We start from the raw sequence: 57671 nt of genomic DNA, 5'->3' as shown, positions 1-57671 counted from the left end.
GTTCCGGAAGGCCTCCCGGCCGCGGCCCCGGCGGCCGCGGACATCGACCGGCTGCTCGCCGGCTCGCACCACGACCCGCACTCGGTGCTGGGCGTGCACGCGGTGGGCAAGGGCTTCGTGGCCCGGGCGCTGCTGCCCGGTGCCAAGGCCGTCGCCCTGCGCATCGGCGAGGACCGGCATCCGATGGAGCCGGTCATCGACGCGCTGTTCGCCGTCGCGGTGCCGGAGCACCCCGGCGACTACCGGCTGGAGATCGACTACGACGGGCACTCCGTCACCGCCGACGACCCGTACCGCTGGCTGCCCACGGTCGGCGAGCTGGACCTGCACCTGATCGGCGAGGGCCGGCACGAGCGGCTCTGGGAGGCGCTCGGCGCGCACGTCCGCAGCTACGAGACGCCGGGCGGCATCGTCACGGGGACGTCGTTCGCGGTCTGGGCGCCGAACGCCCGCGGCATCCGCGTGATCGGCGACTTCAACGGCTGGGACGGCCGCGGGCACGCGATGCGCTCGCTCGGCTCGTCGGGCGTCTGGGAGATTTTCGTGCCGGGGGTCGGCGCCGGCTCCTGCTACAAGTTCCGGATCCTCGGCGCGGACGGGAACTGGCACGAGAAGGCCGACCCGATGGCGTTCGGCACGGAGCAGCCGCCCGCGACGGCGTCGGTCGTCACCACCTCCGGGCACCTGTGGGACGACGACGTGTGGGTCGCCCAGCGCGAGGCGACCGAGTGGGCCGCGGCGCCGATGAGCGTCTACGAGGTCCACCTCGGCTCGTGGCGGCCCGGGCTGGACTACCGCGAGCTGGCCGACCAGCTCGGCGACTACCTGGTCGAGACCGGTTTCACGCACGTGGAGCTGCTGCCGGTGTCGGAGCACCCGTTCGGCGGCTCGTGGGGCTACCAGGTGACGTCGTACTACGCGCCGACGTCCCGCTTCGGTTCCCCGGACGACTTCCGCTACTTCGTCGACCGCCTGCACCAGCGGGGGATCGGCGTGCTCGTCGACTGGGTGCCCGCGCACTTCCCGAAGGACAGCTGGGCGCTGGCCAAGTTCGACGGCACCGCGCTGTACGAGCACGCGGACCCGCGCCGCGGCGAGCAGCCCGACTGGGGCACGCTCGTGTTCGACTTCGGCCGCAACGAGGTCCGCAACTTCCTCGTCGCCAACGCGCTGTACTGGATCGAGGAGTTCCACCTCGACGGCCTGCGCGTCGACGCCGTCGCGTCGATGCTGTACCTCGACTACTCCCGCAACGAAGGGGAGTGGCTGCCGAACCAGTACGGCGGCCGCGAGAACCTGGACGCGGTGAAGTTCCTGCAGGAGCTGAACGCGACCGTCTACAAGCGACACCCGGGTGTCGTGATGGTGGCCGAGGAGTCGACCGCGTGGCCGGGCGTCACGCGCCCGACGCACCTGGGCGGCCTCGGGTTCGGCTTCAAGTGGAACATGGGCTGGATGCACGACACGCTCCGGTACCTGTCCCACGAGCCGATCCACCGCGCGTACCACCACAACGAAATGACGTTCTCGCTCGTGTACGCGTGGAGCGAGAACTTCGTCCTGCCGCTTTCGCACGACGAAGTGGTGCACGGCAAGGGATCCCTGTGGGGCCGGATGCCGGGCGACGCCTGGAACAAGGCGGCCGGGCTGCGCTCGCTGCTGGCGTTCATGTGGGCGCACCCGGGCAAGCAGCTGCTGTTCATGGGCGGCGAGTTCGGCCAGCCGAGCGAGTGGTCGGAGCAGCGGTCGCTGGACTGGCACCTGCTGGACGAGCCGCTGCACCGCGGGGTCCAGGACCTGCTGCGGTCGCTGAACTCGGTGTACCGGTCTTCGCCGGCCCTGTTCAGCCAGGACACGTCACCGGACGGCTTCCGCTGGATCGACGCGAACGACTCCAGCGGCAACGTGCTGAGCTTCCTGCGCATCGGGACCGACGGTTCGCGGCTGGCCTGCGTCGCGAACTTCTCGGGCGTGCCGCACCACGACTACCGGGTCGGCCTGCCGGCGGCGGGCCGGTGGCGCGAGGTCGTCAACACGGACGCGGAGGCCTACGGCGGCTCGGGCGTCGGGAACCTCGGCGCGGTGGAGGCGACGGAGGACGCGTGGCACGGCCAGCCGGCCTCCGCGATCCTCCAACTCCCCCCGGCGGGCGTCCTCTGGCTGCTCGAAGAGGAGCCTCCGACCCCAGACCTCCCGTGATCAAAGCCGTAACTTGCGTGATCAAGGCCGGAACTCGCGTGATTGAAGCCGGAACTCGCGAGTTCCGGGTCTGATCACGCGAGTTCCGTGCTCAATCACGCGGGTTACGTCCTCAATCACGGGTGCCGGTGGTCTGATCACGGCCGCCTTCTCGCTTTTCCCGGGCTCGGCGGGCCGCGCGGCGACGGCGTCGGCGGGCCGGGGCGTCCAGGCGCCAGGCGAACGGCAGGAGTCCCGGCTGGTCGCCTGGCACCCACAGCACCACCGGGTCGCCGTCGCCGAAGCGCAGGACCAGCTCGGCGGGCAGGTCGGTCCACCGGCCGGTCGTGCCGCCGAGCGCGACCTTGGCTTCGGAGATCTCGGCGAGCCCGGCGTGCCAGCGTCGCTCGAATCCGCCGGCCGACCGGGCCAGCAGCTCGAGCGATCGGGTCCGGGGCTCGTGCACCAGGAACGTGAGGTCCCTCGCCGTCGTCCGGGCCCGGCGGCCCCGGTCGTGCACGGCGTAGACGTGCTCCGGACGGCGTCCGGCCGCGTGGAGCCGGCGGCGCACCAGCCGAAGCCGCACCAGCGCCGCCACGCCGTGCGCGCGGGCCGTGAGGCGGATCGTCACCGTCACGAGCGCGACCGCGGCCGCGACGCCCAGCAGCCAGGCGCCGTCGCCCAGCACGGAGATGGCCCAGGCCAGGGTCGCCGCGCCGAGGCCGAGGGCAAACGCTACCGCGCACGGCACAGTCGGTCCTCCCAGCGCAGTCGTGGTGGAGTGGTTCTACCGTTCGCCGCTCGGGAGGGGTCCCGAAACACCCGCGCGGGCTTACCATGAGGGCATGGCCGGCGCCGGCGGCGTCCTCGCGAACCTGATCCTGTTCGCCGTGGTTTGCATCGCTCCCACGGTGCTCTTCTGGTGCGCACTGCGCGCCCCCAGGCTGCTTCGCCGGCTTCTCGAGAAGCGCGCGAAGCCGCAACCGGCGGGTCCGCCGATCGAACGCGTCGCCGCGGACCTGCGGCGGGTGCACCGCCTGCTCGCCGGTTACCCGTCCGGCACCCCGGCCGCGCGGCGGTTCGGCACGCGCCAGGCGTACGACGAGCTGCTCACCCAAGCCTGCCGCCAGGTCGGCGTCCCGCACCGGCTCGCCGAGCTGCCCGAGGGCATGGACCGCGAGATCGAACGCCTGCGCGTCGAGGAGTCGCTGCGGGAGCGCGGCCTGGCCGTGCCGTGACTTGTACGGGCCGTGTACGCGCCCGGGGCACGCTGCCGGCATGCGACTTGTGCTCGGCCTCGTGGCGCTGCTGCTGCTCGGCCTGACGACGACGGCCCAGGCCGCCGCGAACTTCCCCCGCCTCGACGCGGCGACCGTCGACGGCTACCGGCTCACCCCCGGCGGCTCCTTCGCCACCTACGGCAGCCGGATCGAGCAACTCGACAAGAAGCTCCCGCCGCGCGAGCTGCCGGACCTCCTCGGTGACGCCAACCGCAAGGCCCGCCCGCTCTGCCACGGCACGTACCTCGCCGCCGCGCTGAAGCCGGCCGGCTTCTGCTGGGAGGACGCCAACGACGACAAGACCAACGACTGGATCCCGCAGGGGCTCACCGGCTCGGGTGATGCGGACCCAGTGACCGGGACCGTAGGCGGCAAGCGCGTCGTCGCGACGTCGTGGCACACGCCCGGCGACACGATGGTCCGTCTATCCTTTGTGGACGCCAGTGGGCTCGGGTACCGGCACGTGCTGCTCGTGGAACCGACGTCCGACAACGACTTCGCGGCGGTGGCGGGACACGGGCACGGCATGACGTGGTCGGGGAACCTGCTCTACGTGGCGACCACGGGCGGCCTGATCCGCGTCTTCGACACGACGCACTTCTGGAAGGTCGACGCCAGCGCGGCGACGGTCGGCCTCGGCGCCGACGGCAAGTACCACGCGGCCTACTACGACTACGCGATGCCGCAGATCGGCGCGTACTGGTACCCGGGCGGCGGAGCGTGCACGACGGCGACCGGCGTGCGGCCCTGCCTGTCGACGCTTTCCTTCGACCACAGCGATTCCACGTTCGTGACGGCCGAGCACGCGGCCGAGGCGGGCGGCCGGATCCTGCGCTGGCCGTTCGACGCGTCGACGGGCCGTCTGGTGCCCGCGGCCGACGGCCTGGTGCACGCGAAGGAGGGCTTTTCTTCACCGGTATGGGGGATGCAGGGCGCGGTGTCCCGCAACGGCTACTTCGTGCTGACGGGCGTCTGCCCGGAGTACGCCGGAGTGGCGGGCGACCACCCGTCGTGCCTGCACGGCGGAGTCGGCGGCGTCTCGACGTCGAGGCTGGCCGGGCAGGCGCCGGTGAACAGCCAGAACCTGTCGTACTGGCCGGCGACGGGAGAGCTGTGGCTGCTGAACGAACAGCTCCGGGAGCGCGTGGTGGTGCACGTCCCGTGGACGGCGCTCACCGGCCGGGCCTGAACGCGGAAGAACCCCGCCACCGAGGTGACGGGGTTCTTCCGTGGGTACGACTCAGTCCAGGTAGTCGCGCAGGACCTGGGACCGCGACGGGTGACGCAGCTTCGACATCGTCTTCGACTCGATCTGCCGGATGCGCTCACGGGTCACCCCGTACACCTGGCCGATTTCGTCGAGCGTGCGCGGCTGGCCGTCCGTGAGGCCGAAGCGCAGCCGGACCACGCCTGCCTCGCGCTCGGACAGCGTCTGCAGCACCGACTGGAGCTGGTCCTGCAGCAGCGTGAACGACACCGCGTCCACCGCGACGACCGCTTCGGAGTCTTCGATGAAGTCACCTAGCTGCGAGTCGCCCTCGTCGCCGATCGTCTGGTCGAGCGAGATCGGCTCACGCGCGTACTGCTGGATCTCCAGGACCTTCTCCGGGGAGATGTCCATTTCCTTGGCGAGCTCCTCGGGCGTCGGCTCGCGGCCGAGGTCCTGCAGGAGTTCGCGCTGTATGCGGCCGAGCTTGTTGATGACCTCGACCATGTGCACCGGGATGCGGATGGTGCGGGCCTGGTCGGCCATCGCGCGGGTGATCGCCTGGCGGATCCACCACGTGGCGTACGTCGAGAACTTGTAGCCCTTGGTGTAGTCGAACTTCTCCACCGCGCGGATCAGGCCGAGGTTGCCCTCCTGGATCAGGTCCAGGAACGCCATGCCGCGGCCGGTGTAGCGCTTGGCCAGCGACACCACGAGCCGGAGGTTCGCTTCCAGCAGGTGGTTCTTGGCGCGCTCGCCGTCACGCACGATCCACTTGAGATCGCGGCGCATCTGGGTGACGAGCTTCTCGCCCTCCTCCTCGGCGGTGCGCACGCGCTCGGCGGCGTAGAGCCCGGCCTCGATCCGCTTGGCCAGCTCCACCTCCTCCTCCGCGTTCAGCAGCGCGACCTTGCCGATCTGCTTGAGGTAGGCGCGGACGGAGTCGGCGGACGCGGTGAGCTCGGCGTCCTTGCGCGCCTGACGCAGCGCCTCGGACTCCTCTTCGTCCCAGACGAAGTCCGGGTTGTCGGAGCTCTTGGCGGCCGCGGCCTTGTCGGCCGCGGCACCACGGCGGCGCTGCGCCGGGGTCCCTTCGTCGTCATCGTCATCGTCGTCGTCATCCGCCGAGCCGGCGTCCGGCTCGTCGTTGACCGTTTCGTCGACGACGTCGACCTCGACCTCTTCCAGGTCCGACAGGTCGGGCGAGTCGAGCTCGCCTTCCTCGAGAGCCTCGGGGCCTTCGGAGTCGCCGTCGGCGCCCTTGGTCGCGGGCTTCTTCGCCGGAGCCTTCTTGGCCGGAGCCTTCTTGGCCGTGGTGGTCTTGCGGGCCGCAGGCTTCGCCGTCCCGGTGGCTGCCTCTTCGGCCGGCTCGCCGGCTGCGGTCGCGGTCTTCGTCCCGCCTCGGGTTGCGGTTCTTGCGGCTGCCACTTACGCCCTTTCGCAGCGGTCGATCATGACGAGCAACGGCACGGGTGCCAGTGCTGCCTCACATTCGGGGAACACGCCTCGGCCTGCGGTTTTCGCCTCCGCAGCCGTGGGCCGTGTTCCATTGTAACGACGGTACGCGCATGCGTCGCGAAGCGATCACCCTCCGGCCCGCTCCGGCGCCCGGATCGGCTCCGGATCCGCGCCGGATCTAGTGCTGGATGCCCTCGCTCGCGGCCGCCGCGGCACCCACGATCCCGGCGTTGTTCTGCAGCGTGGCCACCAGCACCGGGGTGCGGATGTCCAGCAGTGGCACCCATTTCTCGGCCTTCTTGCTGACCCCGCCGCCGACGATGAACAGGTCGGGCCAGATCAGGTTTTCGAGCACGGTCAGATAACGGTGCACGCGCTTGGACCATTCGGGGTAGGAGAGACCCTCGTTGTCCTTCACCGAGGCGGCCGCGCGTTTCTCCGCGTCGTGGCCGTCGATCTCCAGGTGGCCGAACTCGGTGTTCGGGACGAGCTTGCCGTCCTGGAACACCGCGCTGCCGATGCCGGTGCCGAAGGTGAGCAGCGCGGTGACGCCCTTGCGCGCGACCGGGTCACCGAAGCGGATCTCCGCCATGCCCGCCGCGTCGGCGTCGTTGAGCATCGCGACCTGGTCGACGCCGCGGCCGAGGCGCTTGGCGAAGAGGGCGTCGGCGTCGGTGCCGATCCACTGCTTGTCGATGTTGGCCGCGGTGTGCGCGACGCCCTTCTTGACGACCGCCGGGAGCGTCACGCCGACCGGGCCGTCCCAGCCCGCCTGCGTCACGATTTCGGCGACGACGTCGGCCACCGCCGACGGGGTGGACGGCTTCGGCGTCTCGATCCGGATCCGGTCGCCGATGAGCTGCCCCTTGTCCAGGTCGACCAAAGCCCCCTTGATCCCGCTGCCGCCGATGTCGATGCCGAAACCTCGGCGGGTCGCCTCCACCACGGACGTGGTCCCTTCTCGCACGATTCAGAAGCCTGCCTCGGAGACTTTAACCGGATGTGGTGACATGTCGGACGTGGGAGTTGACGAGTCGTTGCTGAAAAGCGTCGCGGTGCAGGTCGCGACGGATGCCGCCGAGCTGGTCCGCGAGGCCTGGGAGGGGATGGCGCGGGGGCGGTCGGTGGCCGTGGACACGAAGTCCGCGGACACCGACGTGGTGACCGCGGTCGACCACGAGTCGGAGCGGCTGGTGCGCGCGCGGCTCGCTTCGTTGCGGCCGGGGGACCCGGTGCTGGGCGAGGAGGGCGGCGGGGCCGCCGGCGACGGCGTGACCTGGGTGGTCGACCCGATCGACGGGACGGTCAACTTCCTCTACGGCCTGCCGTGGTTCGGGGTGTCGGTGGCGGCGCAGATCGGCGGCGAGTCGGTGGCCGGCGCGGTGGTGGAGCCGGCGAGCGGCCGCGTCTGGTCGGCCGCGCGCGGGCAGGGCGCGTTCCTGGACGGCCGCCGGCTGTCGGTGTCGACGCCGGCGCGGCTGGAGCTGACGCTCGTCGGGACCGGATTCGCGTACTCGGCGGAGCGGCGGACGCGGCAGTCGCGCTTCGCGGCGGAGCTGCTGGGCCGGGTCCGCGACATCCGGCGCAACGGGGCGGCGTCGCTCGACCTGTGCGCGGTGGCGGCGGGCTGGCTGGACGCGTACGTGGAGCACGGGCTGCACCGCTGGGACTGGGCGGCGGGGGCGCTGATCGCGGCTGAGGCGGGCGCGGAGGTGCACCTGCCGGGGTCGGCGCCGGAGCTGGGCGCGGACGCGACGTACGCGGCGGCGCCGTCGATCGCCGGCCCGCTGCGGAAGGTCCTGGCGGACTGCGGCGCCGCGGAGGTCTGAGGCGACCTCACGGCTTTCGTCCCGGGTCGGCTCGAGCGCCCCAAGGTGGCCTTGGGTGCGTTGAACGCACCGAAGGCCGCCTTGGGTGCGTTGAACGCACCGAAGGCCACATTGGGGCGCTTGGAACAGGGTGGGTCAGCAGGCGACGTCGCGGGCCGAGGCCAGCAGGGTCTGGTCGATGACCGGGGCCTTCGCGCCGGCCGACTGCTCGTTCGAGCCGCCGCCCTGGTGGGCCTTGGACCAGTCGGCGAGCTGGGTGAGGATCTGGCGGGCCTCCGCGCGGGGCCGGAGGTCCCCGAAGAGGGTGCCGGTGACCAGGTCGACGCTCGCGTCCTTGCGGTTGTCCTGGACCAGCTCGGCGCACGGCACCACGAGGCTGAGCGTCCGGGCCGCGGTGATGCCGTTCTCGCCGAAGCGGATCTGGCCGCGGCACTTGGCCTCGTGGCCCTCGTAGGCGGGGTCGTTGGCCGGCTCGCCGGTGCCGGTGAAGCCCAGCTCCTTCAGCGACGTCGTCGTGATGCCGCCCTGGCCGCGCGTGCCGGAGGCGTTGAGCACCTTCACGGCGACCTTGTCCGGCGGCACCGGCGCGCGGTCGTCGAGGGCGTTGTGGGGGAGGGCGCTGAACGTGACACCCGGCGGCGGGCTCGCGGCCGGGTCGCAGCGGACGGCCTCGTCGACGTCGCCCTTGCCGACGGCCGCGTTGATCCAGACGATGATCGCGCCGAGCGCGAGCACCCCGATGACGATGAGCGCCGGCAGCGGCTTGTGCTTGCGATACGGCCGCGCCTCACGGTCCCCGATGCCGTTCCCCGACGCCACCTGCCCGTCCCTTCCCGAACCGAAACCGACCGGTGCTAACCCGGCACCGTCGTGGCCGATCAGCCTAGGCGCTGCGTACCGCGCCCGGCGTCCCGGGTCACCCGTCGGTCCGCCCCGCCGCGCCTGTGGTCGCGGACCCCGTCCGCGCCGGTTCCCCGTGCGGCGATCGCACCACGGGTGGGTCGGCCGGGGCAAGCGGACACGGGCCGCCGGTGAAGTTCTCCACCCGCGGGCAACCCGAATGGACGACAACGCGTCTTACCTGCGGGTTCCCCCTGTCGGGTGACGATTTCAGGGCAATGTCTGACTCGTTGCAGAACCGTCGCGGGCGTGAGCTACCCTTCCCGGGCTCCGGCCGCAGGAAGAGGCCCATAAAGAAGAGACCTCGGTCACTTCGGCCGTCGGGCACAAAAAGCGGCCCTGGAACGTTGACCAGCGGCACGGCGGACTCACGGGCGCACCCGGGGGTCCGGGAAAACGACTACACAAGCTGATCGCAGGGGTGAGGGACACATGGCTACCGACTACGACGCTCCGCGCCGCAGCGAAGCCGACGAGCTGGCCGAAGACTCGTTGGAGGAGCTCAAGGCCCGGCGGAACGAGAACCAGTCCGGCGTCGTCGACGTCGACGAGGACGCGACCGCCGAGAACTTCGAGCTGCCGGGTGCCGACCTTTCCGGGCTTTCCGGAGAGGACATGACCGTGAAGGTGGTGCCGAAGCAGGCGGACGAATTCACCTGCTCCGTGTGCTTCCTGGTGCACCACCGCAGCCGGCTGGCCGAGGAGAGCGGCGGACGCCTGATCTGCCGCGACTGCGCCTGACAACGCGGGATCTCGGACAGGGTTCAGGGGACGAACAGACGCGGCGGAGAGCCTCGAGGGCACCAAGGGGGAGGCTCGAAGCGCGCTGGGGACAAGGGGGCCGGCCGGCAGGCCGGCCCCCTTCCACGTCCAGGGGCAGGAGCCCGGGGTCAGGCGCCCTTGACCAGCTCGGCGACGCGGGCGGGGTGCCGGGTGCTGAACAGCCAGTACGGCGTCGGGTCGGCGGGGTCGGTCAGCGTGATCCGCACCACCGGGCCCACCCAGCCGCGGTGCAGCACGTAAGCGGCCGGGTCGCCGTCGCGGCCCAGCGCCTTGCGCTTGGCGTCCTTGTCGAAGACCTCGACCTGCCCGACGTAGCGCAGCGGCAGGTGCGCGTCGCCCACCCACAGCTCCGGCTCGTCACCGCCGGTGACGCGGACCGTCGCCCGGCCCAGCGACAGCATCAGCCCGACGACGACCGGCAACGCGATCACGTACGGCAGCCACGCCCGGATGCCCGGGTAGCCCATGTCGACCTCGGCGGCGAGCAGGATCGCGCCCAGCACGGGCAGCGGCCAGCCCCACCACGGCACGTACAGCCGTTCGGAATGCCGGACCGCGGCACTCGCGGCCGTCTTCGCAGATTCACCCACGGGTAGAGAGTAATCTCGCCGCCCGTGTCCAGCGTTCAGGTACTCCTCTCCCGGCTCGACCCGGATGTCCCGCCGCCCGCCTACGCCCGGCCGGGCGACGCGGGGGCCGATCTCGTCACCACCTCGGATATCGTGCTGAAACCCGGGGAACGCGGCGTCGTCGGCACCGGCGTCGCGATCGCTCTCCCGCCCGGGTACGCGGGGTTCGTCCACCCGCGGTCGGGCCTGGCCGCCCGGGTCGGTCTCTCGGTGGTGAACACGCCGGGCACGATCGACGCGGGCTACCGCGGGGAGATCAAGGTCTGCCTGATCAACCACGACCCGGTGCACCCGGTGGAGCTCACGCGCGGCGACCGCATCGCCCAGCTGGTCGTGCAGCGGGTCGAGCACGCGGTGTTCGTCGAGGTCGCCGAGCTCGACGCCACCGAGCGGGGCGACGGCGGCTACGGCTCCACGGGTGGACACGCCACACTGGGAGCACCGGCGCTCGCCGCGAGCGCCGGCACGGGGGAAGGAACGGAGAAGTAGTGGGGATTTTCGGACGCAAGCGGCGGACCGAGGGTGAGTCCGCCGGACGGCACGCCGCGCCCGAGGCCGACGACACGATCGAGGACGACGCGTACGACGAGGACTCGGAGCTGTCGGACGTCTCCGACGGCCCGTTCGACGTCGCGGACTTCGAGGACGACGGCGTCCCGCGGATCGACCTCGGCTCGGTGAAGGTGCCGGTGCCCGACGGATCCCAGGTCCAGGTCGAGATGGATCCGGAGACCGGGGGCGTGCGCGCCGTGCACGTCGTCACCGAGCAGGGCCAGATCACGGTCAGCGCGTACGCCGCGCCGCGCACGGGCGGCCTCTGGCGCGAGGTGAGCACCGAGCTCGCCGAGCAGCTGCGGGCCGACGGCGCCAAGGTCAACATCGGCCGCGGCGTGTGGGGCCTGGAGATCTCGGCCATCGTCGGCGACGTCTCGCTGCGCTTCGTCGGCATCGACCGGCCGCGCTGGATGCTGCGCGGCGTCATCGCCGGGCCGCAGTCGGAGGCCGCCGCGGCGGTCGAGGTGCTGCGGGGGATCGTGCGGCGCACGATCGTCGATCGCGGCGACGCGCCGATGCCGGTCCGCACCCCGCTCACCATCACGCTGCCCGAAGCCGTCGCCGAGCACATCGCGGCCCAGCAGCAACAGGGCTGACGCTCGGTCCGTGAAGGCCACCTTGAGGAACTCAGAGTTCCTCAAGGTGGCCCTCACAGCGTTCGGAGCGCCTTGAGGAAGGCGAGGACGGTCGCCCGGCCCAAGGACTCGCGATCCGCGCCCAGCGCCGTGAGCGTCGTCTCCCCGAGGGCCGCGCGGGGGAGGGCCCGAGCCCACTCCGACGCGACTTTCGTCGGGTGGATCGGGTCGTCGGTGCACGTGCCGATGCCCGCCGGGACGGTCAGGCCCGCGAGTTCGGCCAGGGTGGGGGAGGGCCGGCCCGCGGCGACGCGCAGACCGGCCGCCAGCCCGTCGCCGTGGCGGCGCCACGCCCGGTCCAGTTCCGCCCGCAGCCAGTCCGGGCTGCCCGCCGTCTGCGCCAGCGCCGTGTCGACCCCGGAATCGGCCACCAGGTCCGCGGACAGCGTCGCGGCCAGCGATGCGGGTGCCAGGTCCGGACGGCCGTTCCAGGCCGGGAGGGCGGCAAGCAGGCCCCCGCAACGGCCCGGATTGGCCACCGCCCACTCCGCGGCGAGGTGGGCGCCGAACGAAATGCCGCCTACGAGCAGTTCGCCGTATTCGTCCGCCAGCGCGTCCAGGGTCGCCAGGTAGCCGTCCGCCAGGGCCGCACCGGGCGGCGGCGGTGGCGCGATGAGCGGGACACCGAGGGCGCGCAGGGGGCCGGCGAAGACCGCTCGGACGAACACGTCGTCCGAGCCGGTGCCGGGCAGCAGCACCGCGACGGGAACTCTGATTGCGGACGTCACGTTGCGATCTTTGCGCAAAGGCGTTTCCCTGGCGGGGACCGCAGTACGCTGGAATCGCACGGGCCGCAAGCAGTTAGTCGGGGGCCCCGGAGCACAGGAGCACCTATGTCCGCCAAAGACGGCGGCTACTTCAGCCGGCTGGTACGCAAGCTGACCAGCGACGTCGACGAGCTCGACGCCGACGAGATGTCGATGAGGTCCGGCGCCGAGGGCGCCCAGCGGGCCTGCGACTGCCGTTCCGGCGAAGAGGTCACCGTGATGGGGAGACTCCGCAGTGTGGAGCTCTGCCCGACGAACGAGGCCGCCACGCTGGAGGCGGAGCTGTTCGACGGGACACAGGGCGTGACGCTAATCTGGCTCGGTCGCCGCCGGATCCCGGGCATCGAGCCTGGCCGGACGATCAAGGTGCGCGGCCGGATGGCCGAGCGTGACGGCCAGAAGGTGCTGTACAACCCCTATTACGAGCTCCAGAGCCCAGTGAGTTGATCACCCATCGTGACTGAACCCGCCCCGAGCGAGAAGAAGACCGACGCGGAAGAAGAACCGCAGCCGACCCTGCTCGAGCAGATGGGCGGCGTGTCCGGCCTGATCTACTCGTCGGTGCCGGTGATCGTCTTCGTCCTGGCGAACGCTTTCTTCGGCCTGACCGCCGCCATCTGGACGTCGGTGGGCAGCGCGGTGGCCATCACCGTGCTGCGGGTGGTCCGCAAGGAGCCCCTGCAGCCGGCGATCTCCGGTTTCTTCGGCGTCGCGATCGCGGCGTTCATCGCCTACCGCACCGGGTCCGCGAAGGGGTTCTTCCTCTTCGGGATCTACGCGAGCCTGGTCTATTGCGGCATCTTCGTGCTGTCGGTGGTCGTGCGCTGGCCGATCGCGGGCGTCGTCTGGAACGTGCTGAACGGCACCGGGCAGGCGTGGCGCAAGGACAAGCCGTCCCGCTACGGCTACGACATCGCGACCCTGGCCTTGGCGCTGGTGTTCGCCGCCCGGTTCATCGTCCAGCGGTGGCTCTACCAGGAGGACTACACCGGCTGGCTGGCCTTCGCGAAGATCGCGATGGGCTACCCGCTGTACGCGCTGGGCCTGCTGGTGGTGGTCTGGGCGGTGCGGCGGTCGGACAAACGGCTGAAGGCGCAGGCCGAGGACGAGCCCAAGCCGGAGAGCGACGCCGAGGTCGAAGCCCGGCTGCGCGAGAAGTACGCCCAGGCTCCCGAAGCCTGACCCTGCCGCTCGGTTGTCTTGAATGAGTCATTCAGGACATCCGGCGCCCTGAATGACTCATTCAAGACCTTTTGGTCAGCGGCGGGCCGTGGCCGCCAGACCACGAGAAAGGCCCCCAGCGCACTCGCCGGGGGCCTTCTTCGTGAGAGAACTCAGTAACCCAGCGCCGTCCGGATCTCCGGCTCGACGTCCGCAGTCGCGACGAACAGCAGTTCGTCTCCCGGCTCCAGCGGGTCCTCCGGCTGCGGCACGATCACGCGGTCGCCCCGCAGGATCGTCACCAGCGCTGCGTCCCGCGGCAGCGTCAGCTCGCTCACCGGCTTGCCGGCCAGCGGGGTCTCCGCCGGCAGCGTCAGCTCGACGAGGTTCGCGTTGCTCTGCCGGAACGTCATCAGCCGGACCAGGTCGCCGACGCTGACCGCCTCCTCGACCATCGCCGCGAGCATCCGCGGGGTCGACACGGCGACGTCGACGCCCCACGCGTCGGTGAACAGCCACTCGTTGGCCGGGTCGTTCACCCGCGCCACCACGCGCCGGACCGCGAACTCCGTCTTGGCCAGCAGTGACACGACGAGGTTCGCCTTGTCGTCGCCGGTGGCCGCGATCACTACGTCGCACTGCTCGATCCCGGACTCCTCCAGGATCGACACCTCGCAGGCGTCGCCCAGCACCCAGTCGGCCTGCTCGACGCTCTGCGGCTCGAACTGGTCGGCCTCCCGCTCGATGAGCATCACCTGGTGCCTGCCGTCGATCAGCTCGTTGGCGATCGAGCGCCCCACCGCGCCCGCCCCGGCAATCGCGACCCGCATCAGTCCTCGTCCTCCGGTTCGCGCTGCGCCACGCTCGTGACGTCGCTGACGGTGCCCGACCGGGCGGCCACCCAGACATCGTCGTCGGCCTGCACCACGGTCTTCGTGTCCGGCAGCACGGCGGTGCCGAAGCGCATGATGAACGCCACCCGCGCGCCGGACGCCTCCTGCAGGGACCGGACGGAGTGCCCGACCCAGCCCTCGTGCAGCGGCAGCTGCAGCAGCGCGACGTTGCCCGACGGGTCCCGCCACGCCGACGCGACGCCGTCCGGCAGGAGCGTGCGCAGGAACCGGTCGGTGGTCCACGGCACGGTCGCCACCGTCGGGATGCCCAGCCGCTCGTACACGGCCGCGCGCTTGTGGTCGTAGATCCGCGCGACGACGTGCTCGATGTCGAAGTTCTCGCGCGCGACCCGCGCGGAAATGATGTTCGAGTTGTCGCCGCTGGACACCGCGGCGAACGCGCCGGCCCGCTCGATACCCGCTTCGATCAGCACCTTGCGGTCGAACCCGACGCCGACGACCTGCTGGCCGTGGAAGTCGCTGCCGAGCCGGCGGAACGCCTGCTGGCTCTTGTCGATGACGGCCACCTCGTGGCCGAGCCGCTCCAGCGCAGCGGCCAGGGACGCGCCTACCCGGCCGCATCCCATGATCACCACGTGCACGCCCTGCCTCCTCGTTCGGCGGTTACCCGTCCGTTGCTACCCCGACATGCCAGCGCCGAACCTACCCTGCGCCCCGCCCGTTAGGCTTCCGTGGTGTCGAAGTTCCCGACCGTGCTGAAACGCCTGGTCCTCGGACGTCCGTTCCGCAGTGACAGGCTCGCTCACACGCTCCTGCCCAAGCGCATCGCGCTGCCTATCTTCGCGTCCGACGCGCTCTCGAGCGTGGCGTACGCGCCGGAAGAGATCTTCCTGACGCTGAGCGTCGCGGGCCTCTCCGCGTACGCGCTGGCGCCGTGGATCGGCATCATGGTCGCCCTGGTGATGCTCGTCGTCGTCGCGTCCTACCGGCAGAACGTGCACGCGTACCCCAGCGGCGGCGGTGACTACGAGGTCGCCAACACGAACCTGGGCGGGAAGTTCGGGTTGACCGTGGCGAGCGCGCTGCTCGTCGACTACGTGCTGACGGTCGCGGTGTCCACTTCGTCCGGTGTGGCCAACATCGGCTCGGCGGTGCCGTGGGTGGCGCAGCACAAGGTGCTGGCCTCGATCGTCATCGTGGTCGTGCTGACGTCGCTGAACCTGCGCGGTATCCGGGAGTCGGGGAAGGCCTTCGCGATCCCGACATACGGGTTCATCGCGGGCATCATGATCATGGTCGTGTGGGGCCTGGTGCAGGCGGCCACGGGCACCGAGATGAAGGCCGAGAGCGCCGGGTTCACGCTGAACGCCGAGGGGACCTTCGCGGGCGTGGCCTACGCGTTCCTGGTGCTGCGGGCGTTCTCCTCCGGCGCCGCGGCGCTGACCGGGGTCGAGGCGATCAGCAACGGCGTCCCGGCGTTCCAGAAACCCAAGTCGAAGAACGCGGCGACGACGCTGCTGATGATGGGCCTGCTCGCGGTGACCATGCTGGTCGGCATCATCACGCTGGCCACGATCACCGACGTCAAGTTCGCCGAGGACCCGGCGGAGCAGCTCGCCGGCGCGCCCGCCGGCTACCAGCAGAAGACGATCGTCGCGCAGATCGCGCACGCGGTGTTCGCCGACTTCCCGCCGGCGTTCTACTTCATCTCCTTCTCCACCGGCATCATCCTGCTGCTGGCCGCGAACACCGCGTTCAACGGCTTCCCGGTGCTGGGCTCGATCCTGGCGCAGGACCGCTACCTGCCGCGGCAGCTGCACACGCGCGGCGACCGGCTGGCGTTCTCCAACGGGATCCTGTTCCTGTCGGCGTTCGCGCTGGTGCTGATCATCGCGTTCGACGCCGAGGTCACCCGGCTCATCCAGCTCTACATCGTGGGTGTGTTCGTGTCGTTCACGGTGAGCCAGGCGGGCATGATCCGGCACTGGAACCGGTTGCTGGCCAAGGAAACCGACCCCGGCAAGCGGCGGCGGATGCGGCGCTCGCAGACGGTCAACGCGGTCGGCCTCACCATGACCGGCATCGTGCTGGTGATCGTGCTCATCACCAAGTTCCTGCTCGGCGCGTGGATCGCGATCGCGGCGATGGTCGCGATCTTCGTGCTGATGACGGCGATCCGGAAGCACTACGACCGCGTCGCCGACGAGCTGAAGGATCTCGGCGACACCCCGACCGTGCTGCCGTCGCGCAACCACGCGATCGTGCTGGTGTCCAAACTGCACCGTCCGACGCTGCGCGCGCTGGCCTACGCCAAGGCGATGCGCCCGGACGTCCTCGAAGCGGTGACGGTCAATGTGGACGACGCGGACACCCGCCGCTTGACCGCCGAATGGGACGCCCACAACTTCAAGGTGCCGCTGAAGGTCGTCGAGTCGCCCTACCGCGAGATCACGAAACCGGTCCTGGACTACGTGAAGCGTGTGCGCGGGGACAACCCGCGCAACGTGGTCACGGTGTTCATCCCGGAGTACGTGGTCGGGCACTGGTGGGAACAGGTGCTGCACAACCAGAGCGCGCTGCGGCTCAAGGGCCGCCTGCTGTTCCAGTCCGGCGTGATCGTGGCGAGCGTGCCGTGGCAGCTGGAGTCCTCGGCCAAGGCGGCCGCGCGCGTCCGCAACGAGCGCCCCGCGGCCGGGGACGTCCGCCGCGGTTTCTCCCCCAACGGCAAGCCGGTCGCGGCGCCGAAACCCAAGGAGCCGGCCGAATGACGAGTTGGCTGGGCCGGGTCCTCGAAGTCGAGGTCGGCGCGGTGGCGCACGGCGGCCACTGCGTCGCGCGTGCCGACGGCCGCGTGGTGTTCGTCCGGCACGCGCTGCCGGGCGAGCAGGTCCGCGTGGAGGTCACCGAGGACAACGGCGGTTCGTTCTGCCGCGGCGACGCGATCGAGGTGCTTTCAGCGTCGGAATTCCGGGTCGAGCCGCCGTGCCCGCTCGCGGTGCCGGGCGGTTGTGGCGGCTGCGACTGGCAGCACGCAGCCCCTGCGTACCAACGCGACTTGAAGGCTGCCGTCGTGGCGGAGCAGCTCCAGCGGCTCGCCGGCATCGAGCGGGACGTCGTCGTGGAGGCCCTCGAAGGCGGTCCGCTCGACTGGCGCAGCCGCGTCCGGCTGGTCGCCGACGGCGAAGGGCGCGCGGGTCTGCGCGCCCACCACAGCCACCGGGTGGTGGCCCTCGAAGACTGCCCGATCGCGGTCCCGGGCGAGCTCGACGACGTCCTGGCGCGGCGCTGGCGGCCGGGCAGCGAGATCGAGGTCACCGGCGACGGCGACGGCGGTGTGCACGTGCGGGAGCTGTCGACGGTCCGCGGCAAGGTCCGCGCGCGCCAGCTGTCCGGCGGGGTGGCGGTCCAGCACGCGGCGGGCCGCGACTGGCAGCTCGACGCGCACGGCTTCTGGCAGGTCCACCCGGCGGCGGCGTCGACGCTGGCGGCGGTCGTGGCGGAGTGGGCGGAGGCGCCCGTGGGCGGGTCCGCCTGGGACCTCTACGCCGGGGTCGGGCTGTTCGCGTCGGTACTGGCTTCCCAGGTCGGCACCTCGGGGCGGGTGCTGGCGATCGAGTCCGGCCGGCGCGCGGTCGCCGACGGGGAGAAGAACCTGGCCGACCTGCCGCAGGTGTCCTGGCAGGCCGGGCGCGTCGAGCACGTGCTGGCGTCGGCCGAGACACCGGTGGACGTCGTGGTGCTGGACCCGCCGCGCAAGGGCGCGGGCAAGCCGGTGGTGGAGTCGATCGTGGCGGGTGCGCCGGACCGGATCGTCTACGTGGCGTGCGACCCCGCGGCACTGGCCCGCGACCTGGCGACGTTCGCTTCGCACGGCTACGGCTTGACGGACCTGCGGGCGTTCGACGCTTTCCCGATGACGCACCACGTGGAGTGCGTGGCGCTGCTGTCCTGAGGTTTTGTCGGTGGTGACCGTCACACTGCGGGCATGACTCCTCTCGACGACTTCGATCGCGCGGCCTCGACGGTGACCGGCCTGGTCTCGGCGCTCGGCGGTGACCAGTGGACGCTGCCGACGGCGTGCGCGGACTGGGACGTCCGCGCGGTCGTCAACCACTTGGCGCACGGCAACACGAAAGTCGCGTTCTGGGCGGGTTCGGGTCCACCGGCCCCGGACGGCGACTACTTGAGTTCTTCGCCGGCCTCCGCCTTCGTGGCGTCGGTCGCGGCGGCGCGTGCGGTGCTGGCCGAGCCGGGGCTGTTCTCGCGGACGGTGACGACCCCGCTGGGGGAGGTGCCGGGTGTGTTCCTCGTCCACATGCGCGTGAACGAGTACCTGGCCCACGGCTGGGATCTCGCGGACGCGACCGGTGCCTCGACCGACCTGCTGCCGGACTTGGCGGAGGGGGCGCTGGAGCAGTGGCGGTCGCGGTTCGGTTCGGCGCCCCGGCCGCCGGGCGGCCCGTTCGGGCCGGAGGTCGAGGCGCCTCCGGGGGCGACGGCGGCCGACCGGCTGGCGGCGTTCCTCGGCCGGAAGGCGGTGAACGGCTAGCGCTTCGCGAAGAAGTCCTTCGACGGCCGGGGCGTCCACACCAGGACGACGACGGCGAGCTGCGCGACGGCGGCCACCGGGATGACCGCGTGGAACATCGGCGACGACGACCACGAGAAGAAGCCGAAGACCACGGACAGCAGCTGGGAGACGGTGGTGAGCCGTCGCGTCCAGGGCCTGCCCGTCGCCAGCCTGACGACCAGGAGGACGCAGAGCAGGAGCAGCAGGCCGTGGAAGACAGCGCCGGAGAGCACGGCGGCGTCGGCCGACCGCGCGATTTCGGCGGCGCCGAAGTCCGGGTGCTGGGCGGCGATCTGATCGCGCAGCGCGTCTTCGCGCGCGCCCATGACGGCCGGGATGACGAGGTGGCCGAGGCCGACGAGGACGAGTAGCGCCCGGGCGGCCTGGACGGTCTTCGGCGCGCTCTTCGGCCGGGTGGTCGTGTCCACGGTCAGTCCTCCTGCCTGCGGGCGCGCTGCCAGCGGGGGCCGGTCGCCGGCGGAGCGGTGGGGTCGCCGCGCCGGGCCCAGGCCTCGTTGAGGCGGGTGATCAGGACCCGCGCGGTGGCGACGTCCTCGTCCGGCCAGTCGGCGATGACCTGCGCGAACACCGCGGCCCCGGCTTCGACGGTGGCGTCGATCTCGGCCTGCCCGCCCGGGGCGACCCGCACGAGGAACGTGCGCGAGTCGGCCGGATCCGCCTCGACGGCGACGCGGCCTTCCCGCTCGAGCGCGGTGAGGTGCCGGCTGGTGGCGGACGCCGTGAGGCCGAGCTCTCCGGCGATGTCCCGCGGCCGCAGCGGACCGCGGGCGGAGATGAGCCCGAGCACGCGTACGCGGGTCAGGTCGATCCGCCGCGAGATCCGCCGGTGCCCCTGGTCGATCAGCTCCATGACGGCCCGCGCCAGCTCGGCAGACTCATTTCGTTGCGGCATGAAACGAGTTCAGCGCGCCTTCGCCCGTCGAGGTGGATCTGTTCCGAGCAAGGCGCTCACGCCGTCCGGCGCACCGCGAACGCCGCCGCCAGGCCGGCCGCCGTCATCGCCACTCCCGACACCAGCAGCACCCACGACCCCGCCCCAGGCACCACCCGCGCCGCCGGCTGGATCCTCGCCACTCCCGGGAGCGTCACCACCAGGTGGCGCAGGACCACGCCCGTCACGACCAGACCCGGGAGAGACGCCATCGCCAGCGGCTCGTCCTGGCGGCGGGCGAAGGTCAGGTACGCCAGCGTGGCCGCGATCAGCACCGCCGCCGCGCAGACGAGGCGCAACCCCAGGTCCAGCTCCGGATCCGGCGTCCCCGGCGGCAGCATCCCGGGGTAGTCCGCCGTGCGCAGGGTCAGCCCGGCGATCACGCCGAGGCCCGCGATCCCCACCGCCACGGCGCGCGGGCCCCGCAGCCGTTTCCCCGGTCGCTGCTGGTCCACTGCGGCCTCCCTGCGTCGCGGTGGAGGCAGCATAAGACGCGGGAAACGGCTTTCCGAGCACGTTTCCGGCGCTGGGCCGTTCGGTGGATCCCGATCGAGGGACTCCGCTCAGCCGGCGAACCAGTGCTGCGGCGCCGGCCGGAGGTTCTGGTAGACGTGCTTGACCTCGGTGTACTCGCCGAGCCCCGTCGGGCCCAGTTCGCGGCCGAACCCGGACTGCTTGTAGCCGCCCCACTCGGCCTGCGGCAGGTACGGGTGGAAGTCGTTGATCCAGATCGTGCCGTGGCGCAGCCGCCCGGCCACGCGCTGGGCGCGCCCCGCGTCCTGGGTGAACACCGCGCCGGCCAGACCGTAGTGGGTGTCGTTGGCGATGCGGACGGCGTCGTCCTCGTCGGTGAACGTCTCGACCGTCAGCACCGGCCCGAACGACTCGTCGACGACCGCCGACGACCCCTGTTTCACCTGGTCCAGGATGGTCGGGAGGTAGTAGAAGCCGTCGGCGAGCGCGGGGTCGTCCGGCCGGTGGCCGCCTGTGCGCAGCACCGCGCCCTCGGCCAGCGCCGCCGCGACGTAGGCCTCGATCTTCGACCGGTGCGCCGCCGAGATCAGCGGCCCGGTCTCGGCGCGCTCGTCGAACGGCCCGCCCAGGCGGATCCGCTCGGCCCGGCGCACCAGCTCGGCGACGAACTCGTCGTGCCACTCCCGCTGCACGATCAGCCGCGCGCCCGCCGAGCACACCTGGCCGGAGTGCAGGAACACCGCCGTCAGCGCGTAGTCGACCGCCGTCTCGAAGTCGGCGTCGGCGAAGACCACGTTCGGGTTCTTCCCGCCCAGCTCCAGGGCCACTTTCTTGACCGTCGCGGCCGCCGCGGCGGCGATCACCTTGCCGGTCGCCAGCCCGCCGGTGAACGACACGAGGTCGACGTCCGGATGAGCGGACAGCGGCGCGCCCACCTCCGCGCCGGCGCCCAGCACCAGGTTTCCGACCCCCGCGGGCAGGCCCGCCTCGGTGAGCAGCTTCAGGAACAGGATCGAGGTGTGCGGCGTCAGCTCGCTGGGCTTGAGCACGAAGGTGTTGCCCGCGGCCAGCGCCGGCGCGATCTTCCACACGGTCTGCAGCAGCGGGTAGTTCCACGGCGTGATCAGCCCGCAGACGCCGACCGGCTCGTGCACGATCCGGCTGAACGCGTCCGGGTTGCCGGTGTCGACGACGCGGCCCGCGTCCTGCGCCGCGAGCTTGCCGAAGTAGCGCAGGCAGGCGGCGATGTCGGCCATGTCGTAGCGGCTCTCGACCAGGCGCTTGCCGGTGTCGAGCGACTCGGCGCGGGCGAACGCCTCCGCGTCGCGGTCCAGCAGGTCCGCGGTGCGCAGCAGCAGGTCGCCGCGCAGGTGCGCGGGGGTGCCGGGCCACGGGCCGGTGTCGAACGCCCGCCGTGCCGCCGCGATGGCGGCCTCGGTGTCCTTGGCGGTGCCCTCGGCGACCGTCGCGACCAGGGAACCGTCGGCCGGGCAGCGGATCTCCCGCCGGCCGCCGCCGATCGCGTCCACCCAGTCGCCGCCGATGAAGAAGTCCGCCATGCGCCCCATTCTCGTGGCCACACCGCGTGACCGCCACAGCACCGCGGGGAGACGAGGTTCACCCCGGGAGATGACGCGTGATCGCGCTCCGCCTGTGACGCCGGACGCGGCGGGCGGAAGACCGGTGGCCGGTCTCCGTAGACTGGCCGGACGCGGGGCGTGCCGATCAAGTGAGGTGTTGACGAGTGACGTTGCTGGAGTCCGTTAAAGGACCGGCGGACCTGAAGCGCATGAGTGTCGAGGACCTCGGCGAACTGTCCGCCGAGATCCGGGACTTCCTCGTCGACAAGGTCCGCCGTGCCGGCGGGCACCTGGGGCCGAACCTCGGCGTCGTCGAGCTGACCATCGCGTTGCACCGCGTGTTCGACTCGCCGCGCGACGCGATCGTCTGGGACGTCGGGCACCAGGCCTACGTGCACAAGATCGTCACCGGCCGCGCGGACGGCTTCGACCGCCTGCGCCAGACCGGCGGCGTCACCGGTTACCCGTCGCGCGCGGAGAGTGACCACGACTGGGTCGAAAGCAGCCACGCCTCGTCCGCGCTGTCCTATGTGGACGGTCTGGCGAAGGCGTTCGCCCTGGACGGTGGCGAGCGGCACGCGGTCGCCGTCGTCGGCGACGGCGCGCTCACCGGCGGCATGTGCTGGGAGGCGCTCAACAACATCGCCGCGCACCGCGAGCGCCCGGTCGTCATCGTCATCAACGACAACGGCCGCTCCTACTCGCCGACCATCGGCGGCCTCGCCGACCACCTCGCGGCGCTGCGCCTGCAGCCCGGCTACGAGCGGCTGCTCGACGGCGGCCGCGAGATCCTCAGGCACACCCCGGTCGTCGGCAGGCCGATCTACGCCGCGCTGCACGCCGCGAAGGCCGGGCTGAAGGACGCGCTGAGCCCGCAGGCGATGTTCTCCGACCTCGGCCTGAAGTACCTCGGCCCGGTCGACGGCCACGACTTCGCCGCGCTGGAGAAGGCGTTCCAGAGCGCGCGCAGCTTCGGCGGCGCGGTGATCGTGCACGTGGTGACCGAGAAGGGCCACGGCTACGCGCCCGCGGTCAACCACGAGCACGACCAGATGCACCAGACCGACCCGATCGACCCGGAGACCGGCCTGCCGCCGGTGAAGGGCCCGAGCTGGACCGGCGTGTTCGGCGACGAGCTGGCGAAGATCGGCGCCGAGCGCGAGGACGTCGTCGCGATCACCGCGGCGATGCTGCGTTCGACCGGCCTCGACAAGTTCGCCGAGGCGTTCCCCGACCGCTGGTACGACGTCGGGATCGCCGAGCAGCACGCGGTGACGTCGGCCGCCGGGCTCGCGATGGGCGGGCTGCACCCGGTCGTCGCGATCTACTCGACGTTCCTCAACCGCGCGTTCGACCAGGTGCTGATGGACGTCGCGCTGCACCGCCAGCCGGTGACGCTGGTGCTGGACCGCGCCGGCATCACCGGGCCGGACGGCCCGAGTCACCACGGCATGTGGGACCTGTCGCTGCTGGGCATGGTGCCGGGCATGCGCGTGGCCGCCCCGCGCGACCCGGCGACGCTGCGCGAGGAGCTGCGCGAGGCCGTGGCGGTGTCCGACGGCCCGACGGCGCTGCGCTTCTCGAAGGGCAAGGTCGGCACGGACGTCCCCGCGGTCGAGCGGATGGGCACGGTCGACGTGCTCCGCCGCCCGAAGGAAGGCGCGGACGTCCTGCTGGTGACGGTGGGCCCGTTCGCGACCCTGGGCCTCGCGGCCGCCGACCGGCTGGCGGACCAGGGCATCGGCGTGACGGTGGTCGACCCGCGCTGGGTCCTGCCGGTCCCGGCCGAGCTGGTGGCGCTGGCGTCCCAGCACAAGCTGGTGGTGACGGTCGAGGACAGCGGCCGCCACGGCGGCTTCGGCTCGGCGCTGGCGGCGATGTTCCGCGACGCCGAGTGCGATGTGCCGCTGAGGGATCTGGCGGTGCCGCAGACGTTCCACGACCTCGGCAGCCGCGACGAGGTGCTGGGGCGCATCGGGCTGACGGCCCAGGACGTGGCCCGCCGGGTGACGGAGTGGGCCTCGGGCCGTCTCGGCTCGACTTCGGAACCCGAGCACAAGGACGCGAACCGCCACTGAGCAAATGCGAGCGGCCCCGGGAGCGATCCCGGGGCCCGCCGGATTTCGGGGAATCGCTGCCGTGCCCACTAACTGTGACCGAGGGGTTACCCGTACCCGCTAGCGATGATGGGACGATGCGGCGTACCGTTTTCAACTCGAGTAGACAATTCGAGTAGATCTGCGGAGGTGGGGTCCGATGGTGACCCGCCGGGACGTTGCTCGCAAGGCTGGTACATCCGAAGCGGTCGTGAGCTACGTCCTCAACGACGGACCGCGCAACGTCGCGCCTTCCACCCGAGCTCGAGTGGAAGCAGCGATTTCCGAGCTCGGGTACCGGGCCAACACGCTCGCGCGCTCGCTGCGGCTGCACCGGACGATGACCATCGGCCTGGTCACCCCGGACTCGTCCCACGAGTTCTACGGATATCTGGCCAGGGCCATCGAGAACGTGGCGTTCGACGCGGGCTACACGACGTTGCTCGGGAACGCGATGGAGAACCTGGACCGCGAGACCAGTTACGTCAGGACCCTCATCGACCGTCAGGTCGACGGGCTGATCGTGGCTCCGGTCCCGGGTTCGACGGTGGTGTCGGCAGAACTTGCGCGGGAAACGATTCCCTTCGTGATCCTCGATCGTGGCTCGGACGACGAGCACGCCGTCCAGGTGACGGTGGACAACGAAGGCGGCGCTTACGCAGCGACCGAGCACCTCCTCGGCCACGGCAGGAAGCGAGTCGCCTGTATCGCCGGGCCGGAGATCGCCCACACCATCCACGCCCGGGTGTCCGGTTGGCGGCGGTGCCTGGCGGACCACGGAGTCGACCCGGGTGCGATGTGGTTGACCTATGGTGACTTCCGGCTTGAAAACGGCTATCACGCCGCCACGCGGATCTTGGCGTCCGACGAGCCGCCGGACGCGATCTTCGCCACCAGTGACGAGCAGGCTCTGGGAGCCATTCGTGCTGCTGTGGATCGCGGAATCCGCGTTCCCGAGGCGCTCGCGGTGATGGGCTTCGACGGAATCCACCGGGGGCCGTACAGCGTCCCGTCGCTGAGTACTGTCCAGCAGCCGTTGGAAAAGCTGGCCGAGGAGGCGTTCGGCCGGCTCAAGTCCCGGATCGACGGCGGGTCGGCTGCCGAGGTCGCGCCCCGCGTTTTCGCGACGGAGCTGGTTCTGCGGGAGTCGTGCGGCTGCCCCGGCGATCCGTGACCGCATGCCGGTCGGGATCACACCAGTTCTCGTAGGAAAGTGGTGGGCGCGACGATCTGATGGTCGTATCGCCCGACCGGTACTTGCGTTGCTCGTCAGGAGGCTCTCATGCCTTTTCTGCTGGTCCCGTGTCGTTCGCCGGGACAGGCGGCTCGCTGGCTCGCGGTTGTACTGGCGTTCGTCCCGCTGATCCTCGTAGTGGCTTGCGAAGTCCCGGCGATCGTCGTTTCCCCCTTCGTACCGTCGATGCGACGCCAGACGAAATCCAGGGTGGACCGCTACATCCAGTGGACGCGCACGATCCTCGACGCCGTGAGGACGACGGCCGGACAGCAGGACCCGCCCGTGCTGCCGACACAGCGAACCGGTGCCGAGTACACCGATGTCCGCCTGCGCCGATAGTGATCAGGCTTCGGCATGTGGCGTCTCCACCATGACGACGGCCGCCGGGGCGGGCGCCGAAGCGAAGACCTCCGAGGGTTCCGGAATAGCTTGACTAGCAACGGATAAGCCACCACCGCCGTCACCAGAGTCACGAGCAGACTGATGTCCACCTCGCCCGCGACGTCCCGCAGCGGCCCCGCGATCATTGGCGTGTTCGAGCACAGCAACCCCAGTGTTGTCGCTGGGATCCAGGCCGCCATCGCGCGCCAGTTCACCCCGCGCGCGAACCAGTACCGCCCACCGCGCCGCCCTCGTTGAACACCTGCAGGTCGTCGACGTCGTAGACCCCGCGCCGCTGGACGAAGCCGATCATTATGATCACCATCCACGGGGATGTGCACAGCACGATCAGCGTCGCGAACGCGTTGATGCTCGACACCATGTCCAGCGCGAAGTTGCCGACGAAGATGAACGCGACGCTCAGCGTCCCCATCAGCAGCGTCGCCTGCACCCGGGACAGCCGCGGGAAGATCGAGCTGAAGTTCAGGCCCGTGCCGTACAACGACGTCGTGCCCGTCGACAGGCCGCCGATCAAGGCAACCACGATCAGCGGGATCGCGTACCACAGCGGGGAAACCGCCGTCAGGCCCGTGATGTAGTCGGCCGGGTCGGCGACCAGCGTCGCTGTCGCGATGCTGAAGCCGAACGGCAGCAGCGTCGCCACCTGGGCCAGGAACGGCGCCGCCAGCAGAGTGCGCTTGCTGTGGTGCGCCGGGATGTAGCGGGCCCAGTCGCCGAGGAACGCGCCGAACGAGATCGGGTTGGCCAGCGCCGTCAGGGCCGCCAGGGTGAACGTCGGCCAGAACGTGCCCAGCGCGTATGTCCCGGTGCCCGCGTATCCCGGGTCGAACGTGCCGCCGTAGGCGAGGATCCCGAGCAGCATGATCGCCGTGCCGAGCACCACCGCGACGCGGTTCACCAGCAGCATGAACCGGTAGCCGTAGATGCAGACGACAAGCGTCGCGACCGCGATCACGCCATACGCGACCGCGCGCAGCACCGCGCCGCCGTCGAAGCCGAAGAGCCGTTGCGCGGCGCCGGCCACGGCGTCGCCGCTGACCCAGACCGAGATCGCGAAGAACGTGATGGCCGTGAGCAGCGAGAGGAACGACCCGACGCACCGGCTGACGACGCCGAAGTGCGCGCCGGACGACACCGCGTTGTTCGTGCGCGTGCGCGGCCCGAACAACGCCATCGGCGCCGGCACCAGCCCGCCTACGACTACGCCGAGCGCTGTCGCCAAGGCCGCGTCGCGGAAGCTCAGCCCGTACGCGATCGGCAACGTGCCCAGGATGATCGTGGCGAACGTGTTCGCGCTGCCGAATGCCATCCGGCACAGGTCGCGCGGGCGCGAAGTCTATTCCTCCGGCGGGATCGGCGCGATCCCGTGCCGCTCGACCTCGGTGATCTTGTCGCTCATCGGCGAACCGCCTAGCCGAACCTCGTCATCACGTGCTTGACGCGGGTGTATTCGGCGAAGGCGTACGCGGAGAGGTCCTTGCCGTGGCCGGAGTGGCCGAACCCGCCGTGCGGCATCTCGGCGACCAGCGGCCCGTGCGTGTTGACCCACACGCACCCGAAGTCCAGCTCGGCCGACACCCGCGCGGCGATCGCGAGGTCCCGCGTCCAGACCGAGGACGCCAGCCCGTACGGGACCCCGTTGGCCAGCGCGACACCCCCGGCTTCGTCCGAAAAGGACTGTACGGTGATGACCGGCCCGAAGATCTCCTCCTGGACGATCTCGTCGTTTTGGCGCAGCCCGGAGACCACCGTGGGCGCGAAGAAGAAACCCCGTGAGCCGAACCGCGTCCCGCCGGTCTCGATGCGGGCGTGCGAGGGCAGCCGCGAGATCAGGCCCTGGACACGCGAGAGCTGCGTCGCGCTGTTCAACGGCCCGAAGTCGACGCCCGGTGTCTGCGCGGCCGCGGCCTTCGCCAGCGAAGCGACGAAGTCGTCGTGGATTGACGCGTGCACCAGCACCCGGCTGCCCGCCGTGCAGTCCTGCCCGGCGTTGTAGAACGCGGCGCCCACGATGTCTTCCGCCGTCGCCGCGACGTCGACATCCGGGAACACCAGCAGCGGCGCGTTGCCGCCCAGCTCCAGGTGGGTGCGCTTGAGGTCGGCGGCCGCCACGGTGGCGACGTCGATGCCCGCCCGCGTCGACCCGGTGATCGAGACCAGGTCCGTAAGAGGGTGGCGAACCAGCGCGCGGCCGGTGTCGCGATCGCCGGTCAGCACGGTGAACGCCCCGTCCGGCAGGAACTCCGCCGCGACGCGAGCCAGCAGCACGGCCGTCGACGGCGTCGTCTCGGCCGGCTTGAGCACCACCGTGTTGCCCGCGGCCAGCGCCGGCGCGATCTTCCAGACCGCCATCATCAGCGGGTAGTTCCACGGCGCGATCTGCGCGCAGACCCCGACCGGCTCGCGGCGGATCACCGACGTGTGGCCCGGCGCGTACTCCCCGGCGGCCGTGCCCTCCAGGTGCCGCGCGGCGCCGGCGAAGAACCGCAGCGCGCTCACGCACTCCGGGATCTCCTCCGCCAGCACGACCGACCGGATCTTGCCCGTCTCGCGCACCTCGAGATCGGCGAACTCGGAAGCGCGGGCCTCGAGCGCGTCGGCGATCTTCAGCAGCGCCAGCTGACGCTGTGCCGGAGTGCTGCGACGCCACACCGCAAACGCTTGCGCGGCCGACTCGAGCGCCTTGTCCACATCGGACTGCTCAGCGACGACGCTGGTGCCGGACACCTCGCCGGTCGCCGGGTCGGTCAGGTCGAGCGTGCGGGTCATGCCTGCTCCAGGTGGGTCGGCGCGAACAGCTTCAGCAGGGCGGGGAGGACGACCACGGACGGCCCGGGGGTGCGCAGCGCCTCGGCGAGGTCCGCGCCCACGGTGTCTAAAGAGGACAACGTCGCGGGCACGCCGAACGATCGCGCCAAAGCCACGAAGTCGGGCCTGGCCAGCTCGGTGGCCGTCGTGTGGCCGAACGCGCCGGTGAGGTACTCGCGCAGGACGCCGTACCCGCCGTCGTCGACGACCAGCCACGTGACGTCGAGCCCGTGCTGCACCGCGGTGGCCAGCTCGGCGACGCCGTACATCGCGCCGCCGTCGCCCGACACGGCGAGCGTCGGGGCCCCGGCGGCCGCGCCGCCGAGCGCGCCCGGCAGGCCGTAGCCCAGCCCGCCCGCGCCCTGCGCGGTGTGGATCGGCGCACCCTCGGGGTTCCACGCCGACCAGGCCCAGTACGCGGCGATCGTCATGTCCCAGAACGTCTGCGTGCCGTCGGGGAGCGCCCCGCGGATGTCGTCGATCAGCTTGCGCTCGACGGCCAGGTCCTGACCGTCCAATCGCGACTCGACGCGCGAGAGCAACCCTGAAACCGCGGACTCGGCCCGGCCGTCGGACGACCGCATCGGCACCCACTCCAGCAGCGCCTGCAGCGTGAGCCGGACGTCGGCGTGGATGCCGAGACCCGGGTAGTTCGACTCCAGCTTGCCCAGGTCGGCCTCGACCTGGATCACCCGGCCGCGCGGGGCGAACTCGCGGTAGTTGCTGGACAGCTCGCCGAGGCCGGAACCCAGCACGAGCAGGACGTCGGCGGCGGCGAGGAACTCCGTGGTGTGCCAGTCCTCCATCCAGGACCGCCCGGACAGCTCGTGGTCCCAGCCGAAGACGCCCTTGCCGCCGAACGTCGAGATCACCGGGGCGCGCAACGCCTCGGCCAGAGCCGTCAGTTCCGCGTGCGCGCCGGATCGAAGCGCACCGCCGCCGGCCAGGATCACCGGGTTCGAAGCCGCCGCCAGCAGATCGGCCGCCGACGTGACCAGCTCGGGCAGCGGTTCCAGCACCGGGGGAGTGGCCGACACCGACGTGATCGGCGGGAGCCCGGCCGGGCCGAGCAGCACGTCCTGGGGGATCTCGACCCACACCGGGCCGTACGGCGCGGTCGCGGCCGACGTCCAGGCTTCGCGCAACGCCGTCGGGAGCTGGCTCGCCCGCCGGACGACGTGCACCGACTTCACGACGTCGCGGAAACTCGCCTGCTGGTCGGGCAGCTCGTGCAGGTAGCCGTGCCGCCCGCCGCCGAGCCCGGCGACCGGGACCTGGCTGGAGATCCCGAGCACCGGCACCGACGCGGCCCGGGATTCCTGCAGGGAAGCCAACGTCAGCAGCGCACCCGGGCCGGTCGAGACGATGAGCGGCGTCACCGGCACCGGGCCGTCGGGGTCCGCCGCCAGCCGCGCGCGGGCGTGTCCGTCGGCGGCGAAGGCGAGGTTGTTCTCGACGCGCCCGCTGATCACGCGCACGTCGTCCGCTCGCCGCAGTGCTTCGAACAGGCCCAGCGCGTGCTGGCCCGGCAAGCCGAACACCGTGTCGGCGCCCAAGGCGCGGAGGGTCTCGACGACGACGTCGCCACCGATGCGGTCGGTATCGGTCATGCGCTCTTTCCCAAGGACAGCAGGCTCACCAGGTCGTAGGCGACGTGGGAGGCCGCGATGGCCGTGATCTCGGCATGATCGTAAGCCGGGGCGAGCTCGACGACGTCCGCGCCGACCAGGTTCAGGTCGCGCAGCCCGCGCAGGATTTCCAGCAGTTCGCGGCTCGTCATCCCGCCCGCTTCGGGCGTGCCGGTGCCGGGTGCGTGGGCCGGGTCGAGCACGTCGATGTCGACCGAGACGTACAGCGGCCGGTCGCCGATGCGCTGCCGCAGCGCGTCGACGGTCTCGGCGACCCCGCGACGCAGGACGTCGCCGGAGGTGACGATCCCGAAGCCGAGCCGGCGGTCCTCCTCGAGGTCCCGCTTGCCGTACAGCGGCCCGCGCGTGCCGACGTGCGACAGCGCGCTCGTGTCGAGGATGCCCTCCTCCGACGCCCGCCGGAACGGGGTGCCGTGGGTGTACGGCTCGCCGAAGTAGGTGTCCCAGGTGTCGAGGTGCGCGTCGAAGTGCAAAAGGGCGACGGGTCCGTGCTTCTTCGCCGCGGCCCGCAGCAGCGGGAGCGCGATGGTGTGGTCGCCGCCGACGGTCACCAGCCGTGTCCCGTTCGCTTGCAGCGCTTCGGCTTCCTGCTGCAGCGTCTCGATCGCCTCGCCGATGTCGAACGGGTTCACCGCGATGTCCCCCGCGTCGACGACCTGCTTCTCGGCGAACGGCGAGACGTCCAGCTCCGGGTGGTACGGCCGCAGCAGCCGGCTCGCCTCGCGCACCGCCGCCGGGCCGAACCGCGCGCCGGGCCGGTAGGACACGCCGGAGTCGAAGGGCACCCCGACGACGGCGATGTCGGCGTGGGCGACCTGGTCGATCCGCGGCAGCCGCGCGAAGGTCGCGAAGCCGGCGAACCGGGGGACCCGGGACGAGTCGAGCGGGCCGACCGGGGGCATGTCGTTCACTGCAGTGCGCTCCTGTGCTCGGGGTGGGTTCAGGCTTCGACGGTCGCGGGGGTGGCCGCTTCCGGTTCTTCGGTCCCGGCGCCGTTCAGGCGGCGGGTCCAGACGGCGAGGATCGAGTCGGCCGTGCGGGGCGTCGCGAAGCTGACCACCAGGTAGACGACCAGGCTCGCACCGAGGCCCCAGTAGATCGGGGTGTTGGCCTCGACGCCGTCGATGATCATGAACGTCACCACGAAGACCGTGCCGGCGACCATCGACGCGTACGCGCCCTGCCGGGTGCCGCGCTTCCAGAACAGCGCGCCGATGATCGCGACCAGCAGGCCGCCGACGAGGATGTCGTAGGCGATGGTGAGCGCGTTGACGACGTCGTCGACGATCATCGCGATGCCGATCGCGAGCAGCCCGAGCACGAGCGTGGCGATCCGGTTGCGGCTGACCTCGCCGCCCTTCTTGAGGCCCAGCTTGGACAGCAGGTCCGACGTCGTGGTGGTGGAGCACGCGATCAGCGCGCCGCTCGCGGTCGACATCATCGCCGAGAGCGCGGCGGCCAGCACCAGGCCGCGGACACCGGTCGGCAGCAGGCGTTCGACGATCGTCGCGAAGGCGTCCTGCGCGCTCGCGAGGTCCGGGTACAGCGTGTGCGCCGCGGTGCCGATCAGGGCGCCGGCGAGGCCGTAGACCAGGCAGTAGACGCCGGAGGTGATGCCGCCGGACGTCGCGATCGCCGGAGTGCGGGCGGTGAACACGCGCTGCCAGATGTCCTGGCCGATCAGCAGGCCGAAGGTGTAGATGACGAAGTAGGTGATGATCGTGTCGGTGCCGATCGAGGTGAAGCTGAAGAAGCTCGCGTCGAGCTTTTCGCTCATGCCGGAGAAGCCGCCGGCGGAGCTGATCGCGACCGGCAGCAGGATCGCCAGGATGCCGATGGTCTTGATGACGAACTGGGCGATGTCGGTGAGCGTGATCGACCACATGCCGCCGAGCACCGAGTAGAGCACGACGATCGAGCCGCCGATCGCGATGCCGGCCCAGTTCGGCAGGTCGAAGAGCACCTTGAAGATGGACGCGAAGGCCAGCGTCGAGGTGACCGTGAGCATCAGGGTGTAGCCCCACATGACGATGCCGGACACCGCGCTGGTGTGGCCGCCGTAGCGCAGGTCGAGCATTTCGCCGACGGTGTAGACCTTGAGCTTCACCAGCCGCCGCGCGAACAGCGCGTGCAGCACGAGGATGCCGACGCCGATGCTGACGACCAGCCACATGCCGGAGATGCCGTAGGTGTAGCCGAGCTTCACGCCGCCGACGGTCGACGCGCCGCCCAGGACGACGGCCGACATCGTGCCGGAGTACATGAACCAGCCCAGCCGCCGCCCGGCGACGAGGTAGTCGGACTTGGTCTTGGCGAGCCGGAGGCCGTACCAGCCGACCCCGAGCATGCCCGCGATGTACAGGGCGATGACCACGTAGTCCCCGGTCACGGCGTCCTCCTTGCTTCGGTGTCGTTCGGGTCACCGTAGGTTCGGCCACCACCCCCGCGGCATGGGATGATTCGTCCACACGTCGACACGGATGGGGATGAGATGACCCAAAACGTCGATCCGTTGTCCACGGAAGTGAATGTCCCGTTACGGGCGGTGGTCGGCAACCGGGAGCTGGCGCTGCACGTCGTCCGCGAGACCCTGCGGCCGGGCGCGCTGGACGCGCCGGTGCGCTGGGCCCACGTCAGCGAGCTGCAGGACCCCGCGCCCTACCTGGTCGGCGGCGAGCTGATCCTCACCGCCGGCGTGAACCTGCCGACGGAGGTCGACCGATACGTGCGGGGCCTGCGCGACGCCGGCGTGACGGCGCTCGGCTTCGGCCTCACCCCGACGGTCTACGAGACGTTGCCCGAGCCGCTTCGCCGGGCCTGCGCGCGGTACGGGCTGCCGCTGCTGGTGGTGCCGACCCGGACGCCGTTCCTGGCGGTCAACCAGGCGGTTTCGGTCGCGCTGACCGAGGCGGCACAGCGGGAACAGCGGCGGATCACCGCCGCCCGCGAGACGCTGACGCGCGCCGCGGGCGGCGGGCTGGGCGAGCTGACGTCGTCGCTGGCGGAGCTGCTGAAGTCGTGGGTCGCGCTGGTCGGCGCCGGGGACGTCCTCGCCTCGGCGCACGACGCGCCCGCGCCACTGCCGCCCGCGGTGCGGGAGCTGATGGCGAGGGTGCGGGCGGGCAGCGGGATCCGCAGCGCGACCACCGAGCTGGACGGCGGGTTCGTCGTGGTCCAGCCGGTTTACCCGCAGGCCACCGCGTCGCACCTGGTCGTGCTCGGCCGCGCCGGGCGCTTCGACGGCGCCGACCGCGCGATCCTCGCCGTCGGCGCGGCCCTGCTCGGCCTGGTCGGGCGGGCCGGTTCGGACGCCGCCGAGCTGGGCGCGGCGGCCACCGGTCTGCTGCTCGGCCGGACGTCGGCCCGGGAGGTGGCCCGTGCGCTGGTGGGCTCCGAGGTCGTCCGGCTGATCGCCGGGGCGGCCTACCGGCGGGGCCCTGGCGAGGTGGCGCAGCGCCCGGACTGGCTGCGCGCGCGGCTGGACACACCGCTGGTTTCGGTGCTGCCCGGCCCTTCTTTCGTGGCCATCACGGGTACTGCGCCGTCGCTTGCGGTGCTGGAAGACCTGCGCTCCTTCGGCTGGCTGGCCGCGGCCGGGTCGCCGGCACCGGCCGACCGTCTCGCGGAGGCGGAGGTCGACCTGCTCCTGGCGCGGGCCCGCACGCTCGGCCGCCCGATCGTCGCCGGGAGCGGGCCCCTGGACTTCGACGCGCTGCTCGCGCCGGGCGCGGCCGCGGATTTCGCGGCGAGGACGCTCGAACCCCTGGCGGAACTGGACGCGGCCGGGGACCGCGAGCTGGTGCCGACGCTGCGGACGTGGCTCGCTCATCACGGCGGCTGGGAGCCGACGGCCGCCGAGCTGGGCGTGCACCGCAACAGCGTCCGGCACCGGATCGCGCAGGTCGAGCGGGTGCTGGCGGTGGACTTGGCGGACCCCGAGACCCGGATGCGGCTGTGGTTCGCCCTCCGGTGGGCCACACCGGACGCACATCGTCCTTAAAGGGCACTCTCAGGAAAATATGGAATTGTGGTCTCGTGCGAGTTTTGGTAGTCGAGGACGAAGAACCCCTGGCCGACGCGATCGCCCGCGGGCTGCGCCGCGAGGGAATGGCGGTGGACGTCGCGCTCACGGGTGACGACGGGCACGAGAAGGCGGCCGTCACGCGGTACGACGTCGTGCTGCTGGACCGGGACCTGCCCGGGATGTCCGGCGACGAGCTGTGCCGCGAGATCGTCGCGTCCGGGGAGCTGACCCGGGTGCTGATGCTGACCGCGAGCAGCTCGGTGTCCGACCGCGTCGACGGGCTGTCGCTCGGCGCCGACGACTACCTCGCCAAGCCGTTCGCCTTCCCCGAGCTGGTCGCCCGGGTGCGCGCGCTGGGCCGGCGGGCCACGCCGGCCGCGCCGCCGCTGCTGACCGCCGGCGACGTCGAGCTGGACCCGGCCAAGCGCACGGTCCGGCGCGCGAGCGGGCCGGTCGAGCTGACGCGCAAGGAGTTCGGCGTCCTCGAGGTGCTGCTCTCGGCGGCCGGTTCGGTCGTCAGCAGCGAGGAGCTGCTCGAGCGGGTCTGGGACGAGAACGCCGACCCGTTCACGACGACCGTCCGGGTGACCGTCATGACGCTGCGCAAGAAGCTCGGCGAGCCGGGGATCATCGAGACCGTCGTCGGCTCCGGGTACCGGGTGCCGGAGCCCGGCGCGCCGCGCGCGTGAACCTGCCGGGCACCCGCAGCCTCCGCGCCCGGATCACCCTGCTGGCGACCGTGCTGGTCGCCGCCGTCAGCCTGCTGCTGCTCTGGCTGGCCTGGACGCTCGTCCGGGATTCGCTCGACGCCGTCCCGCAGATGCCGCCCGGCAGCGTGGTGGTCGTCGACGGCGTCCAGGTCGACGCCTCGTCGCTCGCCGAGCACCTGCGCGTGCACGCCCGCAACCGGATGCTGCTGTTCGGGTCGGTCGCGTTCCTGCTGGTGGTCGCGGCCGCGGCGATCCTCGCCTGGACGTTCACCTCGCGCGTGCTGCTGCCGCTGCGCGAGATCACCGGCACCGCGCGGCGGCTGTCGGTCGAGTCGATGGGGGAGCGGATCGGCGGGGTGCGCTCGCGCGACGAGCTGGCCGAGCTGGCCGGGACGTTCGACGACATGCTCGACCGGCTCCAGTCCGCGTTCGACGCGCAGCGCCACTTCGTCGCGAACGCGAGCCACGAGCTGCGGACGCCGTTGTCGGTGATCCGCACGGAGCTCGACGTCACCCTCGCCGACGACGACGCCGACGAAGCCGAGCTGCGCCGGATGGGCGGGGTCGTCCGCGACGCGACCGAACGTGCCGGGCAGCTGGTCAACTCGTTGCTGCTGCTGGCCCGCACGGACGGTGCCGGGCTCGGGGTCCGGGAGCCGGTCGACCTCGCGGCGGTCGTCGACCGGGCGTGGCGCGCGGCGCGCAACGAAGCCGAGCAGCGCGGGATCCGGGCGACGTTCGCGGTGGTGCCGGCGCCGGCGTTCGGCGACCCGGCGCTGCTGGAGCGGATCGCGGGCAACCTGCTGGAGAACGCGGTCCGCCACAACGTCGAGGGCGGCTGGCTGGAGGTCGTGACGCAGCCGGGGCCGCAGTGGTCGATGCTGCAGGTGCGCTCGTCCGGTGGGCTGGTGGACCCGGCGGCGGTGCCGGAGCTGTTCGAGCCGTTCCGCCGGGCGGGGGTGGCCCGGACGGCGCGTCACGGCGCGGGTCTGGGGCTGTCGATCGTCCGTGCGGCGGTCGCGGCGCACGGCGGAAGCGTGGCGGCGGAACCGATCGTGGGCGGCGGCTTGGGAGTGACGGTCCACCTCCCCGTGCGCTGACGGGCATCACGCGTGATTGGGCGGGCATCACGTGTGACTGGGCGGGCATCACGTGTGATTGGGCGGGCATCGCGGTGATGCCCCTTCAATCACGGGTGATGCCCTTCTGATCACGCGAGATTCCCCTCTGATCACGGGTGATGCCCCGCCGCGGGGCCGAGGGCGAGGCCGGCGCGCAGCACTCCGGCCGCGTGGACCATGGCCGCTCGGGCGTCCGGGTCGATGCCGACTCGGTTCGCGAAGCCGTGCAACTGTCCCTCGTGCCGTCGGTGCACCAGCGGTACTCCCGCCGAAGCGAGGCGGAGGGCGTAGGCCTCGCCTTCGTCGCGGAGCAGGTCGAAGCCGCACGTCGCCACGTACGTCGGCGGGAGGCCGTCGAGGGCATCGTCGTAGAGCACCGACGCCCGCGGATCCGTGTACAACGCCGGGTCGCGCACGTACTGGTCGCGGTACCAGGCCCACTCGTCCCGGTCGAGGCGGAAGCCACTGCCGAACTGCCGGTGCGACGCCGACTCGCCGAGCGCGTCCGTCGCCGGGGTCAGGAGCAGGCTGAACGCCGGCCGGGGCAGCTCGCCGCGGGCCGCCGCGTGGGCCACCACCGCCGCCAGGTTGCCGCCGCTGCTGTCACCACCGACCGCGAGCCGCGAAGGGGCGACGCCGAAGTCCGCCGCGTGTGCGTGGACGAAAGCGAAAGCCGCGACCGCGTCCGAAGCCGCCGCCGGGAACGGGTGCTCCGGCGCCAGCCGGTAGCCGATCGACACCACCCGCACCCCGGCCTCCTCGGCCAGCAGCCGGCACGCGCCCTCGTGCGTGTCCAGGCTGCCGAGCACGAACCCGCCGCCGTGGAAGTACACGATCGCCGGTCCGGGCGCCGGGACTCCGGCCGGTTCGTACAGCCGCAGGGGCAACGGCCCGCCCGGTCCGGGCCACGACGAGTCGCGAGTCCGGACGCCCCGGCAGATCCCGGCGCCGGCCAGCGCACCCGCCAGGTTCAGCTCCAGCCGGGCCCGCGCGAGGCTGCCGTTCTGGTGCGGCGCGTCGAACGGCGCCAGGCGCGACACCCGCATCAGCACGCGGGCGGAGAGCACCGGCTGCCGCCCGTCGACGACCACGGGATGGCCGGCGAGCGCACGCAGGACCGGCGAAGGCAGCCGCAGGAGGAGCCGCAGCCCGGTCATCACCGCTCGGACGAGCAGCGGTCTGGAGAGTCCGTTCAGCACACGTCCACTAAACCGGGTTCACGGGCGATCACAAGTGGGCGTGACGATGAGCCGTGCCGGTGAACGCCCGGCGTCGCGGAGGCCATCGCGGGCCGACGTGTGCTGTGATCGTCGGCGTGACGGAAAAGCCACTGGTCAGGGTGCTGGTACCGGTGATCGCGGTGGCGTTGGCCGCGGGGACCGGGCTGGCGTTCTTCATCGCGGCGCTGCTGCGACCGCCGGACCTGCCGGTGGACACGAACCCGGCGCCGCTGGCCGGCCACGAGCTGTGCGCGGCGGTCGTCCTGGTCTTCCCGTCCGGCGCCGAGATGCAGGAGGCCATGCCGTCCCTGCGCGATGACGCGAAGGCGCGGCGGGTGTTCGTCGACCCGCCGTCGGTCTCCCTGCTCGCCGTCCCGGGCACCGACCTGCAGGCCTGGGCGCAGGAGCTGCACGCGCGCTTCCGGACCGCCGAGCGGGTGACGGTCATCGACTCCGACACGACGGCGGCGCAGCTGAAACTCACCGCGCCGCCGCCGAAGTGCCCTCGCGAGGGCGAGTACTAGCGCGCCGGGACCGAGGCGACGCCCGGGGCCAGGAACGGCTTGCCGTTCACGCGCTCGGACACGCCGGAGCGGTCCAGGTACGGCGTGATGCCGCCGTTCCAGAACGGCCAGCCCGCGCCGAGGAGCAGGCACAGGTCGATGTCCTGCGCCTCGGCGACCACGCCCTCGTCGAGCATGATCCGGATCTCCTCGGCGATCGCGGACAGGGCCCGCTCGCGCACCTGCTCCGAAGTGGACGGCTGGTCGCCCTGCGTCCAGAGCTCGACGACCTCCGGGTCGGGCGACTGGTTGCCCTGGGAATCCCAGACCCAGACGCCCTTCTTGCCCGCCTTGACGAACTTCGCGAGGTTGTCGGACACGGTGAACCGGTCGGGGAACGCCTCGTGCAGCGTCTCGCCCACGTGCAACGCGATGGCCGGGCCGACGAGCTGCATCAGCGTCAGCGGCGACATCGGCAGGCCGAGCGGCTCGAGCGCGCCGTCGGCGACCTCGAACGGCGTGCCCTCGTCGACCGCCACCAGCACCTCGCCGAGGAAGCGCAGCAGGAGCCGGTTGACGACGAACGCCGAAGCGTCCTTCACCAGCACGCTGGACTTCTTCAGCTGCTTGCTGACCGAGAACGCCGTCGCGAGCGACGCGTCGTCGGTCTGCTCGCCGCGGACGATCTCCAGCAGCGGCAGCACGGCCACCGGGTTGAAGAAGTGGAAGCCGACCACGCGCTCGGGGTGCTGCAGCTTCGACGCCATCGCGGTGATCGACAGCGACGAGGTGTTCGTCGCGAGGATCGCCTCGGGGGAGACGTGCTGCTCCAGCTCGGCGAACACCTGCTGCTTGACGCCCAGCTCCTCGAACACGGCCTCGATGACGAAGTCGGCGTCGGCGAACGCGGCCTTGTCGAGCGAGCCGGAGACCAGCGCCTTGAGCCGGTTGGCGCCGTCCGGGGAGACGCGCTTCTTGGCCAGGAGCTTGTCGATCTCGTCGTGGACGTAGCCGACGCCCTTGTCGACGCGTGCCTGGTCGACGTCGGTCAGCACGACCGGCACCTTGAGGCGGCGCACGAACAGCAGCGCGAGCTGGCTGGCCATCAGGCCGGCGCCGACGATGCCGACCTTGTTCACCTTGCGGGCCAGGGACTTGTCCGGCGCGCCGGCCGGGCGCTTGGCCCGCTTGTTCACCAGGTTGAACGAGTACAGCCCGGCGCGCAGGACGTCGGACATGAGCAGCTCGGCGAGTCCGTCGGTCTCGGCCGCGTAGCCCCGGTCGAGATCGTTCTCGCGCGCCAGCTCCAGCAGCTCGACGGCCTTGGTGGCACCCGGCGACGCGCCGTGCGTGCGCCCGTCCACAATGGACTTGGCGCGCGCGATCGCGGCGTCCCAGCCGGAGCCGCGGTCGATCTCGCGGCGCTCCGGCGTGATCTCGCCGTTGACCACGCGAGCCAGCCACAGCAGCGACTGCTCGAGGTAGTCCGCCGAGCCGAAGACGGCGTCGACGATGCCCAGCTCCGCCGTCTTCTTGACGTTGAGCATCTTGTTCTGCGCCAGCGCGTTCTCGATGATCACCGTGACGGCGGCGTCCGGGCCGATCAGGTTCGGCAGCAGCTGCGTGCCGCCCCAGCCCGGGAACAGGCCGAGGAAGACCTCGGGGAACGCGATCGCGGCGGTGTTCTCCGAGAGCGTCCGGTAGTGGCAGGACAGGGCCAGTTCGAGCCCGCCGCCCATGACCGCGCCGTTGATGAACCCGAAGGTCGGGATCTTCGTCTCGGTGAGACGGCGGAAGACGTCGTGGCCGGTCTGGGCGATTTCGCGCGCCAGCTTCGGGTCGCTCACGGACTCGACGCCCGAGAGGTCCGCGCCGACGGCGAAGATGAACGGCTTGCCGGTGACGGCGATCGCGGCCGGCTCGGCCTCGAACGCCTTGTCCAGCGCGGCGTTCAGGGAGACGAGACCCTGGGGGCCGAAGGTGTTCGGCCGGGTGTGGTCGTGGCCGTTGTCGAGCGTGATCAGCGCGACGGGCTTGGCGAGCCCGGGCACCTTGACCAGCCGGGTCACGGCGTGGGTGACGACCTCGTCCGGGAACGCGGCCTTCGCCTCTTCTGCGGTGAAAGTCATTTACTTCGCCCCCTCGAACGCCGGGTTCTCCCAGACCACGGTGCCGCCCATGCCGATGCCGATGCACATCGTCGTCATGCCGTACCGGACGTCGGGCCGTTCGGCGAACTGGCGGGCCAGCTGCGTCATGAGGCGGACGCCCGACGAAGCCAGCGGGTGGCCGCACGCGATGGCGCCGCCCCACTGGTTCACGCGCGGGTCTTCGTCGTCGATGCCGAAGTGGTCGAGGAAGGCCAGCACCTGCACGGCGAAGGCCTCGTTGATCTCGAACAGGCCGATGTCGTCGATGGACAGGCCGGTGCGCTTGAAGAGCTTCTCGGTGGCCGGCACCGGGCCGATGCCCATGACCTCCGGCTCGACGCCGGCGAAGGAGTAGCCGACCAGCCGCATGGCGACGGGCAGGCCCAGCTCGCGGGCGGTTTCCTCGTCGGCGAGGATCGAGGCCGTGGCGCCGTCGTTGAGGCCGGCCGCGTTGCCCGCGGTGATCCGGCCGTGCGGGCGGAACGGCGTCTTCAGGTTCGCGAGGGTTTCCAGCGTGGTGCCGGGCCGCGGCGGCTCGTCCTCGGTGGCCAGACCCCAACCCAGCTCCTTCGAGCGGGTGGCGACGGGGACCAGCTCGGGGCCGATCTTGCCGGTCTTGACGGCCTCGGCGTAGCGCTCCTGGCTGCGCGCGGCGTAGGCGTCGGTGCGCTGCTTGGTGATCGCGGGGAACCGGTCGTGCAGGTTCTCGGCGGTCTGGCCCATGACGAGCGCGGTCGGGTCGACGAGCTTGTCGGCGATGATCCGCGGGTTCGGGTCGACGCCCTCGCCCATCGGGTGCCGGCCCATGTGCTCGACGCCACCGGCGATGGCGATGTCATAGGCGCCGAAGCCGATGCCGGACGCGGCGGTCGTGACGGCGGTCATCGCGCCGGCGCACATCCGGTCGATGGCGAAGCCGGGGACCGACTTCGGCAGGCCGGCGAGCAGCGCGGCGGTGCGGCCGATGGTCAGGCCCTGGTCGCCGATCTGGGTGGTGGCGGCGATGGCCACCTCGTCGACGCGCTCGGGCGGCAGCTCCGGGTGCCGCCGCAGCAGCTCACGGATGGCGTTGACGACGAGGTCGTCGGCGCGGGTCCCGGCGTAGATGCCTTTGTCGCCGGCTTTGCCGAAGGGGGTCCGTACCCCCTCGACGAAGGCGACGGTGCGCACGCCCCGCGCGGTCGGCGCGAGCGGCGTTGCTGGTGCGGCCACGAATGCTCCATGAAGTAGACAGGGGTTCCTGCCCGCACGATAGCCCTTGTTACCCGTCGGTAACCAGTGGTGTGGCCCGGTCGAGTGGGCTACGGCACACTCTTGGGCGTCAGCGTCTGCCCCTTCAGCAGCCAAGCGACACCGAACGCCCACACCGCGACGCTCTCCAGCCACAGCGCCGGGTGCCACTCCGGCACCAGCCGCAGCCAGCTCGTCACCGCGATGAGCACCAGCGCGGCCAGGATCACCACCCCGCACACGCGGTAGACGACACCCGTCCCCGCCGGCTGCTCGCCGTCGTGCGGGAACAGGCGCAGGCAGAAGTACGCCAGCATCACGAAGAACATCGCCGCGAACACCAGGTGCAGTACGCCGGACGTGCGGTCCCACGAGGACACGTCGCGGTCGGGCGTCGTCGGGAACAGCGCCAGCCCGATCGCGCCGAGGCCCGCCACCGTGCTCGCCACGTTGTCTGCGAAGTCGTGGCCGTAGTAGGCGAGCAGGAACACGCCCGTGGCGCACATCGCGCCGACGAAGACGTTCCCGAGGTCCGAGTAGTAGTAGCCGCTGAGCGACCCGATGAGGTCGCCGCCCTGGACGACCTGCTTGCCCACGATCAGCACCACCGGCAAGGCCAGGCCGATGAGCCCGATCGCGCGCCGCAGGTAGAGGTAGGAATGGACGAGCGTGCTCTGCGGGGATTCCGTCGCCGTGGTCATGGCCGCCTCCGGGGTCTCACCAAGGTCATCGGCGGATTCCTGCCCCGGAACGAGCGTTGTTATCCGACGGCCGCCCAGATCCTCAGCTGATCGTTACGGAGTTCGGCGAACGAGCCGGTCGCGGGGTCGTGCGCGGTGGGGCGGAAACCCTCGGCGAAGCCGATCCGGGCGCCCGCGACCGGGTCCCAGACCTCGAAGCCGGCTTCGGCGGTGACGTACAGCGATCCGCGGTAGCCCCACATCGGTCCCACCGGCCCGGCGAACATCCCCGTCCGGCGGCCGGTCGCCGCGTCGTGGAGTTCGACGCCGTCGAGCATCCGGGTGTGGCTCTCGCCCAGGCCCTGCACGGCGACGGTCGTGTCGCCGAGCCACGCGATCGGCCGGTCCCACACCCATTCCCGCGAGGTCAGGTCCCGCCCGTGCTCGGCCGCGTGGACGTCGCCGCCGAGCCAGGCGGCCAGGTCGACGACCATCGCGACACCGATCGGGTGCCAGACCCAGCCGTCCACGACCAACGCTCGCTCGGACGGGCTCACGTGGAGCGCGCCCTGGAAGTAGTCGAGGTAGTGCTCGGGAGGCTCCTCGCCGCGGTCCGGCGCCGCGGTTTCGCGGTCGGTCAGCAGCTCCCCGCCGGGCAGCGTGAACGCGTCGAGCCGGTTCCAGTCGGTGCCCGCGATCACGCGAGCCGTTTCGCCGCTGCCGAGGAAGGCGAGCGGGAACCGGGTGAACTCGTTGTCGGCCCACTCCCGGTCGAGGTCGAGCACGGTCGACCACTCCTGCAGGTCGACGACCGTGGCGAACTGGCCGTAGTCCGAGACGACCGCCGCGAAGCGACCGTCCCGGGAGGTGTGCAGACCGCGGCGTGGCCGGTCGGGCAAGTCCCGGATGTCCTGGTAGGTCTCTGCCGGCAGCTCGACCGGTCTGACGAGCCACTGGTCGTCACCGTCGATCCGGACGAATCCCTCTTCGGTGAGCGCGAGCCAGCCGTCGGGCATCGGCGCCAGGCAGCCGTCGTTCACCGGCCGCACCGGACAGGGGCGGGACGTCCAGAAGCCCATGAGTTCCTTGTCCCGCACCAGGATTTCGGGCTCGCCGTGCCAGCCCGAGGGATAACTCCGCTGGTCGGCCCGATCAGCGCAGCTCTCGCAGACTTCGATGAGCGCGGCCGGTGTGCAGGACGCGCAGATCAGGTCGTAGCGCGTGCCCACGCCGATCAGGTGACGGGTGGACGGAGGAGGTTCTTCGACAGCCAGGTGCGGGCAGAGGCGCAAGGTGCCGATGCGGCCCGGATGGCCGCAAGGCAGGGTGTTCACGGCCCCAGTGTGCGGGGCGCGCCACCGGTCCGCACGCGATTTATCCCAGGTAGGCCAGCCACCCGCCCTTCGCCGAGATGTCCTCCGCGCCTTCCGTCGCCGCCGGCTCGCACAGGAAGCCGGACACGCGCGAGCCGTCGGCCAGCTCGACCTTGCCGATCGCCAGCGGCGCGGGAATCCGCGAGACGAACTCGCCGAAACCCCGCACCGGCAGGTCCCACACCTCGGCCGCGATCGCGACGCCGCCGGACTCGACGCGCACCAGCCCGGGCTTCGGCGGCACCGTGTCCAGCGCGTACAACCGGTAGGACGCCGACGTGGACACCGAAGAGACGAACCGGCCGCCCCGGGACGTCAGCTCGTGGTTCAGCGGTTGCCCGCGCAGGTGCGCGCCGACCACCACGATCGGCACCCGCTCGCCGCGCAACCCGGCGAGCGCGGCCAGCTTCAGGTCGTCGTGCGGGGCGCCGACCAGCATCACGCCGAACGGGCGCCCGGCCACCGTGCCGGCCGGGACCGCCAGCGCCGAGAGGCCGAACAGGTTGGTGGAGTTGGTGAACCGGCCCAGCCGTGCGTTGACCGCGATCGGATCCTCGGCCACCGCGGCGATCGTGGGGTGCTCGGTCGTCGTCGGCGTCAGGAGCGCGTCGACGCCGGCCAGCACCGCGAGTGCTTCGGCGCGCAGCCCGGCCAGGGTCCGCTGGTCGGCGAACAGCCGGTGCGCCCGGATGTCACGGGCGCCGGTGATGATGCCGTGCACCACCGGGTCCACGGCGTCCGGGTGCCCGTCCAGGAACTCGCCGACGGCGGTGTACCGCTCGGCGACGAACGCGCCGCCGTACAGCAGCTGCGCCGCTTCCAGGAAAGCCGACATGTCCACAGTGGTCACTTCGGCGCCGGCCGCGGCGTATTCCTCGACGGTGGCCTCGAACGCCGCCGCCCAGCCCGCTTCCAGCGGGCCCAGCTGATCGGGCACGCCCAGCCGGAACCGTCCCGGGTGGACTTGCGCGGGTTCGGCCAGGCAGGTCAACGCGAACGACGCTTCCTCGACCGTCCGCGCGAACAGCGACACGCAGTCGATGCTCGCGCACGCGGGGACGACGCCCTCGGTCGGCAGCAGCCCCGGCGTCGGCTTGAGCCCGACGATCCCGTTGTACGCCGCCGGCACCCGTCCGGAGCCCGCGGTGTCGGTGCCCAGGGCGAGATCCACGATGCCGAGCGCGACGGCCACCGCCGACCCCGAACTCGATCCGCCCGAGACGTACGCCGGGTCGACGGCGTTGCGGACCGCGCCGTAGGGGCTGCGCGTCCCGACCAGGCCGGTCGCGAACTGGTCGAGGTTGGTCGTGCCGAGCACCAGCGCCCCGGCGGCCCGCAGGCGCGCGACGACCGGCGCGTCGGCTTCGGGTTGGTAGGCGTAAGCCGGGCAGCCCGCGGTCGTCGGCAGCCCGGCGACGTCGATGTTGCCCTTGACCGCCACGAGCTTGCCGTAGAGCGGCAGCCCGCGTTCTTCCAGCGCGGCGGCCTCGGCCAGCACCTCGGCTTCCGGCCGCAGGTCGATCCAGATCTCCGGCCGGTCGACCCGCTCGATCCGCCGGTACGCGGCGCGGACGCGCTCTTCGGCAGTGTTCGATGCCGCCTCCGCGGAAAAGAGTGCGTCGGCGGTGTTCGATGCCGCCTCCGCGGAAAAGAGTGCGTCGGCGGTGTTCGATGCCGCCTCCGCGGAAAAGCGTGCGTCGGCGGTGCTCATCCGAGCACCACCAACGGCGTTCCGGGGGCGACCTGGTCACCGGGGGACACGAGCACTTCGACCACCTCGCCGTCGGCCGGCGCGGGGATCCGCGCCTCCGTCTTCATCGCTTCCAGCGTCACCAGCGACTGCGCGTCCTCGACGCGTTCGCCCGCCGCGACGTCTACTCGCCACACTGTCGCCGCGAACGGCGCCTCGACGACGTGGCCGCCCGGCGGTGCCTCGACCCGCTTCGGCGGCCGCGTCACCGGTTCCGGCTTCGGGTCGAACTCGCCCGCCGCGGCCCACGCCCGCCGTTCCGCCTCGAACGCCGCCGCCTGCGTCGCCCGGAACCCGGCGATGGCGTCCGCGTTGCCGGCCAGGAACTCCTGGTACTCGGCCAGCTTGAAGGTGCCGTCGCTGGTGTCCAGGTCCAGCTGTCCGGACGCGCTCTGCGCGCGCAGCTCCAGGAGTTCGTCCGCGGACACGGGGTACCAGGAGATCCGGTCGAAGAACCGCAGGTTCCACGGCCGGTCGCCGCCGTGCCAGCTGTTCCACACCTGCACGGTCCGGCCGACGAACTGGTAGCCGCCCGGCCCCTCCATGCCGTAGATGCACAGGTACGCGCCGCCGATGCCGACGGAGTTCTCCGCGGTCCACGTCCGCGCCGGGTTGTACTTCGTCGTCACCAGCCGGTGGCGCGGGTCCAGCGGCGTCGCGACCGGCGCGCCCAGGTAGACGTCGCCGAGGCCGAGCACCAGGTACTCCGCGTCGAACACCGTCCGGTAGACGTCGTCCACACTGGACAGTCCGTTCACCCGCCGGATGAACTCGATGTTCCACGGGCACCACGGCGCGTCGTCGCGCACGCCGGTCATGTACCGCTCGATCGCCTCGCGCGTCGCCGGGTCGTCCCACGACAGCGGCAGCCGGACGCTGCGGCTCGGCACCTCGAGGTCGGCGGTCGGCGGCAGGTCCCGCTCCAGCTCGCGCACCAGGCCGAGCGCCTTCTCGACGGGCAGCGCGTCCGGGTCGACGTGCACCTGCAGCGACCGGATGCCCGGCGTCAGGTCGACGATCCCCGGCACGCCCTCGGCGGCGAGCCGTTCCCCGAGCGCGTGCACCCGCATCCGCAGCGCCAGGTCGAGCTTCATCTCGCCGTACTCGACGAGCAGGTTGTCGTCCCCGCTGCGGCGGTAGGTGACGGACGGCTCTTCGCCCTCGGACGGTTGCCGTCCCAGGACACCGCCGTCGTGGCGGCCCTGCCTCGTCGACGTCACCGCGGTGGCCGGGCGCCGCCGCAGCACCGCCGCGTGGTCGGTGTCGATCGGCACGAACCGCACGGTGTCGCCCGGGCGCAGCTGCCCGAGCTTCCACCGCTCGCCGGTGGCGACCGTGGCCGGGCAGACGAACCCGCCCAGGCTGGGCCCGTCCGGGCCGAGCAGGATCGGCAGGTCGCCGGTGTAGTCGACGGCGCCGATCGCGTACGGCGTGTCGTGGATGTTCGACGGGTGCAGGCCGGCCTCGCCGCCGTCGGCCCGGGCCCACTCCGGCCGCGGCCCGACGAGCCGGACACCCGTGCGGGCGGAGTTGAAGTGCACCTGCCAGTCGGTGGCGTAGAACGTGTCGACGTCTTCGGGCGTGAAGAACTCCGGTGCCGCGTGGGGTCCTTCGAGCGCTCCGACCGTCCAGTGCGACGGGAAGTCCGGACGGTCGGTCACCGGGCCGACGACGGGGTCCGCGGGCATCGGGCCGGGGGTCAGGACGTCGCCCGCGGCCAGCGCGCGGCCGCCGTGCCCGCCGAACCGGCCCAGGGTGAACGTCGCCGCGCTGCCGAGGAACGCCGGGACGTCGACGCCACCGCGGACCAGCACGTAGCCGCGCAGCCCGGCGGTGCACGCCCGGACGTCGAGCGTGGCCCCGGCGGGTACCTCGACGGGGGTCCACAGAGGAATCTCGGCACCGTCGACGAGCACCTTCGCCGGCGCGCCGGTGACGCACACCTGGGTGGCGTGCGAGAACCGGAGCGTCACGCCGTCCACAGTGCACTCCAGGCCGGGCGCGCCTTCGGGGTTGCCGAGCGCGAGGTTGCCCAGCCGCAGCGAGAGGTCGTCCATGGGGCCGCTCGGTGGTACCCCGACGTGCCAGAAGCCGGTGCGGCCCGGCCAGTCCTGCACGGTCGTCATCGTCCCGCCGCGCACGACCTCGATCCGGGGTTCGGCGTCTTCGATACCGTCCAAAGTGGACGTATCGTGGGTAACCGCGCCGAACGCCGCGTCGGCGGCCGCCGCCCGCAGCTGCCCGAGGTTGGTCCGGACGCCGTCGACGCGGGTCACGTCGAGCGCGTCCCGCAGGTGCGTGAGCGCCTCGGTGCGGTCGGCGCCGGTGCAGATCACCTTGGCCAGCAGCGGGTCGTAGTGAGTGGTGACGGTGGTGCCCGGCTCGACCCAGGTGTCGACCCGCGCGTCCGGAGGCAGCGTGACCCGCGTGACGAGCCCCGCGCTGGGCCGGTGCCCGGCGCTGGGGTCTTCGGCGTACACCCGTGCTTCGACGGCGTGCCCGCGCGCGACCGGTACCGCGCGGAACATCCCGCGGTCGCCCTGCGCGAGCCGCAGCATCCAGGCGACCAGGTCGACGCCGTACACCGCCTCGGTGACCGGGTGCTCGACCTGCAGCCGCGTGTTGACCTCGAGGAACGCGGCCTCTTCGCGCTCGGGGTCATAGACGTATTCGACCGTGCCCGCCGAGCGGTACCGCACCGACGAGCACAGCGCGACGGCCGAGTCGACGAGCTGTTTCCGGACGGTGTCGGGCAGGTCCGGTGCCGGGCACTCCTCGACGACCTTCTGGTTGCGCCGCTGCAGCGAGCAGTCGCGGGTGCCGAGCGCCAGGACCTCGCCGAAGCCGTCGCCGAACACCTGGACCTCGACGTGCCGGGCGCGTCGCACCAGCCGCTCCAGGAACACCCCGGAGTTCGCGAAGCTCTTGGCCGCGATGTTCCGCACGGTGTCCCACGCCTCGCGCAGCTCCCCGGGCGTCGCGCACGCGCGCATCCCGATCCCGCCGCCGCCCCCGGTCGCCTTGAGCATCACCGGGTAGCCGATTTCCGCGGCGCGGGCCGCCGCTTCGTCCACATCGGACAGCAGGCCGGTGCCGGCGAGCAGCGGAACGCCCGCGGCGACCGCCGCGTCGCGCGCGGTGTGCTTGCTGCCGAACACCTCCAGGTGCCCGGGCGACGGCCCGGCGAACGCGAGCCCGGCGTCCTCGCAGGACCGGGCGAACGCCGCGTCCTCGGACAGGAACCCGTAGCCGGGGTGGACGGCGTCGCAGCTGGTGCGGAGCGCGGCCTCGACGATCGCGCCGGCCCGCAGGTAGCTTTCGGCGGCGGGTGCCGGCCCGAGCCGCACGGCCCGGTCGGCGAGCCGCACGTGCGGGGCGAGGCGGTCGGCGTCGGAGTACACGGCGACGGTCTCGAGGCCCAGCTCCTTGGCGGTGCGCAGGATCCGGACGGCGATCTCGCCGCGGTTGGCGACGAGCAGCCTCACGCGCCACCTCCCGGGGAGGTGACGACCATACGCACCGGCGTCGGGTCGAACCCGTTGCAGGGGTTGTTGATCTGCGGGCAGTTCGACACGAGCACGAGGACGTCGGTCTCGGCGCGCAGCCGGACTTCGAGGCCCGGTGCGGAGATCCCGTCGACGATGCCGAGGGCGCCGTCTTCTTCGACCGGCACGTTCATGTACCAGTTGACGTTGCTGACCAGGTCACGCTTGCCCAGCCCCCACTTCGCGCCCTCGCTGACGAAGTTCTCGACGCAGGCGTGCTGGAAGCGGGTGTGCTGGCCGTAGCGGAGGCTGTTGGACTCCTTGCTGCACGCGCCGCCGAGCGTGTCGTGGCGCCCGCACGTGTCGGCGACGACGGTCAGCAGCGGTGCACCCTCCTGGGTGCGCAGGACGCTGCCGGTGGTGAGAAAGATGTTGCGCTGCGCGGCGATCGTCGCCGCCGCGCTGTAGCGCTTCGCCGTGTCGTTCGCGTCGTAGCAGAGGAAGTCGACGGCCTGGTTGCCGCCGAGGTCGATGATCGCCAGCTCCTGCCCGCGCCGGAGTACCGTCGAGAACGGGGCGCGCGCGGCGACGTCGAACGTCAGCGTCAGCTGGGACCGGTACGCCGTGCTCATGCGATCCCCCGGGCAGTGAGGTGGTCGGCGGTGTTCTCGAAGGCCCGCTGCGCCTCCGGCGAGTACGTCCACTCCGGACTGTCCGGAGTGGATGGACGATCGCGCCAGGCGAGGACTTCGAGGTTCGTCACGGTGTAGCCCGGCCGCGGGTCGACCGGGTGCGCCACGTTGGCGATCAGCACGATCGCCGGGAGCTCGATCCGGAGCTCGACGGACCGCCCCGCGCCCGCGGACCCGGTGAAGTCCAGGCCGCCGTCCGGCTGGACGCGCACCCCCTGGAAGAACGACAGGCTCGGCGGCAGGTCCCGCGGCCCGAGGCCGTTCTTGGCCGCCGCCAAGGTGAACAGCGGCAGCCCGGCGGGGGAGGGGCCCTGCGGGGCGCCGTCGCCGTAGCGCTCGGTGTTGCCGTCCACAGTGGACGTCCCGCACAGGGCGTCGTGCCGCCCGCTCGAGTCCGCGACGATCGTGGCGAGCACGCGGGCCTGGTCCGAGAGCAGTGCCACTTTCGCGCCCAGGTAGGCGTTCCACTGCACCTTCACCGTGTCCGCGACGTTCAGCCGCTCCCACGGCCCGTCGGCGTTGAACAACAGCAGGTGCGCGCAGGCGTCACCGTCGATGTCGGTCAACCGCAACCGGGTGCCCCGCGCGAGCACCTTGTGCGTGTACCCGCCGCCGGCGACCGTCTCGGCCCAGGTCAGCGCCTCGGGCGCGACCTCGGGTGGCGGTGCCGGCCACGTGCTCGCCGGGATCGACGGCATCGTTTCGACCACGGTGCCGGCCTGGGCGCGGGCGTGGTCGCGGGCGCCGTAGGGGGTGGCGGTGGTGCTCATGGACGTCCTCTCTCAGAGCGCGGGTTCGAGGGCGGGAGCGGGGCGCAGCCGCAGCCAGCAGAGCCGGCCGATCACCAGTGCGCCGCCGACGAACTCTATCGGGAACAAGAGCATCCAGGGGGCGCCCGAACCGGTCACGTCGTAGATCTCCGGGCGGGGCCAGGCGATGTTCACGATCATGGCGATGCCGTAGAGGACGGCCGCGCCGTTCACCGGGACGCCCCAGCGGCCGAGGGAGAACAACCCGGGCTCGGCGGGGAAGCGCCCGCGCAGCCGGTTCACCAGCAAGGGTCCGGTGACCAGCAGATAGGCCAGGTAGACGACCACCACCGACGTCCCGGTGATCGTGCTGAACAGCGTCGGGTTTCCGACGTTGAGCAGCAGCAGCCCGATCGCGAGCCCGCCGGACACCAGGGCGGGCGCGACCGGTGTCCCCGTGCGCGGATTCACCGACGAAAGTCGGGTGGAGGCGGGAAGCGCGCGGTCGCGGGCCATCGCGTAGATCAGCCGGACGGTGCCGGTCTGGATCGTCAGCGTGCAGACCACCACCGCGATCGCGACGTCGGCGAGGAAGATCCGGCCGAGGGTGTCGCCGAAGACGGCGGTGATCACGTACGGCAGGCCGTGCCCGGCGAGCTGCCCGTCGGTGAGGCTCGGTGCGGCCATCAGCGCCGTGATCACCACGGCCAGGCCGCCGATCCCGGACACGAGCACCGCTCGCAGCACCGCGCGGGGAGCCGTCCGTCGCGCGTTCTTCGTCTCCTCCGCGACCGACGCGGCGGTGTCGAAGCCGTAGAGGACGTACGCCGCCATGAGCGCCGACGCGAGCACACCGCCGATCCCGGCGCTCGTGCCGGGAGCGTCGTGCAGCACCACCTGCGGCCCGCGGACCGCGAACAGGGCGAGGCCGGTGATGAGGACGACGACGCCGAGCAGCTCGGCCGCGACGCCGACGTCGTTGATCCGCGCGATCAGCCGCACCCCGCCGGCGTTGACCGCGGTGGTGAAGACGAGCAGCAGCGTGCCGAGCACGACGGCGTTGGCCGCACCCGACGGCGACGTCACCGAGGGGTCGCCGCCGAGGAGCTGGAAGCCGTCCCACACCGACGGCAGCACGATCTGCAGCGCGATCGCCGCGGCCGCCAGCGCGACGACGCAGCCGAGCAGCATCATCCAGCCGGCGAGCCAGCCGAGGAAGCCGCGGGTGAGCTGTTTCGCCCACTGGTACACGGATCCGGCGAGCGGGAAGCGCGCGGCGAGCTCGGCGAAGGTCAGGGCCACGAGCAGCTGGCCGGCGAGCACCACCGGCCACGTCCAGAAGAAGAGCGGGCCGCCGAAGGTGTAGCCGAAGCCGAAGAGCTGGAAGACGGTCGTGAGGATCGAGACGAACGAGAAACCGGCGGCGAAGGCGGAAAACCCGCCCAGCGACCGGCGAAGCTCCTGGCGGTAACCGAAGGCGGCGAGTTCGTCGGACATGCGGGCTCCTGACTTGGTTTCGATCGCACGACAGAAATTAGGGCCACGGCACGGTTTCTTGATCTCCGGCGCGTTAGAAGCTCGTTAACGGACGCGCGGACCGGGCGTCAACGGCGACATGTGGGTGTAACAGCACCTCGGTGCGGGTGTCCGCGGGGCGGACCTGGCAAGATCACCGGCGTGGTCAAAGGGGCGGGGGTCGGCAGGCCCAGGGCGAGCGGCGCGGCGGCGAACCGGCCGGACGCGCGCCAAGCGGTGCTCGACGCGGCGGGCGAGCTGTTCACCGGAGCCGGCTACGCGGCGACGACGACACGGGCGATAGCCGAGCGCGCGGGGCTGCGCCAGGCGTCGCTCTACTACCACTTCCCGGCCAAGGAAGACATCCTCGCGGCCCTGCTGGCGGAGACGGTTCGCCCGTCACTGGACCTGGCCGCCCGGCTCGTCGCGGACTCGTCCCCGGCGGCGGTCCGGCTGTGGGCGCTGGCGTACGCGGACATCCGCCTCCTCGGCGGCGCCCGCCACAACCTGGGCGCGCTCTACCTGCTGCCGGAGGTCGGCTCCGCGAACCTGGCCCGCTTCCGCGCCGAGCGCGCGGACCTGAAGGCGGCGTACGGCCAGTTGGTGGCGGCTTCCGGTGTCGCACCCGCGGCAGTGGGAATCCGGACCGATCTGGTGTTCGGGTTGGTGGAGAGCATCGCGGTGATCCGCCGCGACGACCCGGCACTGGACGTCGAGGCCCACGTCCGCGAGGGCGCCGACGGAGTGGTCCGCTTGGTGGGGTTGGCGGAGCCGACGGAGGAGTTGCGCGCCGAGGCGCACACCTTGCTGGCGACACTCACCGGCTGAGGCGTCGGGCTCTCCGGCGGGCCCCCGCACAGGCCGAACCGGAAGTCAGGAAGCCGTGGTCTGGAGGGCCTTGCTCAACGCCGTGGCCGTCAACCCGACCTGCCACGGCCGGGCCCCGCCCGCGCGCAGCACCGAAGCCACCGACTCCTCGTCCGTCTCCGCCGGGGGACGCCAGCACGTGCGGCGCACCAGGTCCGGCAGCAGCAGGTTCTCCACCGGCAGCCGCCGGTCCTCCGCGATCGCCGTCAAAGCCGCGCGCGCGGCCGACAACCGGGCCGCCGCGTCCGGGTCTTTGTCCGCCCAGCGGTTAACCGGGGGCGGACCGTCCGTCGGCTGGGACGGTGATGGCAGTTCGCTCGCCGGGAGCGCTTTGGCCGCCTGCAGGTGCCGGAGCCAGCTCGCCGTGTACTTGCGCTGGACGCGGCCGCTGAACACCGGCAGCGCCTGGAGCTCCTCGACCGTCTTCGGGTCGGCCGTCACCGCGTTGATGATCGCGCTGTCCGGCAGGATCCGGCTCGGCGCGCGGTCGCGTTTGCGGGCCAGCTCGTCGCGCGCCTGCCACAGCTCGCGGACCGCCGCCAAACCGCGCGGGTTGCGGATCTTGTGCACGCCGGACGTCCGGCGCCACGGCTCGGCCCGCGGTCCCGGCGGCGGGGCCGTGCGCACGAATTCGAACTCCTGCTGCGCCCACTCCAGCTTGCCCTGGGCGCCCAGCTCCGCCTCCAGCTTTTCGCGCAGCTGGATGAGCAGCTCGACGTCGAGGGCCGCGTAGTTGAGCCAGTCGACCGGCAACGGCCGCTTCGACCAGTCGGCCGCGCTGTGCCCCTTCTCGAGTGTGTAGCCGAGCAGCAGCTCGACGAGCGTCCCCAGCGCGACGCGCTCGTAGCCCGCCAGCCGGCCGGCGAGTTCGGTGTCGAACAGCGCAGCCGGGTGCAGGTCGAGCTCGGCGAGGCAGGGGAGGTCCTGGGAGGCGGCGTGCAGCACCCACTCCAGGGAGTTGAGGACGTTTCTGAGCGGCGTGAGGTCGTCCAGCTCGGTCGGGTCGATCAGGACCGTGCCGGACCCTTCGCGCCGCAGTTGGACGAGGTAGGCCTTGGGCCAGTACCGGTAGCCGGACGCGCGTTCGGTGTCGACGGCGACGGCGCCGGTGCCCGCGGCCAGCCGCGCGCAGGCCTCGGCCAGCGCGGACTGATCGGTGACCACCGGAGGTGTGCCCTCGGTGGGCTCGCGTAGCAGCACAGGGCCGCCCGTGGACTCGATCTCCATCCCGGTGTCCTCGGCCTCTGCACTTCCCATAGCTGACGACCCTACGGGACGGGCGTACCGCGCCTGGTCCGCCCGCCCCGCAGGGAGGTTCGTCTGCGTCAGCGGATGACGCCGGCCCGCATGGCCAGCGCAACCATCTGAGCCCGGTCGCCCGTGCCGAGCTTGCGCCCGATCCGGGACAGGTGGGACTTGACGGTGAGAGCGGAGAGCGAAAGCTCCTCGCCGATCTCCTTGTTGGACTGTCCGTCGGCGACCAGCTGGAGCACCTCCACCTCACGAGCGGACAGCTCGCGCGGGGTGTTGTCGGTGCCCGCGACGCGGGTCCCGGTGGCCAGCACCGGAGCCACGCTCGGGTCGGCGTAGACGCCGCCCTCGAGCACACGCCGCACGCCATCGGTCACGACGACCGGTGACGCGGACTTCAGCAGGTACGCCTGGGCCCCGGCCTGGAAGGCCGAGCGGACCGCGTACGGGTCGTCCGAGGATGCGAGTACGACCACGCGCGGCCAGCCGTGGCTACGAAGTTCCGTAACCAGCTCGATACCGCTGCCGTCCGGCAGTCCGAGATCGAGGATCGCCAGGTCACAAGGCCCTGTGGCCTGTGCTCGCGCCCTCGCCTCGGCCACCGTGGCGGCTTCGTGGACTGTCCCCGCACCCATCTGTGCGAGTCTTGCTGCGATTGCCTCCCTCAACAGCGGGTGGTCATCGACCACCAACACGGAAAAAAGCTCTTCCCGCGGGTGCGGAACCATGCTCGCCGGCAAAGCACCGGCTGGCGTGGATCGGACGGCCTGAGAAATGCCGACGGTAGCCACGTCACTACCTCCCTGGAGTCGGTCGTGCCCCCCGACCGGCACCGGGACCTTCGGCCGTTCAGCCGCGCCAGCTTTAGACCGAAAGTGGTGTCGTCGAAGGCACTGTAGCCGCCCTGGGCCCTTCGCGGGGGGATCGAATGGGTATCTATCTCAAACGAACAGTCACTCAGTGGGTTCGTAGTAACACGATCGGGCTAGTACACGGCCGGTTGCTAACGGATAGCCCAGCGAACACGATGCAAAGAAGTTACCGGCGCCCAAATGGCCGTGCAGATGAGGTGTGCAGCTGCCGGTGCGCGTAGTGGTGAGGGTCCGGATGGGGGCCTGGGCGGGGCGAAATGTGGCTCCGGGCGGGGCATGATCAACGTCGCGAAGACGCTTCCGCGGGCCCTTCGGAAGGCCGGAACGGTGACTGTCCGTGGCCTTCGACGGCGATCTCCAGGCCGCCCGCCACAAGTTGATCTTGTTGCAGTGCGTGACCGTGCGGTGTCCACGAACGGGGGCACCGGCGAAAGACGTGAAACGGCCTCAGGAACGCCGGGGCGGTCCGCCGAGGTTCCGTCGTCGGCCGGACCGTTCCGCCTGCCGGTGGCGTACCGAGGGGGCCGACCGGGGGTTCCCGTTGGTTTGGACGGCGTTCAGCAGACGTGAAATTTGCTCACATCCGTACAAGTGGTGGCGCGAGGCCGCCCGGCAGGGACCCACCGTTGCGGATTCGTTGCCGATGATCGCCCGGACGGCCGCACAGCCGGGGCCGCGCGCCGCCGAGCACGTCGGAGAAGCCGCCACGAGGCCGTCAGGAGCTCTGGCGCTGCCCGAAGAGCGTCACGCCGACCGGCGGCAGGCCTACGACACTGGCCATGACCTGGCAGAACGCCTGCCCGTGCGGCAGCAGCCCCGCGTCCGTCGGCGTCCACGACGCCCGCAGCTCCAGGTCGTCGGTCCGCGCCGGGCCGGAGATGTCGCCGAAGCGGGCCGACGACGTCTCCGTCACCGTGCCGCCCAGGGCCGTCCAGCTCGCGCCCGACACTTCGAGGGCGTCCGTCAGCCACGACCAGCCGACCGCCGGCAGGAACGGATCCGTCGCCAGCTCCCGGTCCAGCTCCGCGCGCACGTACATGACCATCCGCAGCACGCCGTCCCAGCCCTCTTGGCCCTCCGGGTCGTGCAGCAGGACCAGCCGGCCCGAGGCCAGCACGTCCGCGGGCCCGGCCACCTCGCAGCTGACCGCGTACGACCACGGCGCGAGCCGCTGCGGCGCCCGCATCGGCTCCAGCAGCACCTCCGGGCGGGGCCGGACGGACTGCAGCGCCACAACTGCTTCGCGGAAGAGTTCGGGCACTGGCGTCATCGCGGTCACGCTTCGACTTTAGGGCGGGCACGCCCAGTTGCGGGCGCAGGCGCGCCGATGGAAGCACCGTCCCCAGCTCGTGGCACGATTGACGGCGATGTCTCAGACCACGCCCCTGCCGCAGCAAGCCGCCCCGTCCGGCCGCCGCGAGCTGCCCGAAGCCCCGTTCCTGGCCGCCGCGCGCGGCGAACGCCCGGCCCGCACGCCCGTCTGGTTCATGCGCCAGGCCGGCCGCTCGCTGCCCGAATATCGCGCGCTGCGCGAGGGCGTTCCGATGCTCGACGCCTGTTTCGACCCCGAGATGCTCGCCGAGATCACGCTGCAGCCGGTCCGCCGGCACGACGTCGACGCGGCCATCCTGTTCAGCGACATCGTCGTGCCGCTCAAGGCCGCCGGGGTCGACATCGACATCGTCCCCGGCACCGGCCCGGTGGTCGAAGCGCCGATCCGCGACCTCGCCGCCGTGAAAGCGCTGCCGGAGCTGACGCCCGACCAGGTGGGGAAGGTCGCCGACGGCGTCCGGCTGCTGGTCGAACGGCTCGGCGGGACGCCGTTGATCGGCTTCGCCGGCGCGCCGTTCACGCTGGCCAGCTACCTCATCGAGGGCGGCCCGAGCCGCAACCACGAACACACCAAAGCGCTGATGCACTCGGAACCGGCGCTGTGGCACGAGCTGGCCGACCGCCTGGCCGACATCGCGCTGACGTTCCTGCGCGCGCAGCTCGACGCCGGTGTCGACGCGATCCAGCTGTTCGACTCCTGGGCGGGCGCGCTGTCCGAGCGGGACTACCGCGAATTCGTGCTGCCGCACTCGGCGAAGGTCCTCGACGGCGTCGCCGCGTACGGCGTGCCGCGGATCCACTTCGGCGTCGGCACCGGCGAGCTGCTCCCGGCGATGCGGGACGCGGGCGCGGACGTCGTCGGCGTCGACTGGCGCATCCCCCTGGACGAAGCGGTGCGGCGCCTCGGCGGCAAGGCCGTCGTGCAGGGCAACCTCGATCCTGCGCTGCTCCACACGTCGTGGCCGGTCCTCGAAGCCGAGGTCCGCCGGATCGTCGAAGAAGGGCGCGCGGCCGACGGCCACATCTTCAACCTCGGCCACGGCGTGCTGCCGGGCGTCGACCCCGACGTGCTGACCCGCGTGGCCGGGCTGGTGCACGAGCTGTGAAGCGCGTCGCCGTCGTCGGCGGGGGCGTTTCCGGGCTGACCGCGGCGTACCGGCTGCGGCGGCTGCTCGGCGAAACCGTCGAGATCGTCGTGTTCGAGAAGACGAAGACGCCGGGCGGGAAGCTGCGCACGGCCGAGCTGGCCGGCGTCCCGTACGACGTCGGCGCGGAGGCCTTCCTCGTCCGCCGTCCCGAGATGCTCGGCCTCGCCCGCGAACTCGGGCTCGACGTCGTCAACCCGACGAAGGCGCGCGCGAAGATCCACGCCGGCGGCACCGTGACCGGCCTGCCGCCGGGCACCGTCATGGGCGTCCCGGCGTCGGCGGAGTCGGTGGCCGGAGTGCTGTCGGAGGCAGGGCGGCGGGCCGTCGAGGCCGAGCCGTCGCTGCCCGAGCTGCGGCTGCCGGGCGGTGACCTGCCGCTCGGCCCGCTGCTGCGCGAGCGGTTCGGCGACGAGCTGGTCGACCGGCTCGTCGACCCGCTGCTCGGCGGCGTCTACGCGGGCGGCGCGGACGGCCTCGGCCTGCGCGCGACCATGCCCGGCCTGGCCGCGGCGGTGGCCGCGGGCGCCGGTTCGCTGACCGCGGCGGCCAAGACGCAGCTGCCGGCGAACCCGTCGGCGGCGCCGGTGTTCGGCACCGTCCCCGGCGGCCTGGGCACGCTGGTCGACCGGCTCACCGAGCTGTCCGGCGCCGAGCTGCGGACCGGGCTGCCGGTCTGCGACATCGAACGGCACGGCACCGGCTGGCGCCTGCGGATCGGCGCGAACCCCACCGCGCACGCGCCCGCGGACAACACGGTCGAGGCCGACGCGGTCGTGCTCGCGGTGCCCGCGCCCTCGGCCCGGCGGCTGCTGACCGACCTGGTGCCGGCGGCTTCGGCGGCGTTCGGTGAGGTCGAGCTGGCGTCGATGGCCGTGGTGGCGATGGCGTTGCCGCCCGGCACGCGGCTGCCCGACGCTTCGGGGATCCTCATCGGCCAGGGCGAACGGGACGCTTCGGGCGTGCCGTACGCGGCGAAGGCGTTCACCTTCTCTTCG

Annotated in this window: 52 protein-coding genes and 1 pseudogene (2 of these 53 only partly in view); 23 read left to right on the top strand and 30 right to left on the bottom strand. The window is 71.8% G+C overall.

The features are described 5' to 3' along the window. Positions 1 to 2199 carry the 3' portion of a 1,4-alpha-glucan branching protein GlgB gene (glgB, locus tag AB0M59_RS19550; RefSeq protein WP_364616783.1) on the top strand. Its footprint begins 9 nt before the window's first position, so only the last 2199 of its 2208 coding nucleotides appear in the window; the start codon falls outside the window, past its left edge; it ends in the stop codon at positions 2197 to 2199. 112 nt (positions 2200 to 2311) lie between these two features. Here the strand turns inward: glgB and AB0M59_RS19545 are convergent, their stop codons facing one another. Beyond that, positions 2312 to 2929, bottom strand: coding sequence for a hypothetical protein (locus AB0M59_RS19545; RefSeq protein ID WP_364616781.1), 618 nt, complete (start codon positions 2927 to 2929; stop codon positions 2312 to 2314). A 94-nt stretch (positions 2930 to 3023) separates the two neighbouring features. Between AB0M59_RS19545 and AB0M59_RS19540 the strand changes: the two genes are divergently transcribed. Then, positions 3024 to 3416 (top strand): hypothetical protein, encoded by a 393-nt coding sequence (locus AB0M59_RS19540; protein ID WP_364616779.1) that lies wholly within the window; start codon positions 3024 to 3026, stop codon positions 3414 to 3416. A 40-nt stretch (positions 3417 to 3456) separates the two neighbouring features. Further along, entirely contained in the window at positions 3457 to 4647 is a 1191-nt protein-coding gene (locus AB0M59_RS19535; RefSeq protein ID WP_364616777.1) for a hypothetical protein, read from the top strand. 51 nt (positions 4648 to 4698) lie between these two features. Here the strand turns inward: AB0M59_RS19535 and AB0M59_RS19530 are convergent, their stop codons facing one another. Together AB0M59_RS19530 and ppgK are read right to left on the bottom strand one after the other, a co-directional pair. Then, positions 4699 to 6093, bottom strand: coding sequence for an RNA polymerase sigma factor (locus AB0M59_RS19530; RefSeq protein WP_364616775.1), 1395 nt, complete (start codon positions 6091 to 6093; stop codon positions 4699 to 4701). A 208-nt stretch (positions 6094 to 6301) separates the two neighbouring features. Then, entirely contained in the window at positions 6302 to 7066 is a 765-nt protein-coding gene (gene ppgK, locus AB0M59_RS19525) for a polyphosphate--glucose phosphotransferase (protein WP_364519266.1), read from the bottom strand. Between the two features lie 67 nt (positions 7067 to 7133). Between ppgK and AB0M59_RS19520 the strand changes: the two genes are divergently transcribed. Continuing rightward, the gene (locus AB0M59_RS19520; protein WP_364616773.1) at positions 7134 to 7952 is read left to right on the top strand and encodes an inositol monophosphatase family protein; all 819 of its coding nucleotides are present in this window, start codon (positions 7134 to 7136) and stop codon (positions 7950 to 7952) included. A gap of 135 nt (positions 7953 to 8087) precedes the next feature. Here AB0M59_RS19520 and cei read toward each other — a convergent pair whose 3' ends face one another. Next, positions 8088 to 8771, bottom strand: a complete 684-nt coding sequence (gene cei / locus AB0M59_RS19515) for an envelope integrity protein Cei (protein WP_364616771.1) — start codon at positions 8769 to 8771, stop codon at positions 8088 to 8090. Between the two features lie 513 nt (positions 8772 to 9284). Between cei and AB0M59_RS19510 the strand changes: the two genes are divergently transcribed. Next, complete coding sequence (locus tag AB0M59_RS19510; protein ID WP_086676737.1) at positions 9285 to 9593, top strand: DUF4193 domain-containing protein; 309 nt, start codon at positions 9285 to 9287, stop codon at positions 9591 to 9593. Positions 9594 to 9742: 149 nt separating this feature from the next. Here the strand turns inward: AB0M59_RS19510 and AB0M59_RS19505 are convergent, their stop codons facing one another. Continuing rightward, on the bottom strand, positions 9743 to 10225 hold the full coding sequence (locus AB0M59_RS19505) for a DUF3093 domain-containing protein (protein WP_364616769.1): 483 nt from the start codon (positions 10223 to 10225) through the stop codon (positions 9743 to 9745). Positions 10226 to 10249: 24 nt separating this feature from the next. Between AB0M59_RS19505 and dut the strand changes: the two genes are divergently transcribed. Further along, positions 10250 to 10753, top strand: a complete 504-nt coding sequence (gene dut, locus AB0M59_RS19500; RefSeq protein ID WP_364616767.1) for a dUTP diphosphatase — start codon at positions 10250 to 10252, stop codon at positions 10751 to 10753. Further along, complete coding sequence (locus AB0M59_RS19495) at positions 10753 to 11415, top strand: DUF3710 domain-containing protein (RefSeq protein WP_364616765.1); 663 nt, start codon at positions 10753 to 10755, stop codon at positions 11413 to 11415. Before dut ends, AB0M59_RS19495 begins: the two co-directional genes overlap by 1 nt. Positions 11416 to 11468: 53 nt before the next feature. On the opposite strand, the gene AB0M59_RS19490 is transcribed toward AB0M59_RS19495, so the two are convergent. Then, the gene (locus AB0M59_RS19490; protein WP_364616823.1) at positions 11469 to 12152 is read right to left on the bottom strand and encodes an alpha/beta hydrolase; all 684 of its coding nucleotides are present in this window, start codon (positions 12150 to 12152) and stop codon (positions 11469 to 11471) included. Positions 12153 to 12287: 135 nt separating this feature from the next. Here AB0M59_RS19490 and AB0M59_RS19485 point away from each other — a divergent pair, with 135 nt between their 5' ends. Next, a complete protein-coding gene (locus tag AB0M59_RS19485) occupies positions 12288 to 12668 on the top strand; it encodes an OB-fold nucleic acid binding domain-containing protein (protein ID WP_072480405.1) in 381 nt (126 codons plus the stop codon). Positions 12669 to 12677: 9 nt separating this feature from the next. Continuing rightward, on the top strand, positions 12678 to 13403 hold the full coding sequence (locus tag AB0M59_RS19480; RefSeq protein ID WP_364616763.1) for a DUF3159 domain-containing protein: 726 nt from the start codon (positions 12678 to 12680) through the stop codon (positions 13401 to 13403). A 152-nt stretch (positions 13404 to 13555) separates the two neighbouring features. Here the strand turns inward: AB0M59_RS19480 and AB0M59_RS19475 are convergent, their stop codons facing one another. Together AB0M59_RS19475 and AB0M59_RS19470 are read right to left on the bottom strand one after the other, a co-directional pair. Then, positions 13556 to 14212: a TrkA family potassium uptake protein gene (locus AB0M59_RS19475; protein ID WP_364616761.1), complete on the bottom strand. Its 657-nt coding sequence runs from the start codon at positions 14210 to 14212 to the stop codon at positions 13556 to 13558. Beyond that, positions 14212 to 14877: a TrkA family potassium uptake protein gene (locus AB0M59_RS19470; protein WP_364616759.1), complete on the bottom strand. Its 666-nt coding sequence runs from the start codon at positions 14875 to 14877 to the stop codon at positions 14212 to 14214. Before AB0M59_RS19470 ends, AB0M59_RS19475 begins: the two co-directional genes overlap by 1 nt. Positions 14878 to 14970: 93 nt before the next feature. Here AB0M59_RS19470 and AB0M59_RS19465 point away from each other — a divergent pair, with 93 nt between their 5' ends. Genes AB0M59_RS19465 through AB0M59_RS19455 form a run of 3 tightly spaced genes read left to right on the top strand, consistent with a single transcriptional unit; the run spans position 14971 to position 18785 of the window. After that, complete coding sequence (locus AB0M59_RS19465) at positions 14971 to 17004, top strand: APC family permease (RefSeq protein WP_364616757.1); 2034 nt, start codon at positions 14971 to 14973, stop codon at positions 17002 to 17004. Beyond that, positions 17001 to 18188 (top strand): TRAM domain-containing protein, encoded by a 1188-nt coding sequence (locus tag AB0M59_RS19460; protein ID WP_364616755.1) that lies wholly within the window; start codon positions 17001 to 17003, stop codon positions 18186 to 18188. The genes AB0M59_RS19465 and AB0M59_RS19460 overlap by 4 nt, the downstream gene beginning before the upstream one ends. Positions 18189 to 18221: 33 nt before the next feature. Continuing rightward, positions 18222 to 18785 (top strand): TIGR03086 family metal-binding protein, encoded by a 564-nt coding sequence (locus AB0M59_RS19455; RefSeq protein WP_364616753.1) that lies wholly within the window; start codon positions 18222 to 18224, stop codon positions 18783 to 18785. Here the strand turns inward: AB0M59_RS19455 and AB0M59_RS19450 are convergent. From AB0M59_RS19450 to AB0M59_RS19435, 4 genes are all read right to left on the bottom strand, one after another. Beyond that, the gene (locus tag AB0M59_RS19450; protein WP_364616751.1) at positions 18782 to 19234 is read right to left on the bottom strand and encodes a hypothetical protein; all 453 of its coding nucleotides are present in this window, start codon (positions 19232 to 19234) and stop codon (positions 18782 to 18784) included. The two genes, AB0M59_RS19455 and AB0M59_RS19450, sit on opposite strands and share 4 nt — an antisense overlap. 2 nt (positions 19235 to 19236) lie before the next feature. Continuing rightward, on the bottom strand, positions 19237 to 19719 hold the full coding sequence (locus AB0M59_RS19445; protein ID WP_364616749.1) for a MarR family winged helix-turn-helix transcriptional regulator: 483 nt from the start codon (positions 19717 to 19719) through the stop codon (positions 19237 to 19239). A gap of 56 nt (positions 19720 to 19775) precedes the next feature. Continuing rightward, complete coding sequence (locus AB0M59_RS19440; protein WP_364616747.1) at positions 19776 to 20213, bottom strand: hypothetical protein; 438 nt, start codon at positions 20211 to 20213, stop codon at positions 19776 to 19778. A 108-nt stretch (positions 20214 to 20321) separates the two neighbouring features. Continuing rightward, entirely contained in the window at positions 20322 to 21791 is a 1470-nt protein-coding gene (locus tag AB0M59_RS19435; RefSeq protein ID WP_364616745.1) for an aldehyde dehydrogenase family protein, read from the bottom strand. 185 nt (positions 21792 to 21976) lie between these two features. On the opposite strand from AB0M59_RS19435, the gene dxs reads away from it, so the two are divergent. From dxs to AB0M59_RS19415, 4 genes and pseudogenes are all read left to right on the top strand, one after another. After that, positions 21977 to 23890, top strand: coding sequence for a 1-deoxy-D-xylulose-5-phosphate synthase (gene dxs / locus AB0M59_RS19430; RefSeq protein WP_364616743.1), 1914 nt, complete (start codon positions 21977 to 21979; stop codon positions 23888 to 23890). A 178-nt stretch (positions 23891 to 24068) separates the two neighbouring features. Continuing rightward, a pseudogene (locus AB0M59_RS19425) lies at positions 24069 to 24203 on the top strand (LacI family DNA-binding transcriptional regulator); the annotation flags it as partial. A gap of 45 nt (positions 24204 to 24248) precedes the next feature. Next, positions 24249 to 25082 carry a substrate-binding domain-containing protein gene (locus tag AB0M59_RS19420; protein ID WP_364616821.1) on the top strand — a complete coding sequence of 278 codons (834 nt, stop codon included), beginning with the start codon at positions 24249 to 24251 and terminating at the stop codon, positions 25080 to 25082. A 108-nt stretch (positions 25083 to 25190) separates the two neighbouring features. Further along, the gene (locus tag AB0M59_RS19415) at positions 25191 to 25484 is read left to right on the top strand and encodes a hypothetical protein (RefSeq protein WP_364616741.1); all 294 of its coding nucleotides are present in this window, start codon (positions 25191 to 25193) and stop codon (positions 25482 to 25484) included. Between the two features lie 253 nt (positions 25485 to 25737). Here AB0M59_RS19415 and AB0M59_RS19410 read toward each other — a convergent pair whose 3' ends face one another. The 5 genes from AB0M59_RS19410 to AB0M59_RS19390 form a co-directional block, all read right to left on the bottom strand. Beyond that, a complete protein-coding gene (locus AB0M59_RS19410; RefSeq protein ID WP_364616739.1) occupies positions 25738 to 26856 on the bottom strand; it encodes a cytosine permease in 1119 nt (372 codons plus the stop codon). A gap of 101 nt (positions 26857 to 26957) precedes the next feature. Further along, a complete protein-coding gene (locus AB0M59_RS19405) occupies positions 26958 to 28316 on the bottom strand; it encodes an aminobutyraldehyde dehydrogenase (protein WP_364616737.1) in 1359 nt (452 codons plus the stop codon). Further along, complete coding sequence (locus tag AB0M59_RS19400) at positions 28313 to 29965, bottom strand: thiamine pyrophosphate-binding protein (protein WP_364616736.1); 1653 nt, start codon at positions 29963 to 29965, stop codon at positions 28313 to 28315. The genes AB0M59_RS19405 and AB0M59_RS19400 overlap by 4 nt, the downstream gene beginning before the upstream one ends. Continuing rightward, a complete protein-coding gene (gene speB / locus AB0M59_RS19395) occupies positions 29962 to 30906 on the bottom strand; it encodes an agmatinase (protein ID WP_364616819.1) in 945 nt (314 codons plus the stop codon). Before speB ends, AB0M59_RS19400 begins: the two co-directional genes overlap by 4 nt. A gap of 38 nt (positions 30907 to 30944) precedes the next feature. After that, positions 30945 to 32393, bottom strand: a complete 1449-nt coding sequence (locus AB0M59_RS19390) for a sodium:solute symporter (protein WP_364616734.1) — start codon at positions 32391 to 32393, stop codon at positions 30945 to 30947. Positions 32394 to 32495: 102 nt separating this feature from the next. Between AB0M59_RS19390 and AB0M59_RS19385 the strand changes: the two genes are divergently transcribed. Genes AB0M59_RS19385 through AB0M59_RS19375 form a run of 3 tightly spaced genes read left to right on the top strand, consistent with a single transcriptional unit; the run spans position 32496 to position 35838 of the window. Then, complete coding sequence (locus AB0M59_RS19385) at positions 32496 to 34004, top strand: PucR family transcriptional regulator (RefSeq protein WP_364616732.1); 1509 nt, start codon at positions 32496 to 32498, stop codon at positions 34002 to 34004. A gap of 35 nt (positions 34005 to 34039) precedes the next feature. Next, positions 34040 to 34717 (top strand): response regulator transcription factor, encoded by a 678-nt coding sequence (locus AB0M59_RS19380; RefSeq protein ID WP_169734892.1) that lies wholly within the window; start codon positions 34040 to 34042, stop codon positions 34715 to 34717. Continuing rightward, positions 34714 to 35838 carry a HAMP domain-containing sensor histidine kinase gene (locus AB0M59_RS19375; protein ID WP_364616730.1) on the top strand — a complete coding sequence of 375 codons (1125 nt, stop codon included), beginning with the start codon at positions 34714 to 34716 and terminating at the stop codon, positions 35836 to 35838. Before AB0M59_RS19380 ends, AB0M59_RS19375 begins: the two co-directional genes overlap by 4 nt. A 131-nt stretch (positions 35839 to 35969) precedes the next feature. Here the strand turns inward: AB0M59_RS19375 and AB0M59_RS19370 are convergent, their stop codons facing one another. Then, entirely contained in the window at positions 35970 to 37058 is a 1089-nt protein-coding gene (locus AB0M59_RS19370; protein WP_364616728.1) for an alpha/beta hydrolase, read from the bottom strand. Positions 37059 to 37174: 116 nt separating this feature from the next. On the opposite strand from AB0M59_RS19370, the gene AB0M59_RS19365 reads away from it, so the two are divergent. Beyond that, entirely contained in the window at positions 37175 to 37603 is a 429-nt protein-coding gene (locus AB0M59_RS19365) for a hypothetical protein (RefSeq protein ID WP_364616726.1), read from the top strand. Here the strand turns inward: AB0M59_RS19365 and AB0M59_RS19360 are convergent. From AB0M59_RS19360 to AB0M59_RS19320, 9 genes are all read right to left on the bottom strand, one after another. Then, a complete protein-coding gene (locus AB0M59_RS19360; RefSeq protein WP_364616724.1) occupies positions 37600 to 39711 on the bottom strand; it encodes a 3-hydroxyacyl-CoA dehydrogenase NAD-binding domain-containing protein in 2112 nt (703 codons plus the stop codon). The genes AB0M59_RS19365 and AB0M59_RS19360 overlap by 4 nt on opposite strands. Then, positions 39712 to 40902 (bottom strand): thiolase family protein, encoded by a 1191-nt coding sequence (locus AB0M59_RS19355; RefSeq protein ID WP_364616817.1) that lies wholly within the window; start codon positions 40900 to 40902, stop codon positions 39712 to 39714. A gap of 131 nt (positions 40903 to 41033) precedes the next feature. Further along, a complete protein-coding gene (locus AB0M59_RS19350; protein ID WP_364616722.1) occupies positions 41034 to 41663 on the bottom strand; it encodes a DUF998 domain-containing protein in 630 nt (209 codons plus the stop codon). Between the two features lie 59 nt (positions 41664 to 41722). Further along, positions 41723 to 42976 carry a hypothetical protein gene (locus tag AB0M59_RS19345; protein WP_364616720.1) on the bottom strand — a complete coding sequence of 418 codons (1254 nt, stop codon included), beginning with the start codon at positions 42974 to 42976 and terminating at the stop codon, positions 41723 to 41725. Between the two features lie 40 nt (positions 42977 to 43016). Beyond that, a complete protein-coding gene (locus tag AB0M59_RS19340; protein WP_364616718.1) occupies positions 43017 to 44726 on the bottom strand; it encodes an allophanate hydrolase in 1710 nt (569 codons plus the stop codon). Then, a complete protein-coding gene (gene uca / locus AB0M59_RS19335) occupies positions 44723 to 48250 on the bottom strand; it encodes an urea carboxylase (RefSeq protein WP_364616716.1) in 3528 nt (1175 codons plus the stop codon). Before uca ends, AB0M59_RS19340 begins: the two co-directional genes overlap by 4 nt. After that, on the bottom strand, positions 48247 to 48882 hold the full coding sequence (locus AB0M59_RS19330) for an urea amidolyase associated protein UAAP2 (RefSeq protein WP_364616714.1): 636 nt from the start codon (positions 48880 to 48882) through the stop codon (positions 48247 to 48249). Before AB0M59_RS19330 ends, uca begins: the two co-directional genes overlap by 4 nt. Beyond that, positions 48879 to 49712 (bottom strand): urea amidolyase associated protein UAAP1, encoded by an 834-nt coding sequence (locus AB0M59_RS19325; RefSeq protein WP_364616712.1) that lies wholly within the window; start codon positions 49710 to 49712, stop codon positions 48879 to 48881. The genes AB0M59_RS19330 and AB0M59_RS19325 overlap by 4 nt, the downstream gene beginning before the upstream one ends. A gap of 12 nt (positions 49713 to 49724) precedes the next feature. Next, positions 49725 to 51188 carry an amino acid permease gene (locus AB0M59_RS19320; protein WP_364616710.1) on the bottom strand — a complete coding sequence of 488 codons (1464 nt, stop codon included), beginning with the start codon at positions 51186 to 51188 and terminating at the stop codon, positions 49725 to 49727. A gap of 180 nt (positions 51189 to 51368) precedes the next feature. Here AB0M59_RS19320 and AB0M59_RS19315 point away from each other — a divergent pair, with 180 nt between their 5' ends. Beyond that, a complete protein-coding gene (locus AB0M59_RS19315) occupies positions 51369 to 52034 on the top strand; it encodes a helix-turn-helix domain-containing protein (RefSeq protein ID WP_364616708.1) in 666 nt (221 codons plus the stop codon). Between the two features lie 45 nt (positions 52035 to 52079). On the opposite strand, the gene AB0M59_RS19310 is transcribed toward AB0M59_RS19315, so the two are convergent. The 3 genes from AB0M59_RS19310 to AB0M59_RS19300 all read right to left on the bottom strand — a co-directional run bounded on the left by AB0M59_RS19310 (position 52080) and on the right by AB0M59_RS19300 (position 55475). Further along, positions 52080 to 53330: a ribonuclease D gene (locus AB0M59_RS19310; RefSeq protein WP_364616706.1), complete on the bottom strand. Its 1251-nt coding sequence runs from the start codon at positions 53328 to 53330 to the stop codon at positions 52080 to 52082. A gap of 68 nt (positions 53331 to 53398) precedes the next feature. Further along, entirely contained in the window at positions 53399 to 54115 is a 717-nt protein-coding gene (locus AB0M59_RS19305; RefSeq protein WP_033261886.1) for a response regulator transcription factor, read from the bottom strand. A gap of 796 nt (positions 54116 to 54911) precedes the next feature. After that, positions 54912 to 55475: a DUF3000 domain-containing protein gene (locus tag AB0M59_RS19300; RefSeq protein WP_364616704.1), complete on the bottom strand. Its 564-nt coding sequence runs from the start codon at positions 55473 to 55475 to the stop codon at positions 54912 to 54914. An 88-nt stretch (positions 55476 to 55563) separates the two neighbouring features. On the opposite strand from AB0M59_RS19300, the gene hemE reads away from it, so the two are divergent. Further along, a complete protein-coding gene (hemE, locus tag AB0M59_RS19295) occupies positions 55564 to 56634 on the top strand; it encodes a uroporphyrinogen decarboxylase (RefSeq protein WP_364616702.1) in 1071 nt (356 codons plus the stop codon). Then, positions 56631 to 57671: the 5' portion of a protoporphyrinogen oxidase gene (hemG, locus tag AB0M59_RS19290; protein ID WP_364616700.1), read on the top strand. The gene runs 360 nt beyond the window's last position; only the first 1041 of its 1401 coding nucleotides appear in the window; its start codon is at positions 56631 to 56633; the stop codon falls past the right edge of the window. Before hemE ends, hemG begins: the two co-directional genes overlap by 4 nt.

This window comes from Amycolatopsis sp. NPDC051371 (genome assembly GCF_040682155.1).
Lineage (GTDB): Bacteria > Actinomycetota > Actinomycetes > Mycobacteriales > Pseudonocardiaceae > Amycolatopsis.
Note: the sequence above shows the minus strand (reverse complement) of the source record. Positions and strands in the feature narration are given on the sequence as shown.

Coding starts and splice junctions, on each gene's coding strand:
- AB0M59_RS19405 (WP_364616737.1), bottom strand. CDS start 28,316: ATGACCCGCACGCTCGACCTGACCGACCCGGCGACCGGCGAGGTGTCC.
- AB0M59_RS19415 (WP_364616741.1), top strand. CDS start 25,191: ATGCCTTTTCTGCTGGTCCCGTGTCGTTCGCCGGGACAGGCGGCTCGC.
- AB0M59_RS19520 (WP_364616773.1), top strand. CDS start 7,134: ATGTCGGACGTGGGAGTTGACGAGTCGTTGCTGAAAAGCGTCGCGGTG.
- AB0M59_RS19510 (WP_086676737.1), top strand. CDS start 9,285: ATGGCTACCGACTACGACGCTCCGCGCCGCAGCGAAGCCGACGAGCTG.
- AB0M59_RS19320 (WP_364616710.1), bottom strand. CDS start 51,188: ATGTCCGACGAACTCGCCGCCTTCGGTTACCGCCAGGAGCTTCGCCGG.
- AB0M59_RS19435 (WP_364616745.1), bottom strand. CDS start 21,791: ATGGCGGACTTCTTCATCGGCGGCGACTGGGTGGACGCGATCGGCGGC.
- AB0M59_RS19540 (WP_364616779.1), top strand. CDS start 3,024: ATGGCCGGCGCCGGCGGCGTCCTCGCGAACCTGATCCTGTTCGCCGTG.
- AB0M59_RS19410 (WP_364616739.1), bottom strand. CDS start 26,856: ATGGCATTCGGCAGCGCGAACACGTTCGCCACGATCATCCTGGGCACG.
- AB0M59_RS19535 (WP_364616777.1), top strand. CDS start 3,457: ATGCGACTTGTGCTCGGCCTCGTGGCGCTGCTGCTGCTCGGCCTGACG.
- AB0M59_RS19400 (WP_364616736.1), bottom strand. CDS start 29,965: ATGACCGATACCGACCGCATCGGTGGCGACGTCGTCGTCGAGACCCTC.
- AB0M59_RS19460 (WP_364616755.1), top strand. CDS start 17,001: ATGACGAGTTGGCTGGGCCGGGTCCTCGAAGTCGAGGTCGGCGCGGTG.
- AB0M59_RS19420 (WP_364616821.1), top strand. CDS start 24,249: ATGACCATCGGCCTGGTCACCCCGGACTCGTCCCACGAGTTCTACGGA.
- AB0M59_RS19360 (WP_364616724.1), bottom strand. CDS start 39,711: ATGACTTTCACCGCAGAAGAGGCGAAGGCCGCGTTCCCGGACGAGGTC.
- AB0M59_RS19445 (WP_364616749.1), bottom strand. CDS start 19,719: ATGCCGCAACGAAATGAGTCTGCCGAGCTGGCGCGGGCCGTCATGGAG.
- speB (WP_364616819.1), bottom strand. CDS start 30,906: ATGCCCCCGGTCGGCCCGCTCGACTCGTCCCGGGTCCCCCGGTTCGCC.
- AB0M59_RS19455 (WP_364616753.1), top strand. CDS start 18,222: ATGACTCCTCTCGACGACTTCGATCGCGCGGCCTCGACGGTGACCGGC.
- AB0M59_RS19325 (WP_364616712.1), bottom strand. CDS start 49,712: ATGAGCACCACCGCCACCCCCTACGGCGCCCGCGACCACGCCCGCGCC.
- AB0M59_RS19330 (WP_364616714.1), bottom strand. CDS start 48,882: ATGAGCACGGCGTACCGGTCCCAGCTGACGCTGACGTTCGACGTCGCC.
- AB0M59_RS19475 (WP_364616761.1), bottom strand. CDS start 14,212: ATGCGGGTCGCGATTGCCGGGGCGGGCGCGGTGGGGCGCTCGATCGCC.
- AB0M59_RS19485 (WP_072480405.1), top strand. CDS start 12,288: ATGTCCGCCAAAGACGGCGGCTACTTCAGCCGGCTGGTACGCAAGCTG.
- AB0M59_RS19350 (WP_364616722.1), bottom strand. CDS start 41,663: ATGACCACGGCGACGGAATCCCCGCAGAGCACGCTCGTCCATTCCTAC.
- AB0M59_RS19340 (WP_364616718.1), bottom strand. CDS start 44,726: ATGAGCACCGCCGACGCACGCTTTTCCGCGGAGGCGGCATCGAACACC.
- hemE (WP_364616702.1), top strand. CDS start 55,564: ATGTCTCAGACCACGCCCCTGCCGCAGCAAGCCGCCCCGTCCGGCCGC.
- AB0M59_RS19310 (WP_364616706.1), bottom strand. CDS start 53,330: ATGGGAAGTGCAGAGGCCGAGGACACCGGGATGGAGATCGAGTCCACG.
- AB0M59_RS19385 (WP_364616732.1), top strand. CDS start 32,496: ATGACCCAAAACGTCGATCCGTTGTCCACGGAAGTGAATGTCCCGTTA.